This is a genomic window from Pseudomonas lurida, from assembly GCF_013522705.1.
Classification (GTDB): Bacteria; Pseudomonadota; Gammaproteobacteria; order Pseudomonadales; family Pseudomonadaceae; genus Aquipseudomonas; species Aquipseudomonas quebecensis.
In genome coordinates, this window is record NZ_JAAMRE010000016.1 from 56090 (window position 1) to 112844 (window position 56755).

Here is a 56755-nt window from a genome sequence, read left to right on the forward strand (position 1 = left end):
CCGTGATCGACCGAGCCACTCATACCCTGGCCTCCCAGTCAGCGCGCAACGTGGCGAACACCAGCATGTCTTCATGCACACCGTTCTTGAGAAACGCGCCGCGCAGGCACCCCTCGTAGCACAGGCCGATGTTCTCCATGACCCGCGCCGATTCTTTATTACGGCTGAAGCACTGACTGCCCACGCGGTGCAGTCCCAATGCCTCGAAGCCATACGCCATCAACGCGCTGGCAGCCTCAGCCGCAAACCCTTGGTTACGCTCAGACGCCGCTACCCAGCCGCCCAAGTGCCCATACCCGTGGGCCGTGTTGATGCGCAGACTGACGACGCCGATCAACCCATCGTCGTCGCGCCGATGCATGCCCAGGCTCAGCAACCCCGTAACGCGAAATTTTTCCTGCATCCCCTCGATAAATTCCTGCGCGGTTTGCAGCGTATAGGGCGACGGGATACTCGCCGTGTTCTCGGCGATGTTCGGCCCGTTGGCCAGCTCGCACAACCGCTCGGCCTGGTGCGGTTTCAGCACACGCAACAGTAAGCGCGGGGTCGACAGGTGTGGCAATTGGTTACTCATTCCCAGAGGCCCTCGATGTAAATTTTCTGAGCATGCGCAGCTTGTATTTCAATTCTGTGAAGCTCTGAAAATGACCGGTAAGTCTTCTGTAAGACGCGTCCTAGAGCCGTCAAAACGTCAATTAAAGTTAACCGTTCGGTCATTTTTGCTTGTTAGCGTGTCGCCCCTAATTCAATAACGGGGTAAGGGAATGAGAACCTGGGACGAACCGAAAAAACGCAAGGCGCACATCGAATTGATCCCGATGATCGACGTGATGATGTTCCTCCTGGTGTTTTTCGTACTCGTGAGTCTGAACGTGATTCCGGCCCTCGGTATGAAGACTCAACTCCCCAGCGCCAGTAGCTCGCAGCAGCTCAAGCCGCAGAATAAATTCATCCTGACCCTGGGCCTGGAAGGTCAGTTGCAACTCGACGGCAAGGCCATTGCGGTGGATGCCCTGGTGCCGGCGTTGAAAGCTGCGCAAAAGCCCGACGCGAAGTCGACCATCATCGTTAACAGTGACAAGGGCGTGGACGTCGCGCGCCTGGTGGAGGTGATGGACACCCTGCGCCTGGGTGGCTTCACCTCCGTGTCCATTGCCACGCGTAAGTCCTGACTATGTACGTTCTGTTTCGTGCGCGCCAACTGCTGGGCAGTGTCCCGGCCGTGATCGCCCTGGTGCTGATTGCCCTGGGTATTCAGTCCCAGACCTTGAAGGTCGAGCCGGTGTATGACGAGTCGGCAGTCGAGCTGGCCCTGGTCGAACCCGAACCGGAGCCAGAGCCGCCAGTGATCCCGGAACCGGTGGCTGAGCCGCCACCGCCGGTGATCGAGGAAGCCGACGCCGAGCCGGCGCCCCCGCCTCCACCGCCTAAACCGTTGCCAAAACCCGAACCCAAGCCCAAGCCCAAACCGCTGCCCAAACCGGTAGTGGCGAAAGCCGCGCCTGCTCCGCCCCCGGTTGCCGCCGCCAAACCGGCGCCAGCGGTAACCGCCCCCGCGGCAGCTGCACCGGCACCACCCGCGCCGCCGAAAGTCGACGGCCAAGCCTTGGAGGGTGGCTATCTCAAGGGCCTGCGCAACGAGCTGGACACGTACAAGCAGTACCCCACCGGCCGCCAGGCATCTCTCGAACGCCCCAGCGGCGAGGTAGTGGTCTGGCTGCTGGTGGATCGCCAGGGCCGTGTTCTCGATTCCGGCCTGCAGACCCAGGCGTCGAGCATGTTGCTCAACCGGGCCGCCACCAACAGCTTGCGGCGTATCAAGCAAGTCAAGCCGTTCCCCGAGCAAGCCTTCGGGGGCCGCAATGAGCAGCGCTTCACCGCCACCTTCAACTACAGCGTGCAATAAGCACCCGACACCAGGACGACACTGATGAGGTTCACACGGATTCATCTGGCACTCGTTGCCGCAAGCATGGGACATGGCATGGTCATGGCCGACACCCGCGACAGCGACGTCGGTACCATCGGCGTGCAAGGCAAGGCCACGGCGGGCGGCGGCTATATGGTGCAGGAAGAAAGCATCAAGGGCCGCTCCACGGTAACCAAGGAAGCGCTGGATAAACAGACCGCCACCGGTAACGCCGTGGACAAGCTCAAATACACCCCGGGCCTGAACATCTCCAGCGAAGACGCCACCGGTCTGTCGGGCTTTCGCTTCACCATGCGCGGGCTCAACTCCGACCAGGTGGGCATGTCGGTGGACGGCATGCCGATCAACGACTCAGGCAACTACGCGCTGTATTCCAACCTGCTGGGCGATCCGGAAAACATCGAGCAGATCTTCGTCACCCAGGGATCGGCGGAAGCGGACGGTCCGCACATCGGTTCCAGCGGCGGTAATATCGGCATCGTGACCATTCGCCCAACCAAGGAAACCGGCGCGTTCGTCAAACAGATCATCGGCAGCAACGCCACCCGCAAGACTTTCGCGCGACTGAACACCGGCGAAGTCAACGGCCTGAGCAACTGGCTGTCGGCCTCGCATACCGAAGGCGACATGTGGCGTGGCTCCGGCGCCGTGCGCGCGGACAAGGTGGAGTGGAACAGCTTTTTCGACGCCGGCGAAGGCAACACCGCCAACCTGATCCTCAAGTACCACGAGCAGGACAACAACAGTTACAGCCAGTTGACCAAGAGCCAGTTCCAGCAGAACGGTCGCAAGTTCGACCCCTACCCCGCCACGCCGGCCGTGGGCAGCAATGGCAAGGTCAACAGCTATTACGCGCTGGCGCAGAACCCATTCCAGACCTTTACCGGCGTGCTCAACACCCAATTCAAACTGGCCGACAACCTCGCCCTGTCGGTGATCCCGTACTACTACTGGGGCAACGGCAGCGGCGTCGGCTCATCCAGTTATGCACTCAACCGCGGCTCCAACGTGGGCGGTGTGTTCGACCTGAGCAACTTACCTACCGCCGCCCAGTACAACGCCGACGGTTCGTCCACCACCGGCGTCTACTACCGCCCTTCGCGTACGCAGACCTGGCGTCCGGGCATCACCACCAAACTGAACTGGGACCTGGAAGAACACAGCCTGCAATTCGGTTACTGGTACGAGCGCGCACGCCAGAGCCAGACCCAGCCGTTCATTGCCCTGAAAAACAGCGGCAAACCCAGCGACACCTGGCCGGACGGCGACGCGGTGGTGGATGCCAACGGCAACACCGTGCAGGGTCGCGACCGATTCACCGTGACCCCGGCGCAGAAGGTCTGGGCCCAGGACACTTGGTACATCAACCCGGACTGGACCCTGGTGGCCGGCCTGGCCTACATGAACGTCAAGCGTGACGGCACCAACCACGGCAGCCTTACCGAGCAGGCGGAAAAACGCAGCCAGACGTATAACAAACTGCTGCCCAACGCCGGCCTCAAATACCAGTGGGATGAGCGTGACCAGCTGTTCTACAGCCTCTCGCGCAACATGCGCATTCCGCAGAACTACGTGCTGTATGACAAAGGCGCCGGTTCGATCGACGCCAAGCCGGAAACCAGCTGGAACCACGAATTGGGCTGGCGCTACACCGATGAAGACATGACCGTGGCCGCCACGCTGTTTTATATGCAGTTCAAGGATCGCCAGGTCTCTTCCAAGGACATCAACGGCGATTTCGCCGACATCAACGCCGGCTCCGTCAACAACAGTGGCCTGGAACTGGAATGGAGCGGCCTGCTGCCGAACCACTTCAACTACTACACCTCCTACACCTACACCAAGGCCGAGCAACAGGACGATCTCACCGTCTATAACGCCGGCACAGCCATCCTGCTGCCCACCAGCGGCAAGCAGTTCGCCAACGTGCCGAAGAACATGCTGGCGGCCAACATTGGTTATGACGATGGCCGCTACTACGGCACCTTCGGCGGCAAATACACCAGCAAGCTCTACGGCGACCTGACCAACGACGAAGCCATCTCCGGCCGTACCGTGTTCAACGCCGGTGCCGGCATCTACCTGCCGGTGGACAAGAAAGTGGTGAAGGACGCAACCCTGCGCCTGAACGTCGACAACCTGTTCGACAAGAAGTACCTGGACGGCGTCTACACCACCAAGACCAACGCCGCCAGCTACAGCGGTTTCCGTGACGGCGACCCGGCCTACATCGTGGGCCTGGAACGCACCGTGACGGTCTCCCTGGAAGCCAATTTCTAATTGCGAGGTAAGCGAGCATGGACATGAATCTGCTCCACGACATCACCTTCTATGTGATGTACGCCGCGATGGCGATAGCCATCTTCATCACCATCGAACGCGGCATCTACTTCGCCTATGTGCGGCGCCAGGCGCGCGCGTTGAACCAAGTGCTGGGCGCTCAAGTGCACAGCGAACGCGACCTGCCCCAGGCGTTGACCCGTCGCCCCAGCCTGCCCCTGAACATGGTGCTGCCGGTGCTGGCGCAAAAAGCCTCCCACGGCTCGCGCAAAGACCTGGACGATGTGATCGAAACCCAATATTTAAGCACCCGCGCGCCCCTGGCCCGCAGCCTGTGGATTATCGAAACCATCACCACCGCCGCGCCGCTGCTGGGGTTGCTGGGTACCATCCTCGGTATCATCGACACCTTCAAGGCGTTGGCCACGGCGGGTGTGTCGGACCCGGGGCAGATTTCCGGCGGCATCGGCACGGCCCTGTTCGCGACAGGTTTGGGGATCGCCATTGCGCTGTTCTGCGTGGTGTTCCACAACTTCTTCCAGGACAGCCTGGAACGCATCAACGACCAACTGAAAATCCTGTTGATCCGCGCCGCCACCGGCGCCCGCGTGCAGAACGAAGCACCGCACCTGGTAACGGCGCCGTTGCACACCCGCACGGCCTGAGGTTCCCGGCGGGCGCTTGATGCGCCCGCCGTTCTTTTGCCACAGAGGTCCTGAATGTCTGTTTTCTTGAAATTGCGCATCATGGGCCTGGCCGGCGTACTGATCAGTCCGCTGGCCCAGGCGGACTTTTCGATTCCGGGCTTCGAACTGGTGCACACCGTGCCGGTGGACACCACCCTGGGTACCGATCTGCGCGAGCCCGGGCCGGTGTGGATCGAACTGTTCGACGGTGCCAGGAGCCGCATCGATATCGGCCAGTTCTATGCCGCCGATCATCCGGGCTCCGTGATGGATCGCGTGATCGAACGCCTGGAAGCAGCCGGCAAACGCGGTGTGAAAATACGTTTTCTGCTGGAAGAAAAGGGTCTGCGTTTGTCGGACGCCGCCACACTGCAGCGCTTGCGCGCCATCCCCAACCTGACGTTCCGCGTACTGCCTTACGCGCAAGTGAGTGGCGGCATCATCCACGCCAAGTACATGATCGTGGACGGTCAACAAGCGTTTGTCGGCAGCCAGAATTTCGACTGGCGCTCCCTGGAACATATCCATGAAACGGGCTTGCGCATCAGCGATGCCACGGTGGTGGGCCAGGTACAGGCGATTTTCGATCAGGATTGGCAAGCCCAGCAGGCACTGGCCGAACACCGGACGGTGCCACTGCCGGCGACCGGCCAGCTGCCGGCGCGTACGGGTAACTACCTGGTTGCCAGCCCGCAACGTTACAACCCGCCCGGAGTGGGTGACTCCCAACTGGAACTGCCGCGTCTGCTGGCGGAGGCGAAAAAAGAGATACGCGTGCAATTGCTCGACTACGCACCGCTGTCCTACGGGCCGGACAACATGCGCCCCTATTACGCAGTCATCGACAACGCCCTGCGCGCCGCCGCAGCGCGTGGCGTGGCGATCAAGCTGATGGTGTCCGACTGGAACACCGACGCGCTGGAACTGCCCTATCTGAAAAGCCTGGCAGTGCTGCCCAATGTGCAGGTCAAAATCGTCACACTGCCCCAGGCCAAAGAAGGATTTATCCCCTATGCACGGGTGATCCACAGCAAGACCCTGGAGATCGATGGGCAGGTCGCGTGGGTGGGCACCAGCAATTGGCTGGGCGGCTATCTGGATAATTCGCGCAACCTGGAGGTGGTGATGCGCAACGAAGCGATGGCCAGCCGCGTAGGGGATTTGCACCGGCAATTGTGGGACGGACCCTATGCCAGAGCCCTCAACGCTACCGATGAATACCCCGAGCCGCATCCTGGCCAGCATTGACCGGCAGCACCTGAGTGGTGGTAGTGTGTGGAAATGTTTCTGACACATTGATCAGAAACTTCCTACTCACTACCTGCAAAGGAATGCGACTTTCCATGCACTTTCCACTCAAGCAAATCGTGGCTGCCAGTCTGTTCGCGGCCAGCCTTACGGCCGTTACCACACCCGCTTTCGCGAACATCACCGCTGAGCAAAGCACGGCGATTCTCAAGCAATTCGGCGAAACGCCGGCCAGCGATTTCCGCGGTTTCCTCGCCACCCTGGCCAAGGGCGATGTGGGTAAAACCGCCGATGTAGGCCCGGCAATCAACGCCTTTCTCTCCAACAAAACCCTGAGTGCCGACCAGCAGAACGAAATCAACCGTTTGCTGGGTATTTACACCAGGGTCAAATACGGCAAGGCCGCGCTGGAGACGCTGCGCGAGCTGGTGGAAATCCCAACGTTCAACGTCGACGGTGTGCCGCAGTACAAGAACCCGGAATTCCTCAAAATCGCCGATAAGATCCAGGCCCTGGCCAAAGCCTTCAATCTGAATTTCCGTAACGTCGACAACCGCGTATACGAAATTTCTCTGGAAGGCAGCGGCGATGAAGTAGTCGGCATCCATGCCCACGCCGACGTGGTGCCGGTGACCCCGGAAAATTGGGTGCTCAAAGATGGCACCAAGCTCGACCCGTTCAAAGTCACGCTGATCGGCGACCGCATGTATGGCCGCGGCACCGAGGATGATAAGAACGGCATTGTGGTGGCGATGTATGCCATGAAGGTGATCAAGGAAGAGAAGCTGCCGCTGGCACGCCACTTTAAACTGTTGGTGGACACCACCGAGGAGACCTCCGGCGACGCCATCCCGTATTACTTCGAACACAACCCGACACCGCAGTACAACCTGGCGCTGGATGGCGGTTACCCGGTGGTGATTGCCGAGAAAGGCTACGGCACGGTCATGGCGTCTTTCCCGCGTCGCAAAGGCGAAGGCAACGGCGCGGAAATCATCGCGATGACCGGCGGCATGGCCACCAACCAGATTCCGTCGGCGTCGGTTGCCACGCTGGTCACCGACCAGCCTGCCGAACTGGCGGCGAGCCTGCAGAAAGCCGGCGCGGAGTATGCCAAGCGCAACGGCGGCGACTTCGAGGTGGCCGCCAAGGTCGAGGGCAAGGATGTGAAACTGACCGTCACCGGCGTGTCGGCGCACTCGTCCGAGCCGGAGTCGGGCGTCAACCCGGTGGCGCGCATGCTGGAGCTGATCCACAGCGTCGACGGCAAGATTGCCCTCAAGCACAACCACATCACCGATGCTGCGCACTATGCGTCCGACAATTGGGGCCTGGATTACTTGGGCGGCAAGTTGGGCGTCGGCTTCGCAGACGACTTTATGGGTCCTTTGACTACTTCGCTGACGTTTGTCGGCCAGGATGAAAAAGCCTTCAAACTGGCGGTGAACCTGCGCGTGCCGAAGGGCAAGTCACCAGAAACGCTGAAAAAACAAATCGCCGACAAACTGAGCGCCTGGGACAAGACCAGTAACGTCGCGGTGGATTTCACTTATTCGATTGCCGAGCCGATGTACCGCAACCCGGAAGGCGAATGGGTGAAAGCGCTGCTGGCGGTCGCCACTGAAAACCTGGGCATGGAGCACAAATTCGGCACGTCGGCCGGTGCGACCTCGGTGCATGAGTTGCCCAACGGCGTGCAATTCGGCCTGGCGCGTCCGGAAGTTAAATACACAGGGCACACCGACAACGAATTCAAGACGGTCGATCAGTTCTTGCTGGACTTGCAGATCGTGACCGAAATGATGGGCCGCGTCGGGCAGTTGCCTAAGCTCTGACAGCAAAAAGCCCGCCGTGTATTGGCGGGCTTTTCAGACTGAGTAAAAATCAAGCGCACACAAAAACGCCGATCATCGCTGATCGGCGTTTTTGTTGAATATGGAGCGGGAAACGAGACTCGAACTCGCGACCCCGACCTTGGCAAGGTCGTGCTCTACCAACTGAGCTATTCCCGCAAATGGCGTCCCCTAGGGGACTCGAACCCCTGTTACCGCCGTGAAAGGGCGGTGTCCTAGGCCACTAGACGAAGGGGACACGCTACTGAAACACATGGTGTGTGTTCCAGTGCCCAGAGGCCGCATCCGAAGATGGGTCCTGGTTTCACTCAGTGCCACCCGAGGGCAACACTGCTTAAAAATTGGAGCGGGAAACGAGACTCGAACTCGCGACCCCGACCTTGGCAAGGTCGTGCTCTACCAACTGAGCTATTCCCGCATTGGCGTCCCCTAGGGGACTCGAACCCCTGTTACCGCCGTGAAAGGGCGGTGTCCTAGGCCACTAGACGAAGGGGACACACGTACAACATTCACTCCCTACCGCGTGTCGCTGTGTGCTTTACGCTGTAAGTGGCGCGCATTCTATGGATGGATTGAAAGGTCGTCAACCCCCAAGCATAAATTTATTTAAATCAATGACTTCGCCCCCCTTTAGCGCCCCGCGAGGGGATTTGGCGCGTCCGTGCCTTGACGCCTATATTCTGGCGTTCGACAAAACGCTATAGTTCACCTGAGCAAATGATGGCAATGTGCATCCATGCGGCGAGCATCCATCTATATAGGAAGCACTCATCCAGGGAACGAGGCGACAACTGGTCGATAAGACCTATCCGCCGCAAGGTCCAGTCACTACACTCCACTGTAAACCCTATAAAGAGGTCACACCGGTGACACCACTCATGATCACCCTGCTGGTAATAGCCGGGATCGCAATACTGATCGCCATTGGCTATATGAACCACGTGGTGGAAAACAACAAGCTGGAAAAGAAGCGCGTCGAGATCGAACTCAATGATCGTCTGCGTCGTTGCGGTGAGATCACTGAGACGTTCCCTGGCCAGCTGATGAATCCGGCGCTCAAACTGCTGCTCACCCGCCTGGAACTCAACGTCAACCAGCGCTTGTTGAACCTCAACAAAACCAATGCAGCGCTCAAGGCACGCATCGCCGAGTTGAGTGCACTGGTAGCCCAGGGCGAATCCATTCCGGTCAATAACCCGCCCGCGCCAATCCAGACCGAAGCCAAGGCCAAGGATGTCCGCTTCCTGCTCGAGGCCCTGCACGGCCAGGTCACTCGCGCCGCTCAGGACGGCTACCTGCCGGCCAGTGAAGCCAAGCACTGGATCAGGGAAATCCGCCACATTCTGGTGCTGCTGCACATCGAATTCTTCAATAACCTCGGCCAGCATGCCCTGCAGCAAGGCCAGCCGGGCCAGGCGCGCCTGGCCTTCGAGCGTGGCGTGCAGTACCTGCGCAAACAGCCGGAACCGGCGTTCTACAGCGCACAGCTGCAGATGCTGGAATCGCAGCTGGCCCGCGCCAACTCCACCGTGCTGACCAATAGCAAGCCCGCCGAAGACGAGGTCAATGAATTGACCGAAGGCTTGAAAGTGGTCGACGCCGATGCCGAGTGGAAAAAGAAAGTCATCTACGACTGATCTCCCCTCCCCGCCTGGCGAACGCCTGTTCGCCAGATGCCATCACTTTGCATCTATCCCTGCACCCCTGACTCGCGTAAAAAAGTGCCCCTCACTCCACGAAGTTAGAGGCCTGCTATGCCTGTTGCCGTGATTGATGGACAAGCGCTGCATTATCTCGACCAGGGCTCGGGGCCCGTCGTCCTGCTGGGGTCCAGTTACCTGTGGAGCCTCGACATGTGGGCGCCGCAGATCGAAGCCCTGTCGCAACAGTACCGCGTGATCGTGCCCGAGCTATGGGGCCATGGCGATTCCGGGCCATTGCCCTCTCAAACCCATTCCCTCGACGACCTCGCGCGCCAGGGCTTGGCACTGCTGGACCACCTGGACATCCCACGCGTCAACCTGGCGGGCCTGTCGGTCGGCGGCATGTGGGGCGCGCGCCTGGCATTGCTGGCCCCTGAGCGCGTCAACAGCCTGGTGCTGATGGACACCTACCTGGGCGCCGAGCCCGAGGCCACGCGCCAATACTATTTCTCGTTGTTCAAGATGATCGAAGAAGCCGGCGCCATTCCCGAGCCGTTGCTGGATGTAATCGCACCGATCTTCTTCCGTCCGGGTATCGATCGCGAATCAGCGCTGTACCGCAATTTTCGCGAGTCGCTGCAAACGTTTCCCAGGGAGCGCCTGCTGGACAGCATCGTGCCGCTGGGTCGAGCGATCTTCAGTCGCGAGGATATTCTCAGCCAGTTACCGCAGCTGGACAGTGACACCACGCTGGTCATGTGTGGTGAGCAGGACACGCCGCGCGCCCCGGCGGAGTCTGAAGAAATGGCCGATCTGATCGGTTGCAGCGTGATCCTGATTCCGCACGCCGGGCATATCTCTTCGCGGGAAAACCCGGAGTTCGTCAACGAAGCGCTGCTGACCTTCCTCGCCAATCACGCCTGAGTGCCCTTGGCTTTGATCGTGGCCGTGGCCGCGATCAAAGCCGAAAGTGCCCGACCATCCCCTTGAGTTCGGCGCCCAACCGCGCCAACTGGATGCTCGACGCGGCGTTACCCTGCATGCTCAACGCCGATTGATCGGCACTCGCACGAATGCTGGTGACACTGCGGTTGATCTCTTCGGCCACCGAGCTCTGCTGCTCGGCGGCGGCGGCGATCTGCTGGTTCATCTGCTGGATCAGCGACACCGCCACCGCGATGCTGCCCAGGGCGCTTTCGGTTTCCAGCGCATCGCTGACCGCCAGCTTCACCAACTCGCCACTGTGTTGAATCTGCTGCACCGATGCCTGCGCGGCGCTGCGCAAGGTGCTGACCAGCCGCTCGATCTCTTCCGTCGATTGCTGTGTACGCTTGGCCAGCGCCCGTACTTCGTCGGCCACCACCGCGAACCCCCGGCCCTGTTCGCCCGCGCGCGCGGCCTCGATGGCGGCGTTCAACGCCAGCAGGTTGGTCTGCTCGGCCACACTTTTGATCACACTCAACACTGTGCCGATGTGCTGGATCTCTGCACTCAGGCTTTCGATGCTGGCGCTGGCCCCGGTGCTGGAGGTGGCCAGTAATTCGATGCGCTGCAAACTCTGGCGCACCACCTGCTGTCCACTGTCGACTTTTTCATCAGCGGTCTGGGCAGCCTGCGCTGCCTCTTCGGCGTTGCGTGCCACATCATGCACGGTAGCGGTCATCTGGTTCATCGCCGTGGCAACCTGCTCGGTTTCTTCCTTCTGGCTGCTGACCTCGATGTTGGTCTGTTCGGTGACGCTGGACAACGAATGCGCGGAGCTGGCCAATTGTTCGATACCAGCCTGCAGCCCACTAACCATGTGGCTCAACCCACTGCTCATCTGTTGCATGGCCTGCATCAGTTGGCCGATTTCATCGCGGCGGTCGACCTCCATTCGACCGCTCAAATCGCCGTCGGCGATGCGCTGTGCCACCGCGATCGCGCTGCGCAGAGGCGCCACGATCAAGCGGGTAATCACCCAGGCCGCCACCAACCCCACCAGCAACGCCAAGGCCGACGAGCCGATGATCAGCAGCGCGCTTTTCTTCAACTGCGCCTGCATCGACACGTCCTCGGCACCATAGGCCTGGTCGACCCGACTGACCACTTGCTCCGCACGATCATGCAGTTGCTTGTAGACCGTCTTTTCCTGAGCCAGCAGGCCAGTGTACTCGCCAAGTTTTTCAGTGAAGGCGGCGATATGCCCCGAGACTTCGCCGAGTACGGTCTGGTAACCCGGGTCCTTGACCGAAGCCTTCAATTGCTCGGCCTGGGCCAGTGCCTGATCGGCCTGCTCGATCTTGCCTTGCTCGGTGTTGTCTTCGTCGACTTTACGACTCTGGTCCAGGCGCACATGGGCTTCGTTCATGGCTTGCAGCATCAGGCGCGACACCTGGCTGACCTGCCCCGCCTGCTCGATGAATTCGGCGCCCTCCTTGCCCTGGCTTTCCTTGAGCCCATAAGCGCCGTCATCGGCCAGGCCGGCCTGCAGCACATCCAGGTTATTGGCGACGCTGGACACCGACCAACTCGCCATTTCCAGCGCCAGGTCCTTGGCCTGGGTCAGCTCGACAAATTCGTCAAACGCCTTGCGATACGCCGCCAGCGCCTGCTCGACATCGGTCATGGCCGGCACGTTGGCGGCGGATTGAGCTTTAAGGCTGGTTGCCTGAGCGGCCAGCGCATCCACGGCCTCATGCAACGCGTCGACCGCTTTGGGGTCGGCATGCAAGGCGTAGTCCTGTTCGATCAAGCGCACCTTGAGCAAACCGCTGTTGAGCGAAGACATAGCCTTCAGCCCCTCGAAACGTTGCCCGACGGTTTGCAGCGACCACACGCCAATGGCCGCCACCACCGCCGTCAGCAGCAGTACCAGGATGAAACCCAAGCCTAGCTTTTTCGCCATGCCCAGGTTGGCGAAACGTCGTTGCACGCCCGAAATCATTGCACGTGATCCTCTTGCAATGGCAGATGCCATCAAGCCCGGTTGACTGGAAGCGAGAGTCGCAACGACTGAGGCCTGAACACAAGTCACTGACGCCGCAATAATGGCAAAAAGCTACAAACCCGTCGTTTTCAGAACCGTCGAGGTCGATCTGGCGGGCCCCATGGCGCGCAGCAACGCCAGCGCCCGCTGATCAGCAGCATAGGCCACATTGATGCGCAGCCACTCACTGTATTCGCCCGTGGGGTTGAACAGTGCCCCAGGCGAGAGCAACACGCCGAGCCGACGCGCGCACGCCTGCAGCCGCGAGTGGTCCGCCGCACCGGGCCGCGCCCATACGAACATGCCGCCGGCGGGCACCGCGAACACCTCCCACTCTTCGTCTTCGAGCACCTGCAGTGTGGCGGCCATCTCCATGCTCAGACGCTTGCGCAGGCGCTGCACCCATTTGCGGTACGTGCCATTGGCCAGCAGAGTGCCCACCACCGCTTCGGCAAACCGCGAAGTGCCCAAGCCCGTCAAGGTCTTGAGGCTGGCCAGTTGGGTGACAAGCGTCGCACTCGCGCACAGGTAGCCCACGCGCAAAGCGCTGCTCAAGGTCTTGGAAAAACTCGCGACGTAAATCACCCGCCCCTCGTGGGGCAAGGCCGCCAGTCGCGTGCAGCTGGGGTGCTGCAAGTCGCCGAAGACGTCCTCTTCAATGATCAGAAAGTTCTCGCGGCGGGCCAGTTCCAGTAAGCGCTCGGCCACCGCACGGCACAGGCTGGAGCCGGTGGGGTTGTGATACAGGCTGTGGACGAACAGGCACTTGGGCCGGTGATGCTGCAATAGGGCTTCTAGCGCCGCGATGTCCGGCCCGCCTGGGGTACGCGGAACTTCGAGCAGTTGCACGCCGTGGAAGGCCAGTTGTCGGTAGAGGTTGCCGTACCCGGGCGTTTCCACCACGACACTGTCACCGGCCTTGAGCAGCACGCGTATCAGCAGGTCCTGGGCATGGCTGGCGCCGGCAGTGGTCAGGATGCAATCGACGCGAGTGGCGATGTGAATCCGGGTCAGGCGCCTGAGCAATTGCTCACGCAGCGCAGGCAGGCCCAGGGGCGTGCTGTAATTGAACAGGCCGGCGGTGTCGGTGCGGGTCACTTCACGAATCGCGTAGCTGATGTCATCGCTTTCATGCCAGGCATCCGGCAGCCAGCCGCAGCCCAGCTTCAATTCACCCAACGGGTTGTCGGCAAACGCGCCCCACGTCAGCTCGGCACCTTCATACCATTGGCATTCAGTGGTGACCGGTGGCTGTGCCACCACGAACCCCGCGCCTTGCCGATGCGCCAGCACGCCTTGAGCGACCATGCGCTCGAAGGCTTCGATCACATTGGACTGGCTGAGCAGGTTATCCAGGGCCAACTGCCGAACGGACGGCAAGCGTGTCCCGGGGCTGACCTGGTTGTTACGAATCCATTGAGCCACGGCCGTGACGATTTGCTGCACCACCGGTACAAGGGCTTGTCGATCGATCCCTAAATCCATGAGCCACTCACTTCAACTGTTTGTTTTCAACTCAACGAGTTAAGCACAGAAGCAGGTGATGGCCGGCCGCTAAGATTTATTAAAGTATTGATTTTATTGGATAATTTACCTTGTGATACACATTCGCACACGGCGTTGTGCCAGCTCTGGAAAAGCCCCACAGCGCCCCAGACGTTTTCGAACCGTGCGCGGCATGCGGTCTTAGATGGCGGTCGCGCCTCCGTCCACCGCCAATGCTTGGCCGGTGGTGAATGCCGCCCCATCGCTGCACAAGTAGAGCACCGCGCTGGCGATTTCCTCGACCTTGCCGATACGCCCCACCGGGTGCATTGCTGCAGCATAATCGGCCTTGCGCGGGTCGGCCTCATAGGCGCGTCGGAACATATCGGTATCGATCACCGCCGGGCAAACGGCATTCACGCGGATTTTCTTCTTCGCGTACTCGATGGCAGCCGACTTGGTCAGGCCGATCACCGCATGTTTAGACGCGGCATAAATGCTCATCTTCGGTGCCGCCCCCAAGCCCGCCACCGACGCGGTGTTGACGATGGCACCGCCACCCTGGGCCAACAGCAGCGGCAACTGGTGCTTCATGCACAGCCATACGCCTTTGACGTTAACGCCCATGATGGCGTCGAACTCCTCCAGGCTGCCGTCGGCGAGCTTGCCCTTTTCGATTTCGATACCGGCGTTATTGAACGCGTAGTCCAGACGCCCATAGGCCGCCAGCGTCTGCGCCATCAACTGCTGCACCTCGGCTTCCACGGTCACGTTGCAGCGCACGAACAATGCTTCGCCACCGGCCTGGCGGATCAGCGAGACGGTCTCCTCGCCGCCCACCACGTCCAGGTCGGCCACCACGACTTTCAAACCTTCGGCGGCGAACGCCAGGGCGGTGGCGCGGCCGATACCCGCGGCGGCGCCGGTGACCAAGGCGACCTGGCCGGAAAACGTCATGCTCATGCAGGGGTGTCCTTCTGGAGGATTTAAGCGTGGCTCGAGTCTAGCCAAGGTTGCGCAGCCTGCGTCAGCACTATCAAAAGGCCGGTTGGCGCTGTATGAACCGCAGTGATAAAGCCTGGGTATCCACCATCAATGCAGCCTATCGAGGAGCATTCGCACACTTCGCTGCGCTTGCCCACCGGCCATTCAAGGTCTATCACTGAGGCTTCCTTTCCAAAGAGTCCCTGCCATGACCGCCCAGACCAACCGCCAGTTCCTGCTTGCCAAACGCCCGGTCGGCGCCGCCACGCGGGATACCTTCACTTATCAGGAAGTCCCGGTGGGCACGCCCCAGGACGGCCAAGTGCTGGTGCATAACGAATACCTGTCCCTCGACCCGGCCATGCGCGGCTGGATGAATGAAGGCAAGTCCTACATCCCCCCGGTCGGCATCGGCGAAGTGATGCGCGCACTGGGCGTAGGCAAAGTGATTGCGTCGAACCATCCGAAATTTGCCGTCGGCGATTACGTAAACGGTGCCCTGGGTGTGCAGGATTACTTCCTCGGCGAGCCGCGTGGTTTTTATAAGGTCGACCCGACAGTGGCGCCGTTGCCGCGCTACCTGTCCGCCCTGGGCATGACCGGCATGACCGCCTACTTCGCCCTGCTGGAGACCGGCGCACCAAAGGCCGGCGAGACCGTGGTGATCTCCGGGGCCGCCGGTGCCGTGGGCAGCATCGCCGGCCAGATCGCCAAGCTCAAAGGCTGCCGGGTGGTGGGCATCGCCGGTGGCGCCGACAAGTGCGCTTTCCTGGTGAATGAGCTGGGTTTCGATGCGGCCATCGACTACAAACACGAAGACGTACCCGCCGCCCTCAAGCGCGAGTGCCCCAAGGGCGTGGATGTGTATTTCGATAACGTCGGCGGCGATATTCTCGACGCGGTGCTCAGCCGCCTGGCGTTGAAGGCTCGCGTGGTGATCTGCGGCGCAATCAGCCAGTACAACAACAAGGAAGCGGTCAAAGGCCCGGCCAACTACTTGTCACTGTTGGTCAACCGCGCGCGAATGGAAGGCTTTGTGGTGATGGATCACGCCGCGCACTTCGCCGCCGCCGGGCAGGAAATGGCCGCCTGGATGGCGCAGGGCAAGCTCAAGAGCAAGGAGGATATCGTCGAGGGGCTGGAGACGTTCCCGGAAACACTGATGAAGCTGTTCAACGGTGAGAACTTCGGCAAGTTGGTGCTGAAGGTCTAAGCGCACTGGCCAAAAAAAACGCCTGCATCCCGTCGGTTCAGGATGCAGGCGTTCTCGTCAGTGACTCGCGCTCGGCGTGATCAGGCGATCTCGGCAACCACTGCCGCCAGCGCCTTGGCCGGATCCGCCGCCTGGCTGATCGGACGGCCGATCACCAGGTAGTCGGAACCGGCGTCCAGTGCCTGACGCGGGGTCAGGATGCGGCGCTGGTCGTCCTGGGCACTGCCCGCCGGGCGGATGCCGGGGGTAACCAGTTGCAGCGACGGGTGCGCGGCCTTCAACGCCTGGGCCTCCAGCGCCGAGCACACCAGGCCGTCGAGGCCGGCTTTCTGCGCCAGGGCCGCCAGACGCAACACCTGCTCCTGAGGCTCGATGTCCAGGCCGATTGCGGCCAGGTCCTCGCGCTCCATGCTGGTCAGCACGGTCACACCGATCAGCAGCGGTTTGGGGCCGCTGCGCTGTTCCAGCACTTCACGGCACGCGCTCATCATGCGCAGGCCGCCGGAGCAATGCACGTTGACCATCCACACGCCCATTTCAGCCGCAGCCTTGACCGCCATGGCGGTAGTGTTGGGAATATCGTGGAATTTCAGGTCCAGGAACACCTCGAAGCCTTTGTCACGCAGGGTGCCGACGATTTCCGCAGCGCAACTGGTGAACAATTCCTTGCCGACCTTGACCCGGCAAAGCTTTGGGTCCAACTGGTCAGCCAGCTTCAGTGCGGCGTCACGGGTGGGGTAATCCAGGGCGACGATGATAGGAGTCTGGCAGGCGGACATTGGAATAGGCTCTCAGGCAAGTCGAAATCGGCGCGGATTGTAGCGCAAGCGACGCCATTGCGGGATCCGATGATCGGTAAATACTGACCAAGCGTGCTCTGACGGGCATTCGGGGCATATATTTCAAAGTCGATACATTCAAGACACGCCCCCAACACGCCCCGCCGCTAGCCTCGCTCGCACGACCCTGCGACCTGCACTACCAGCCATGGGGCTGGGCGCCTATGCTGACCGCAACCACCTGGCAGATGACCGCATTATGCAAACCCCTTGCGCCCCTGTGAACGACGAGCAAAAAGGTCCGGCGAGCGCCGATGACAAGCGCTGGACCACCCGCGCGCTGGTGGTCGACGACGATGTGCCGATTCGTGAACTGCTGATCGATTACCTGGCGCGCTTCAGTATTCTGGCCACCGGCGTCAACGACGGTGCCGAGATGCGCCAGGCCATGCACGCCGAAACCTTTGACGTGGTAGTGCTCGATCTGATGCTGCCGGGCGAGGATGGCCTGTCGCTGTGCCGCTGGCTGCGGGCGGAGTCGGATATTCCGATTCTGATGCTGACCGCGCGCTGCGAACCCACGGACCGCATCATCGGGCTGGAATTGGGAGCCGACGACTACATGTCCAAGCCCTTCGAGCCGCGCGAGCTGGTGGCGCGCATCCAGACCATTCTGCGCCGCGTGCGCGACGACCGCACTGAGCAGCGTGCCAATATTCGCTTTGACACCTGGCGCCTGAACAGCGTGCTGCGCCAGCTGGTGGCCGACGACGGGTTGGTGGTGCCGCTGTCCAACGCCGAATTCCGCCTGCTTTGGGTATTCATCGAGCGCCCGCGCCGGGTACTGAGCCGTGAACAATTGCTGGATGCCGCGCGCGGGCGGTCCATAGAGGCATTCGATCGCAGCATCGACCTGCTGGTCTCGCGCCTGCGGCAGAAACTCGGGGATGACCCCAAGGCGCCGCAGTTGATCAAGACCGTGCGGGGCGAAGGCTACCTGTTCGACGCGCGGGACATCGGCTGATGCGCGGCCCCTTCAATACGCTGTTTGGTCGGCTGTTCGGCGTGTTGCTGGTGGCCATTGTGCTGGCCCACGTGCTGGGGTTCTTTTGGTTCCACCACTATGGCCCGCCCCCGCCGCCGCCCGAAGAGACTTTTGTAGAGCAGCCTGACGGCACGATGAAACCGCTGCCCAGGCATAAACGCTCCTGGTTCGGCGGCCCGGTGGTGCCGCTGACGTTTCAATTCATTTCGCTGATCGTCGCCGCCTGGTACGGCGCCAAGCTGCTCAGTCGGCCGATCCAGCGCCTGAGTGAAGCCGCCGAACGCTTGAGCCTGGACCTCGACAGCCCGCCGCTCGACGAATCCGGCCCGCTGGAAGCGCAACAAGCCGCGTCGACCTTCAACCTGATGCAGCGGCGTATCCGCGAGCAGGTCAGCCAACGCGCGCGCATGCTCGGGGCCGTTTCCCATGACCTGCGCACGCCGTTGTCTCGCCTCAAGCTGCGCCTGGAGCAGATTGAAGACACCCGGCTCCAGGGCCAGATGCGCCAGGACCTGGACGACATGATCGGTATGCTTGATGCGACCTTGAGTTATCTGCACGAACAACGCACCAGCGAAACCCGGCACTGGCTGGACGTGCAGGCGCTGGTGGAATCGATCAGCGAAAACGCCCAGGACCAGGGCTGCGACGTGCAATTTGCCGGCACCTGCGCGCCGCTTCAAGTGCAACCGATGGCCTTGCGCTCCTGCCTTAACAACTTGATCGATAACGCCCTGCGCTACGCAGGAACGGCGCTTGTGGACCTGCAGGACAGCCGTGAAGCGCTGGTCATCCGCGTCATCGACCACGGCCCCGGAATCGCCACGGACAAACGCGAAGCGGTGTTCGAGCCGTTCTTTCGCCTGGAAGGCTCACGCAACCGCAACTCCGGCGGCGTCGGCCTGGGCATGACGATTGCCAAGCAGGCCGTGGAACGCCTGGGCGGCCGCTTGAGCCTGGAGGAAACACCCGGCGGCGGCTTGACCGCAGTGATGCGGTTGCCCAGGGCTTAAAGCGCCTTGTCGTCCCGACGACCCTGTGCCTGGGTCGCGCTCCAGTCCATCAACAGGCTGTAGGCCACGGCGAGCAGGGTCGGGCCGATGAACAGGCCGATAAAACCAAAGGCGATCAAGCCGCCGAACACGCCCAGCAGCACGATCACCAACGGCAGGTTTCCACCACGGCTGATCAGGTAAGGCTTGAGCACGTTGTCCACGCCGCTGATGACGAACGTGCCCCACACGCCGAGGAATACCGCGTAGGTGTAATCGCCCTTCCACGCCAGCCAGGCCGTGGCCGGAATCCATACCAACGGCGGGCCCATGGGAATCAGGCTGAGCAGGAAGGTCACGATGCCCAGCACCAGCGCGCCCGGCACGCCCGCGATCAGGAAGCCGATAAGCGCGAGCACCGCCTGGGCGGCAGCGGTGCCGATCACACCATTGACCACACGCTGCACCGTGCCGGCCACCAATTCGATGTAGTAGCCGGCGCGATCACCGATCAGGCGCTCCAGCAAACGGTGGACGAACATCGCCAGGCGCGGCCCGTCGCGGTAGAAAAAGAACACGAAGACCAGGCTCAAGGTCAGCTCCAGAATCCCGCCGCCGATCTGCGCACTGCGTGCCAGCAGCCAGTTGCCGACCTGTCCCAGGTACGGCTTGAGGCTGACCATCAGCGCCGCGCCCTGCTGGTCGATGCTGTCCCACATCGCCACCAGCCGCTCACCCACCAAAGGGATCGAACCCAGCCATGTCGGCGCCTCGGGCAAGCCATCGACCTGGATATCCTTGATCAACGCCACGGCATCGCGCACATGGTCCGCCAGATTGAACCCCAGCCACACCAGCGGCACTGCCACCAGCAGCATCCAACCCAAGGTCAGAATGGCGGCGGCCAGCGACTCACGACCGCCCAGCCAGCGCGTCAACAACACCATCAAAGGCCAACTGGCGAACGCCAGCACCGCGCCCCAGAACAGCGCCGACCAGAACGGCGCCATCACCCAGAAGCTGGCACCAAATAGCACCAGCAGCAGGATTTGCACCAGCAGGCGATCGTTATTGAGCATGGGGTATCTCTGAAAAAAGGAGGCTGTAGGAAGAAAGCTTAGGCGAACGGCGCGGGTCCGTTCGCCCGGTACCGGTCAGCGTATCAGATGCACATGCAGACCTTTGGTTTCACTGCTGCCGCTCTCCATGCGCGCAGCGCGCACGCCCTTGTCGACCAGCGCCTGGCGCCAGGCTTCGGCGTTCGGTCCGCTCAGGCTCACGCGTAGGGTGGTGTCGAGGTTCAAGCCACGGGAAATAAGGGTCAGCCAGGTATCGTCCGGCTCATCGCTCAATGCGGGGAAGTCCAGCTCGCCGGTGCTTTTCAGCTCGCGCAGCAGGGTGGCCGACGTGGGCAGCAGGTTGCCCAACGGGTTGCCGGCGTCCAGTTGCTCCACATGCAGGTACGCGCGGCGATTACCACGGGTGATGCCGTACAGGGCCACCAGTGAATTGGCCTGTGGCTCGGCCAGGCGCAGCAGCAGGTACTCCTGCTGGCTGTCAGCCCCCACCAGCTTGGCGTTGCCGAAGATCTCATTGGCCCATAGGCTGCTTTCACCGCAGTCACGGGCCTGGCACCAGAACAGCAACTGCGCGCCCTGGGCCTGCAACGCCTCGCGCGTGGCGGTGAAGGCCGCACTGGAGGAGTGTTCGGGAGGCAATTCATAGGTAATGGCAGTGGCCCGGCCCCGCGCGATGGCCTGGCCTTCGTAACGCAGCTGGCCGCTGATCTTGCGGATGGCGCCCAGGGGATAGATGCGTTCCTTTTCTTCAGCGGGGCGATAATCGACGATCTGCGCGTCGACCTGGCGGGCCACGGCGGGTAAGTCCTGGCTGCCCGGTACGTCGGCGGCGAACACCAGTGGGCTGAACGCGCACAACCCCAGCAGACGGATGCAGTCGTTACGCAGGCTCATCGGACAGGTAAGCCCTGGCCATTGAAGATTGCCGCGGTTTTAAGCTCGGTGTTGAAATTGCGCATGGTTGACTCCCTTTCAATCCGCCCAGCCTCGGCAGTTGACCGCCCCAAGTCAAGGCGCGGAGAAGAACCGATTGAAACAGTCTGCAACAAGGACCGCGCCGGACTCATCATTCAGGTGTAAATGATGGCCGCCCGGCAGCGTCGTCACTGTAAAGGGTAGCTGGGAAAGCAATTCGGGATGTTTCGCCAGCATGCCGTCGGCAGCCACCACCAATTGCGCAGGGCAATTGACTCGCCGTACGAAGGCCATGGCCTGGTCGTCGGTCAGACGCATCGGTGAAGCCAGCGTCAGGCGACTGTCCGTGCGCCAGGTGTAACCGCCCGGTACCGGCATCAACCCACGCTGGGCCAGCAATTGTGCAGCTTCACGACTCACAGCCACCAAGCCCTTCATCCGGGCCTCGACTGCACGCTCCAGGGTGCCGTACACCGGTTTGCGTTTGTCCCGCAGGTTCAATTGCGCCTGCAACGCCATGCCCAGGCGCTCAGCCGCGTTCTCGCCAGGGGCAGTGGGCGGGATCACGCCGTCGATCAGGCCCAGGTGCGTGATGCGCTCAGGCAAGGCGCCGGCCAGCGTCAGTGAGACAATGGCACCGAGGGAGTGGCCAAGTAATGCAAAACGTTTCCAGCCCAACTGTTCGGCCACTTGCAGCACATCGTAGACGTAATCCCACAGGGCGTAGCCAGCGCCCGGCGGGCGGTGCGCCGAGTGCCCGTGGCCGGCCATGTCCAGGGCCACGATGCGCAGCCCTGTCAACTTCGGCGCCAGGCGCGCGAAGCTGTTGGCATTGTCCAGCCAGCCATGCAGGGCGATGACCGGCACCCCGTCCTCGGGACCGAACAGATGGGCGGCCAACTCGATATGAGGCAGGCTCAGGCGCACTTCTTCGACCGGCGAGCTCATGCGCAGCTGCGCTCACGGGCGTCCCAGCGGGCAAACAGGGTTTTGATCAGGGTGGCGGTGTCCTGCGGACGTTCCAGCGGGAACATATGGCCGCCGGGCATGGTGAGCATTTCCCCCAGGGGCAGACGGCCGACGCCGCTGGCATGGTGACGCATCACCACGCGGCTCTGCCGGCCGCGCACCACCGCCAGCGGTACTTTCATCTGGCGCACCTGGCCGGGGCTGGTATGGGGTACACCACGGTAGATGCTGATCTCGGTGGCCGGGTCGAAGCGCAGGCGCAAGCGGTCGCCCACCGGTTGCAGGCCATGTTGCAGGTAGGCCTCGAAGCAGTCCGGGTCGAAGCCACGAAACAGGGTCTTGCCGGAGAAATAGCGGCGCGCGGCGTCCAGGTCGGCGAATTCCTCGCGCCGACCCAGGGTGCGCCCGGCCGGGGTGAGGCGGTCGATAAACCCGAAGCGCTTGGCAGCGCGGATCACCCAGCGGTCGGCGCGGGTCAGTACCGGAGAGTCGAGCATGACCACCCCGCGATACAGCTGCGGGCAACGCAGGGCGGCGTGCAAATGCAGCACGCCCCCCAGGGAATGGCCCACGCCCCATACCGGCTGCGGCTGTTGCTCCAAATGGTGGATCAGTTCATCCACCAGGTTGTGCCAGTTATCGTCCACCGGAAACCGTGGATCGTGACCATGCTGCGGCAGGTGCGCCACGGTATATTCCGGCGCCAGCGCGGCAAACAACTTGCCGTAGGTAGCCGAAGGGAAGCCATTGGCGTGAGCGAAAAACACGTGCTGCGACATACCGGATCCATCTGCAATATCAGGACTTGATTGTCATCACGCACGGCCGGCACAGCAATGACTGTAACTGCCAGGAATGGTGACACTCACGCCACGCCTATCGGGCCGGTGGGTTCTCGCCCAGCGGCACCACCGCCATGGTCAGGCGCGATATGCATGTGGCCTTGCCTTCCTCGTTGCTCAGGCGAATGTCCCACACCTGGGTGCTGCGCCCGATATGCACAGCCCTGGCCACCGCCGTCACCCGGCCGCTGCGCACACCGCGCAGGTGGTTGGCATTCACTTCCAGGCCCACGCAGTAGTATTTGCTGGTGTCGACGCACAGGTAGGCCGCCATCGAGCCGATGCTCTCGGCCAGCACCACCGACGCGCCGCCGTGCAGCAGGCCGAAAGGTTGATGCGTGCGCGCGTCAACCACCATGCTCGCGGTCAGGGACTCGTGGTCGAAACTTTCGAAGCGGATATCCAGCAATTCACCGATGGTGTTTTTCTGGCTGGCGTTGAGGTGTTCGATATTCGGTTGGGTGCGCCACAGGCTCATGCAGGTGTCCTTTGGTGTTTTTATGATGACCCTAATCCTGCCACACAATCGTCTCGATGCGCGCGCTCCCGGCGTGTAAATGTGCGCCATAAGTCGCATCGATGATGCGGGTTAACGCAAGGAAGGCGCACCGCTAGGGGTTTTGCACGCTCACCAGCCTCATCGACCCCACCAGCAAGAACTCGCCTTCCAACTGCGCCAGGCTGGCGGTGTACATCGGCTGCGGTTGGCGCCAATGGCCGTGCTGCAGGAAGCTGATCAAATTGCCCACCAACGGCTGATGGCTGACCAGCAGCACGTTCTGCTCGCCATCGAGGTGGGCCAGCACTTGCCGCGGATCGCCTTCGGGCGTCAGCCACGGCACGGTGTCAATATCCGGCTCAAACCCCAGCGCCTCGCGCACCAGCTGCGCGGTTTGCTGCGCCCGTGTGTAAGGGCTGGCGATGATCGCGTCGAGGGGTTGGCCGATCAACCGTGCGGCGCTGCGCAGCACCTCTGCGCGGCCATGCTCGGTGAGGTTGCGTTCGGCGTCGGTGCGCACCTGGCTTTCGGCCTCACCGTGACGCAGGATCCACAGCTTCACAATTTCGGCTCTTCATCGCGCACCGGGTGCGGCGCCGCCGGCACGCTGTGGGGCGCCTCGCCTTCGGGTGCGCGTGGCGCCGGCCAGTCGGCGAACGGCCAGGGCTTTTGCTCGGTATGAAAGCTGCCGAACCGGCCGATCTGTGCAAGGAACTGGCTGAGGCTGTCGCCAAAATTCATCAGGCCCAGGTTCGGCGCGCCGTAGATCAGGCGATAAACCAGTTGCACCACTACCAGCGCACCGAGCAGGAACTGCGCCACCTGCCAGACCAGGGCGAACACCAGCATCCACAGGATGCGCAGGCCCATGGATTCGTACTTGGGAGCAGCTTTGGGATCGTTCATGGTGCGTTCCTCAGTTGAAACCACTGGTGGAAATAAAGTCGACATCGGTTTTGGGCTCGGCCCGCATCAGCAGCTCGATCACTTGGTCCAAGGTGCGCCCTTCAAACAGGATAGCGTGCAACCCGGCAACCAACGGCATGTACACCCCGGCCTCCTGAGCCTTGGCCTTGAGAACCTTGAGCGTGTTGACCCCTTCGGCCACTTCGCCCAGGCGCGTGACCGCCTCATCCAGGCTCAAGCCCTGGCCCAGGGCAAACCCCACCTGATAATTGCGGCTTTTGGGCGAGGAGCAAGTGACGATCAGATCGCCCACGCCGGCCAGCCCGAGGAACGTCATGGGGTTGGCGCCCTGGTTCACCGCGAAGCGGGTCATTTCCGCCAGGGCGCGGGTGATCAGCATGCTCTTGGTGTTTTCCCCCATGCCCAACGCCACCGCCATGCCGGCGATGATCGCGTAGACGTTTTTCAACGCGCCGCCCAATTCGACACCAAAACGGTCGCTGCTGGCATAAACGCGGAACGTGCGACCATGCAGCACCGCCTGGACACGCTCGCAGAGCGCTTCGTCGGCGCTGGCCACCACGGTAGCGGTCAGCGCGTGCTCGGCCACCTCCCGCGCCAGGTTCGGCCCGGACAGCACGCCGATGCGCGCCTGGGGCGCGATTTCTTCAAGGATCTCGCTCATCAACTTGAAGGTCTGCGCCTCGATACCCTTGGTCAGGCTGACCAGCAACTTGCCCGCGAGACGCTCGGCATGGGGCGCCAGCACCGTGCGCAAGGCGCTGGACGGCAGCGCGACGAAGCACAGCTCGCAGTCCGTGAGGGTAGCCAGCAGATCGGTGACCGGCTCGACTGCCGGGTGAATCTTGATGCCTTTGAGGTAACGGGGGTTTTCGCGGTGTACACGAATGGCCTCGGCCTGCTCGGGATCACGCATCCACTGGCGCACCGCATGGCCGTTCTCGGCCAGCAGGTTAGCCACGGCGGTACCAAAACTTCCGCCTCCCAGGACCGCAATAGGGCGCTGTTGAGTCATATGCAATCCGTTAATCCATACCAGTGGCGATGGCGGCATTATACGGAGCGACCCGCCTGCGGCCAGCCCCCCTGTCGATTCGCGCGCTTGTCGGAAAATGCCACGGGTAGGTGAAGTAATTGCAGGGCCGACGACTGGCAAATGGCCGCGCCTCGGTTAACATGGGCGGCTATCCGTCATGATCAAGGCCGCACCGTGCATCTGCGCCCTCCTCCCCGTTCGTCTCTTCTGCTGATGCTGCTGTGCAGCAGTGCTGCACTGGCTGACGACTTGTTCCTCGACAGCCAGCCGCTGCCGCAGGTATTGACCGCCACGCGCCTCAAGCAGTCGGCCGCCGCCGTGCCCGGCAGCATGACGGTGATCGACAGCGAATTGATCAAGGCCAGCGGTGCGCGCGACATCAGCGAGCTGCTGCGCCTGGTGCCCGGCATGATGGTCGGCTACACCACCGGCAACCAGGCGGCGGTCAACTACCACGGCACCAGCGCCAGCGACGCCCGGCGCATGCAGGTGTTGATCGACGGCCGCTCGGTATACCGCGCAGGCCTGGCCACAGTGGACTGGAGCGATATTCCGGTGGCCATGGAAGATATCGAGCGCATCGAGGTGTTCCGTGGCCCCAACACCGTCAGCTACGGCGCCAACGCCTTGATGGCGGTGGTCAATATCCTCACGCGCTCACCGGCCAACAGCCATGGCTCGCGGGTCAAAGTGATTCGCGGCGAGCGCGGCATCAACGACTTCTATGCCAGCCAGGGCGCGGGTTGGGAAACCGGCGACCTGCGCCTGTCGCTGTCCGGGCAACAAGATGATGGTTTCGACAGCGATGCCGCCGGTGCCGACCGCCGCGATGGCCGTCGCCTCAACCGCTTCAGCCTGGCCGTAAGCCAGACGTTGAATACGCAGCAGAGCATCGACTGGCAACTGGATGCGAAGGAAGGCACCAACCAGCGCCCTTACACCTACAGCCCGGTGTTCGCCGGCATTACCGAGGGCGGTACCAATTCCGACGTCACGTCCAAGGACTACGCCGGTTCCCTGCGCTGGAATTTCGACTTCAACCCGGAACACAGTTTGTACATCCAGGGCTCCGCTCAACGGTGGGACCGCCGGCAGATTTGGAAAGCCTGCGACGCCAAGGTCTCGTTCAGCCCGGAACTGACCCAGCTGTGGCAACTGAACCCCAATTACGCGGAAAAGCTGGCCCGGCATATGGACACCTACAGCCAGGGCAGCGCCCCGCCAGGCAGCGCCGCCGAGCAGGCGCTGGCCAACCAGGTGCTGGACCAATGGCGCAACGGCGCCAACCAGAGCGTATGCGGCGACATCGACCAGAGCACCCGGGAAAGCCGCTACGACCTGGAGATTCAGGACACCCTCAGCCTGTCCGACAGCCTGCGCCTGGTCAGTGGCATGAACTATCGCTATGACCGTGCCGACTCCGACACCTATTTCAACGGCACCCTGGACGACACCACCTGGCGCCTGTTCGGCCAGTTGGAATGGCGCGCCAGCGAACACTGGTTGCTGCAGGGTGGCGCCATGTATGAAGACACTCACCTGAGCGGCAATTCGCTGACGCCCCGGGTGGCGGTCAACTACCTGATCAACCCGCGTCACGGCCTGCGCGCGGTGTACTCCGAGGCGATCCGCTCGCCGGACATGTTCGAGAACAACGTCAACTGGAGCTACCGCGTCACTAACTTGAGCTCGCCGGCGTTCGGACAAAGCTCCGCGCAATACTTCGTAAAAACACGTGGCCCCGGCAACCTCGATAAAGAGCTGATGCGCTCACGGGAATTGGGTTACAACGGGTTTTTCGCCGACGTCGGCCTGAACATGGACGTGAAGCTGTTCTATGACGAGATCACCGACATGATCAGCTCGCCGCTGCGCAATAACCAATACATCGCCAGCAACGCCAACAGTTCGCGGTTCACCGGCGCCGAAACCCAATTGGACTGGCGCGTCAGCAACGCCGACCGCCTGCGCATGACCTATGCGTACGTCGACGCCACCGCCAGCAACCCCAGGGACAAGGCGCAAACCGCACGCAACAGTGGCTCGGCCGGCTGGCTGCGTGAATGGGGTCGCGGCTGGTCCAGCGCGCTGTTCTACTATGGCGACGACGCCCTCAACCAGTACCGCTTCGAACGGGTCGACCTGCGCGTGGCCAAACGCATTGCCTTGGGCAAAGCCAATGTGGAACTGGCCGGCATGCTGCAGCAGCGCCTCGACGACCAGCCCACCACATGGGCCGACAACACCTACGACCAGCGCCACGTGCTGTACTTCAGTGCGGAGCTGGAGTTCTAGCATGGCCGCCCCGTCACGGATGACCTTCTCCTTCATCTCCGCGCTCTGGCGCCGCTGTTCGTTGCTGGCGTGCCTGCTGCTGGCTGCACCGGCATGGGCCGCCGAGGTATTGCTGACGGCCGCCGAAGACAGTGACGGGGTGCAGGCCTTTACTCAGGCCCTGGCGCGGCAACGCCCCGAAGACCATGTGACGTTTACCCCGCTCAAAGACTTACCCGCGCCCGGCCGTCTGCCCGCCAGCACACGCTTGATCCTGCTCGACCTGCCCAGTCTCGACTGGCGCCTGCAGGACGATCAGGGCCCACCGACGCTGGTGCTGCGCATCAGCCGGCTGCAGGCACATCAGCACCCGGGCGCTGCGCAACATGCCCATGTCAGCCTGCTATGGAGCGACCCGCCGCTGGCGCGCCAGCTGCGCCTGATTACGCGCATCCTGCCCCAGGCACGCCGGATCGGCGTTCTGTATGGCGCCGAAAGCGAGTTCCTGCTGCCCGAACTGCGTCAGCATGCCGCCCCCCTGAACCTGGAAATCGTGCCCCAGCGCTGGGACAACACCAGTGACAGTCGCCCTCTGCAAAGCCTGTTCAGGAACAGCGACGTACTGCTGGGCCTGGATGACCCACAGCTGTACAACCCGAAAACCGCAAAAAACCTGTTGTTGAGCAGCTACGCCCAGCAACTGCCGCTGGTGGGCCCCAACGCCGGCTTTGTGCGGGCCGGCAGCCTGGCCAGCACTTACAGCGACCAGACCGACTGGCTGGCGGTACTCGACCGTTTGCTCGACCATGCCCCCGCCAACTGGCCGCGCTCGGTTTATCCGGACCATTTCAAAGTGGTGGGCAACGCCCAAGTGGCGCGCTCGCTGGGGATCGAACAGGTCGATGAAGCCCAGGTCGCGGCGCAACTGGCCGAAGGAGAAAAACGCCCATGACCCTGCGCCGTCGTTGGGACATCAATACCCGCACCCAGCTCATTACCCTGGGCCCGGCGCTGGTGCTGACATTGCTGCTGATCAGCTTCTTTACCTTCGTGCGCATCCAGGACCTGCGCCAGGAGCTGGACCACACCGGGCAACTGATCGCCAACCAGTTGGCGCCGGCGACTGAATATGGGGTGATTTCCGGCAACACCGACGTGCTCGAGAGCCTGCTGCGCGCCACGCTGGCGACGCCTCATGTACGTTTCCTGGAGATTCAGGACAGCACCGAGAATATTCTGGTGTACGTCGAACAGCCTTCGGAAAAACATGATCGCTCGCTGTCGGTAAAAGTGTTCCAGGCGCCGATTCGCCTGCAGCATATCCAGCTGGGCAACGACTTTTTCCAGGACAACCTCAACGAAACCAAGGCGCCGCGTGCGGACTACCTGGGTCGGGTCATCGTCGGTATGTCCAACGATGCGTTCAGCCAGCGCCAGCAGGAGATCCTGCTCAAGGCCGGCATCCTGGCGCTGTTCACGCTGCTGTTTACCTTCCTGCTGGCCCGGCGCCTGGCCGCCAGCCTGTCACAGCCGATCAGCGCCATGGGGACTGCGGTAAAAGCTATCCAGCAGGGCCACTACAAGACCGCGCTGCCGATCGTGGACGACTCGGAGCTGGGCGATCTGTCGCGGCATATCAACAACCTGGCCGAAGGCCTCAACCAGGCCAGTCGCGAACAACAGCAGGCCATGGCCCAATTGATCCAGACCCGCGAAGAGGCCGAGCGCGCGAATAACGCCAAATCGGATTTCCTGGCCATGATGAGCCATGAATTACGCACTCCGATGAACGGCGTGCTGGGCATGCTGCAGTTGCTGGAAACCACCGAGATGACCGAGGAACAGACCGAATATGCGGCGCTGGCCTCCGAATCCACCGAGCATTTGCTCAAGGTGATCAACGACATCCTCGATTTCTCGCGCATCGAACGGGCGGCCCTGGAGCTGGAACATATCCCCTTCAACCTGGCCGACCTGATCAACAGCTGCGCCCAAGCCTTCCAGCACAGCGCCCAGCAGCGCGGGCTGGCGCTGCGACTGCCGATCCCGCCGGGCATGGAGGCGCTGCGGGTGCGGGGCGACCCCACGCGTATCCGGCAGATTCTGGTGAACCTGATCGGCAACGCATTGAAGTTCACCGAGCAGGGCAGCGTGAGCGTCGAGCCTCATTGGCAGACCCTCGACCATGAGCTGGTGTGGTTTACCTGCACCGTGCGCGACAGCGGAATCGGAATTTGCGCCGAACGCCTGGAACTGATGTTCGATGCGTTCCAGCAAGCCGACAGCTCCATATCCAGGCGCTACGGCGGCACGGGCCTGGGCCTGCCCATCGCGCGTACGCTGGCCGAACGCATGGGCGGCACACTGCGCGCCCAGAGTGAAGAAGGCCGTGGCTCGGTGTTTACCCTTGAGCTCCCGCTGGCCATCGACCAGCACAGCCTGCCCTCCGCTCCCCCCGATGCCGAGCGCAAAGGCGCCGCCGGCGAAGGCCGTCACGTGCTGCTGGTGGAGGACAATCCGGTCAACCGCACCGTGGTGGAAGCCATGCTGCGCAGCCTCGGGTACGAGGTGAGCCTGGCCACCGACGGCGCCGAAGCCATCCGCAGCGCCGAAAGCCTGATTTTCACGGCGATCCTGATGGATTGCCGCCTGCCGCTGATCGATGGTTACGAAGCCACTCGGCAGATTCGCCGGTTACCCGGCTGCGCCGACCTGCCCATCATTGCCCTGACCGCCAACGCCTTGCAGGGCGACCGTGAAGCTTGCCTGGCGGCGGGAATGAACGATTACCTGGCCAAGCCGTTCAAACGTACCGATCTGCAGCAAATCCTGCAGCGCTGGGTGCAGTAATGCCGCGCGATGAGCCAACTGCGACTGGCGTGAAAGACGAAAGTGCGGCAGTCTTAGGCACCCAAATGGGCCCTTGAACGGGCCCGGTTTAACATTTCAGTGAACATGTGTACATTGAGTACCTTGACGCTGTGACTTTCACTACAACGCAATAGTCTATGTGTAGGCTGCCGACATGAGGCATGAACGCTTCATTCGGTTCGGGAAGATCTACCCTACCCTGCCGCATGGGATTATTGAGGAGCTCGCATGACCAAACAAAACGCCTTTACTCGGGAAGACCTGCTGCGCTGCAGTCGCGGTGAGCTGTTCGGCCCAGGTAACGCGCAACTGCCCGCCCCCAACATGCTGATGGTGGATCGCATCACCCATATCAGCGAAGAAGGTGGCAAGTACGGCAAAGGTGAATTGGTCGCCGAGCTGGATATCACCCCGGACCTCTGGTTCTTCGCCTGCCATTTTGAAGGCGATCCTGTGATGCCAGGTTGCCTGGGCCTCGACGCCATGTGGCAGTTGGTCGGTTTCTTCCTCGGCTGGCAAGGCCTGCCGGGTCGCGGCCGTGCCCTGGGTTCGGGCGAAGTGAAATTCTTCGGACAGGTCCTGCCGACCGCGAAGAAAGTCACCTATAACATTCAAATCAAGCGCGTCCTCAAGGGCAAGCTGAACCTGGCCATCGCCGATGGTTCGGTGAGCGTCGACGGTCGCGAGATCTATACTGCCGAAGGCCTTCGGGTCGGCGTATTCACTTCCACTGACAACTTTTAAGGGTTATCCGCATGCGCCGCGTCGTTATCACTGGTCTGGGCATCGTTTCTTGCCTGGGCAATGACAAAGAGACCGTCACCGCTAACCTGCGTGCAAGTCGCCCTGGCATCCGCTTCAACCCGGAATATGCCGAAATGGGTCTGCGTAGCCAGGTTTCCGGCTCCATCGACCTGCCCCTCGAAGAATTGATTGATCGCAAGATCTACCGCTTCGTCGGCCACGCCGCCGCCTACGCCTACCTGGCCATGAAAGACGCGATTGCCGACTCCGGCCTGAGCGAAGACCAGGTGTCGAACGTGCGCACCGGCCTGATCGCCGGTTCGGGCGGTGCATCCACCCTGAACCAGATGGAAGCGCTGGACATCCTGCGCGAAAAAGGCGTGAAACGTGTCGGCCCGTACCGTGTGACCCGTACCATGGGCAGCACCGTTTCGGCCTGCCTGGCCACTCCGTTCCAGATCAAGGGCGTGAACTACTCGATCTCCTCCGCCTGCGCCACCAGTGCTCACTGCATCGGCACTGCGGTCGAGCAGATCCAGTTGGGCAAGCAGGACATCGTATTCGCCGGCGGCGGTGAAGAAGAACATTGGAGCCAGTCGTTCCTGTTCGACGCCATGGGCGCGCTGTCCACCCAGTACAACGAAACCCCGGAAAAAGCCTCCCGTGCCTACGACGCCAAGCGTGACGGTTTCGTCATTGCCGGCGGTGGCGGCATGGTGGTGGTCGAGGAGCTGGAACACGCCCTGGCCCGTGGCGCCAAGATCTACGCGGAAATCGTCGGTTACGGTGCCACGTCCGACGGCTACGACATGGTTGCGCCAAGCGGTGAAGGCGCGATCCGCTGCATGCAGATGGCGATGTCCACTGTCGACACCCCAATCGACTACCTGAACACCCACGGTACTTCGACTCCGGTCGGCGACGCCAAGGAAATGGAAGGCGTACGTGCGGTATTCGGCGACAAGGCACCGAAAATCAGCTCTACCAAGAGCCTGTCCGGTCACTCCCTGGGTGCCGCCGGCGTTCACGAAGCGATCTACTGCCTGCTGATGATGGAAGGCAACTTCATGGCCGGCTCGGCCAACATCGACGAGATCGACCCGGTCGTCGCCGATATGCCGATCCTGACCAAGACCGTCGAGAACGCCAAGATCGACACCGTGATGAGCAACAGCTTCGGCTTCGGTGGCACTAACGCTACCCTGGTGCTCAAGCGCTGGCAGGGCAAGTAAGCCTTGTAGGTTGCTCCCCATGAAAAAGCCCCGACTGGTTCGGGGCTTTTTCATGGGCCACGGAAAATCCTGGCAGGGGCGCGGGCTCAAGGAGCGCTGTTATCACGCAGGTGCCTGGGCAGCACGGCGAGGAAATTATCCCGCGCCACCTTACGGGCAACCGTTTCAGGCAGCGCGTCAAGAAAGGGATCGAAGCGGTGCATTTCCTTGCCCAGTTTATTGAAGCGCCCGACGACGTCAGAGCCCAGCATAAAGCGCTCCGGGAAGCGCTCCACCAGGGCCAGCCACTCCGGCCGCGGTTTACCCGACTCGTCCAGCAGGTAAGGCGTGAGCATGCTCCATGACAGGTCGATGTACAGATTGGGGTAAGCCTCCAGCAGACGGCTCAAGGTGGGCAGCAAAAAATCCATCTGTACCTGATGCCGATGAATCTCCTTGCTGGCGCCGGCATGGGCCCAGATAAACCGCGTGTGCGGATGATTGCGCAGTGGCTCCTCGACTTCGGCCAGGTACAGCGGGTTGCGCTCGCGTTTGGAGGTGATGTTGGAATGCAGCAGCACCGGCAGGTCGTTTTCGGCCGCCAGGTGATAAATGCGCGTCATGGCCTCGTTGTTGGCGCGCGGGGTGTCGCCAGAGGTCAGCGCGGTCAGGTCGTCGTGGCGGGTGAAGACCTCGCCAATGCCCTGCCACAAGCCCGGATTGAGGTCGAGCATGCGCTGGATATGCGCGTCGGAGTTCTTGTCATTGGGGTTGAAACCGGACAGAAACGGATGAAAATGGCGACGCTGCTCCGGGCTCAGTGTGTTTACGGCGGCCGCGACAATCACGTCAGTGGCGCTGTACCAATACGCATCGGCGTCATCACCGGCGTAGTAGCGTGGGCGCTTGGGTTCGTCTTCATGCCATTTCTTGGCGACCGGAACGCCTGAAATCATCACATGGTCGATGCGATTTTCCGCCATGGCCTTGAGCAGCTTGTCCATGCCCGCGGTTTCCTGGAAAAAGTCCACGTAGTGCAGGTGCGCATCGCTGTAGGCATAGTCGCGGGCCTGCACGGTGAAGCTACCTGCGGCCAATAGCAGGGCAAGGCTCAAGCGGGTCCAGGGCACGGTGATCTCTCGTCAGGCAGGGAATACAGGTAGACCCTGGCGTGCCTCGCCGGGTTCATCTGGCGAAAAAAGCAGGAACACCTAAGTGCCAGCATGCTCTATAACTGCATGACCTTTATCCTGCCGTCACTGTGAGGTTTGCCATGCCAGTCATCGTCAATACGCTGAACACCGAAAACTATCGCCACAGCGTCAATATCAACCACCACGAACTGTTCACCGACCTGCCCAAAAGCCTGGGCGGTGACGATTCGGCGCCCTCCCCCCACGATTATTTCGACGCCGCGCTGGCCTCATGCAAGGCGCTGACGGTCAGGCTCTACGCACAGAAAAAAGATATTCCGCTGACAGGCGTGACGGTGGAAGTGACCCACGATGCCACCGACGAGCAAAAAGGCCGATATACGCTCAACGTCAAGTTGACCCTCAAGGGCGTGCTCACCGATGCGCAACGCGATGAGCTGCATCGTGTGGCCGACCGCTGCCCGGTACACAAACTGATGACCACCGCCGACATCAACATCGAGACCACCCTCTCCGAAGGTGCTTTCAGCCAATAGCGGCAGCCTCCCGTCGAGCGGGTTATGCTCAGCGCATTCCAACCCGCTCAGACAGGGATGCACCATGACCACCCTCACCGTGATCCGCCCTCGCCAGGAAGATGTCGAGGGCCAGCCTATCCTGCGCCTGCTGCCCTCGCGCGAATGCCGAAGCGTCGGGCCTTTCGTATTCTTCGACCACATGCTGGCTACGCGCTACGCGCCAGGCACCGGCATGAATATCCGCCAGCATCCGCATATCGGGTTATCGACCCTCACCTACCTGTTCGAGGGCGCCTTGCAGCACAAGGACAGCCTGGGCTCCGATCAGGTAGTGCAAGCCGGCGAGGTCAGTTGGATGACAGCCGGCAGCGCGATTGCCCACGTCGAGCGCACGCCGGAGGCGCTCAAGGCCAGCGGTTTTACGCTGCATGGCCTGCAAGTGTGGCTGGCGTCGCCCAGGGACCACGAAACCGGGCCGGGGCATTACAGCCACCACGCGGCGGCGAGCCTACCGCTCAGCGACTCACTGGGCGTGCAGATCCGCTTGATTGCCGGCACTGGCTTCTGCCTCAAATCGCCGGTACCGGTGCTGTCGCCCACACTGTATGCCGAGGTGCGAATGCAGACGGCCACCACCTTGCTGATCCCGGATGAGCATGAGGAACGTGCGGTGTATGTGCTGGCGGGTGAGGCGCAGCTCGATGGCGAACCGTTGCAGGCGCATAGCCTAGTGGTATTGCCGAAGGGAGAGACGATGACGTTGTCAGCCGAATCCGACTGTCATCTGGTGGTGTTGGGCGGAGCACCGCTGGATGGGCCGAGGCGGATCAATTGGAATTTTGTCGCGAGTGATCCTGCGCTGATCGAGCAGGCCAGGCAGCGCTGGGCGGCTGGGGATTGGCCAACGGTTCCGGGGGAATCGGAAAGGATTGAGTTGCCTGGGAGATAGCCATCGGGGGCAAGCCCCCTCCCACATTTTGACGATCTGAATCCAATCATGTGTGGGAGGGGAGCTCGCCCCGATGACGCCGGAACAGGCCCTGAACACTCAGCCCTTGAACACTTCATCCAGCAGGTTGTGCATCGACTGGAAGGCCCGCGCGGCAGTCTTCGCGTCGTACATCATCTTGCCCGGCACATTGGCGTGCGGGTCGGTGAACGAATGCACCGCACCGCCGTAGCTGAGCAATTGCCAATCCACACCGGCGGCGTTCATTTCATCTTCAAACGCCGGCAGTTGCTCTTTAGGGACCAAGGGATCGGAAGCGCCGTGCAACACCAGCACGGAACCCTTGATATTCCGTGCATCCGCCGGGTTCGGCGTATCGAGGGTGCCGTGAAAGGACACCGCCGCCTTCAAAGGTGCGCCCGTACGCGCCAATTCCAATGAGCAGCAGCCACCAAAGCAGAAACCGAAGGTTGCCAGCTTCGATGTATCAACCGCCGCCTCCGTCTGGTTCTGCAGTTGCTCGAAAGCTGCCTGCATACGTTTGTTCAACAGCGGTCGGTCGTTCTTCAACGGCATCATCGCCGCGCCGGCTTCATCGCCATTGGAGGGACGCACAGTTTGCCCGTACAGGTCGGCGATCAGCACTACGTAGCCGTGACTGGCGACGGTTTTGGCGATCTCTTCAGCACCGGCACTCACCCCCATCCAGTTCGGCGCCATCAGCAGGCCCGGTCGCGGGCCCACGTGGCTGGCATCGAACGCCAGGCGACTCTCATACGATTGCCCATCTATCTGATAGACCACGGAACGCACGGTGACTTGGCTCATCATTTACTCCAGTTGAAGTGCACTAGAACGAAAAAACCCGCCGAAGCGGGTTTTTCCTGCGACGTTGTTAAACCGACAGTTCAACCAACAGCTTGTTCAGTCGGCGCACATAGGCGGCCGGGTCCTTCAGGCTGTCACCAGCGGCCAGGGCCGCCTGGTCGAAGAGGATGTGCGACAGGTCGCCAAAACGCTCTTCGCTCTGCTCGCCGTCGAGTTTCTCGATCAACGGGTGCGCGGGGTTGAATTCAAAGATCGGCTTGGAATCCGGTACTTTCTGCCCGCTCGCCTCGAGGATCTGGCGCATCTGCAGGCCCAGGTCCTGTTCGCCAATGGCCAGGATCGCCGGGGAATCGGTCAGGCGGTGGGAAACCCGCACTTCGCTGACGGCATCGCCCAGGGCAGTCTTGATCCGCTCAACCAGGCCTTCCTTGGACTTGGCCACCTCTTCAGCGGCTTTTTTGTCTTCCTCGGAATCCAGGTTGCCCAGATCCAGGTCGCCACGGGCCACGTCGACAAAGGACTTACCGTCGAACTCGCTGAGGTAGCTCATCAGCCACTCGTCGATACGATCGGTCAGCAGCAACACTTCGATGCCTTTCTTGCGGAAGACCTCCAGGTGCGGGCTGTTCTTGACCTGCGCGTAGGTCTCGCCGGTCAGGTAGTAGATCTTGTCCTGGCCTTCCTTGGCGCGCGCCAGGTAGTCGGCCAGCGACACAACCTGCTCACCGTCGTCGCCCTGAGTCGAGGCAAAACGCAGCAGGCCGGCGATTTTTTCCTTGTTGGCAAAATCTTCCGCCGGGCCTTCTTTCATGACCTGGCCGAAGTTTTTCCAGAAGCCTTTGTATTGCTCAGGCTCGTTTTTCGCCAGTTTTTCCAGCATGTCGAGCACGCGCTTGGTCAGCGCCGACTTCATGGAGTCGATGATCGGGTCTTTCTGCAGGATTTCCCGCGACACGTTCAGCGACAGGTCATTGGAGTCGACCACGCCTTTGATAAAGCGCAGGTACAGCGGCAGGAAGGATTCCGCCTGGTCCATCACGAACACGCGCTGCACGTAGAGCTTGAGCCCCTTGGGCGCTTCACGCTGGTACAGATCGAACGGCGCGCGAGCCGGCACGTAGAGCAGCGAGCTGTACTCCAGCTTGCCTTCGACCTTGTTGTGGCTCCAGCTCAGCGGGTTTTCGTAATCGTGAGCGATGTGCTTGTAGAATTCCTGGTATTCCTCGTCCTTGATTTCGGTACGAGGACGGGTCCACAGCGCGCTGGCGCGGTTGACCACTTCCCATTCCTGGGCCGGGGTTTCTTCGCCTTCGGCGGCGGCCTTTTCTTTAGGCAGCTCGATCGGCAGCGCGATGTGGTCGGAGTACTTTTTGATGATGTTGCGCAGGCGCCAGCCGTCGGCGAACTCTTCTTCACCGGACTTCAGGTGCAACACGATACGAGTGCCGCGCTCTGGCTTGTCGATCGTGGCGATTTCAAACTCGCCCTCGCCTTTCGACGCCCAATGCACGCCTTCGCTGGCGTCGAGGCCGGCGCGACGGCTGAACACTTCAACCTTGTCAGCCACGATGAAGGCTGAATAGAAGCCCACACCAAACTGGCCGATCAGGTGCGAATCCTTCTTCTGATCGCCCGACAGGTTCTTCATGAAATCGGCAGTGCCGGATTTGGCGATGGTCCCCAGATGGGTGACCGCATCGTCACGGCTCATGCCGATACCGTTGTCTTCGAGAGTGACGGTCTTGGCGTCCTTGTCGAAGCTCACGCGGATTTTCAGTTCGGCGCCACCTTCCAGCAACTCGGGCTTGGACAGGGCTTCGAAACGTAATTTGTCGACAGCGTCAGAGGCGTTCGAGATCAATTCGCGAAGGAAGATTTCCTTGTTGGAATACAGCGAATGGATCATGAGGTGCAGCAGTTGCTTCACCTCGGTCTGGAAGCCCAGGGTTTCCTTTTGAGTTTCCACACTCATGGTCATCAAACTCCAATTGGATGGCAGTGGCCGCGCCCTTGCGGGTTGGCGGCGGGTTGTCATCAAAGTTGGGGGCTAACAGCAGGATTTCAAGAGCGGCTCGTGTCCTCGATCTTGAAATGCGCTCGAGCAGTGGCGATTGGCTCTGCGGCGGTGCTTTGCCACGCAGTGATCGCCACATTCGCCACGCGACGCCCCTGACGCCACACCTGGCAAGTGGCGTAAGTGTCGCGAAACTGGCCGGCGCGCAGGTAATCCAGAGAAAAGTCGATGATTTTCGGCAGTCCCGGCGCACCGGTAAACACCAGCAGGTGCAGCGCCGCAGCCAACTCCATGAAGCCTGCGATCACGCCGCCGTGCAGGGCCGGTAAAATGGGGTTACCAATGTTGTCTTTGTTGGCCGGAAGGCGAAACAACAATTCATCGCCCAGGCGCGTGCATTCAATGCCGATCAATTGGGCATACGGAACCAACTCGAGCAGCGCCGTATAGTCACCGCGCGCATGGGCCTGTTCAAGGCGGGTCTTGAATCGATGGGTCATGCCTGCGCTCCCTTGAGGGTATCGCCCAGCCCCTGCGTGCCCTTGAGACGCTTGCCCATGCGCATGAATGTACCGACTACATGGGCGATGGGGTGCTGCGGGTCCTCTTGGTAGGCAACGCCACGGGTGAAGATCACATCGGTGGTCACCCGATAGCATTGGGCGAAGCCGTAGACCGGCTGGTGAGGCGCCGCCGGGTGCATGTAGTCGATGCGCAGGTCTAGGGTCGGGCATACCTCGAAGTCCGCCAGTACACACAGGGTCGCCATGCCGCAGGCAGTGTCCATCAACGAGGTCAACGCGCCACCGTGTATCACGCCGGTCAGGGGGTCGCCGACGATCGCCGGGCCGTACGGCAGGATGAGCGTCATGCCTTGGGTATTGGCCTCATGAACGGTAATGCCCAACAGCTGGCAATGGCGCAATGCCGAAACGAAGCGTCGGGCACGCTCTAACAATGGATTTTCGCTCATTCGGTCCAGACTCTTATTAGTGTTGATCCGCGGAGTACGGGGTGCGGGCGAAAGTTCCTGGCAGGGTGCTGTTTATATATCTGCGTAATTAAAGGAACTAATGCTGAACCCTCAGGCTCGAAAGGCCAGTAGATATCTTCAATAAGGAGAAACACCCCATGCGCAAGACTTTAGCTATTTCCATGATGCTGGCCGCTGCTCTCGGTCTGGCTGCCTGCGACAAGAAATCCGAAGACAAAGCCCAAGACGCCGCTGCCCATTCTGAGCAAGCTCAGAAAGATATGGCCAAGGCTCAGGATAAAGTGAACGACGCTGCGAAAGAAAACGCCGATGCTGCCAAAGCTCAGGCCGAATCCAACGCTGCCGCCGCAAAAGAAGCAGCACCTGCCACCGGTTCCTGAGACCTGGCTTGAAGTAATCGTGCTGCAAAAAGAAAGCCCGCTCATATAGCGGGCTTTACTTTGCCTGGTATTTAACGCCAGTGGTTACAGCGTTAAGACACCGCGTCCTTCACCGGCTCCGTTAACGGCGTGTCGGTTGGCGTATAAACCATCACCTCCAGCACGTCGGAATGAAATTCGCGGCGATACAGCACGAACACCACGCCGGCACTCATCAACATGAACAACCAGGGGCTGACAAACCAGGCAAGCATGGTCATGCCGAAGTAATAAGAACGCAGTCCGAAGTTGAATTGATTGGCGGCCATTGAGATGACACGCGCCGCGCGCAAAGCAAACGCCTTGCGTTCCTGCTCAGACACATGCCGCTCGCCGATCATCGGCGCCGACCCTACCAGCACCGCCGCGAAGTTGTATTGGCGCATGCACCAGCTGAACGTGAAGAACGCGTAGACAAACACCAGCGCCAGGCACAGCAACTTGATTTCCGACATGCCCTGGGAGGCCTGCTGCACCATGGGAATATCCGCCAGCAATGACACTGCGCGCTCGGAAGCGCCAAGCACGGTCAGAATACCGGCGAGAATAATCAGGGTGCTGGAGGCGAAGAAGGAGGCATTGCGCTCCAGGTTGCCGATCACGCTGGCGTCGGCGATACGGTTGTCACGCAGCAACATGCGACGCATCCAGTCTTCACGGTAAAGATGCAGCACACTGGCCAGACACGCGGTGTCTCGGGCTTTCCAGGTGGCATAACGGGTATAGCCGCCCCAGCACAGGACGAACCAGAGGGCGGCAAGCAGGTGAATCTGATTGGTTTCGACGAACGACATGCGGAGCCTATGACAGGGTGAATGATGGCGTAATGCGCTATGACGGCGGGAGCGGCAAGCCCCTCCCACACTGATCCCTTCCAACTCTAGAGGGTGTAGTTTCATAAAGCATAAAAAATGCCCCGTATCGATTGATACGGGGCATTTCAGTAAACCTCGAACCTGGCGCGTTATGCGATCGCTTCGCTACGCTTGCCGAGCAGACGGTCTACCACTACCGCCACAACGAGAATCATCACCGACGGCACCAGCCAGGCCAGGCCTTGCTCGCTCAACGGCAGGTTCGCCAACTGCGCCGGCAACCAATCCGCCAGGCCCGCGCCCTTGAGCGCATCAATGCAACCGAAGATGAACGACACCAGCATCACCGGGCCGACGATCCGCCCCTGCTCCTGCCAGAAGCCTTTGCAGAAGCTCAGTGCCACCAGCACGATGCACGGCGGGTAGATCGCGGTGAGCACCGGGATCGAGAACGCGATCAGCTTGGTCAGGCCCAGGTTCGATACGAACAGCGAGAACAACGCCAGGATTACCACCAGGGTCTTGTAGGACAAGGGCAGCACGCGGCTGAAGTACTCGGCGCAGGCGCAGGTCAGGCCCACCGCCGTCACCAGGCACGCCAGGGAGATCAGCACGGCCAGGAAGCCGCTGCCCAGGGAACCGAAGGTGTGTTGCACATAAGCATGCAGCACTGCCGCACCGTTGCTGGCACCGGCTGCGACGGCATGGCTGCCCGAGCCGAGACGGAACAGGCTGACATATACCAGCGCCAGGCCCACACCGGCAATCAGGCCGGCAATGATCGCATAGCGAGTGATCAGCTTTGGAGACTCGACACCTCGTGAGCGAATCGCATTGACGATGACGATGCCGAATACCAGCGCACCCAGGGTATCCATGGTCAGGTAACCATTGATAAACCCTTGGGAGAATGGCGCAGCGACATATTCCGGGGTAGCGACACCCACATCGCCGGCCGGCAGGGCGAACGCAGCGATGCCGAGGATAGCCAGCGCGATAATCTTAAGCGGCGCGAGAAAACGCCCCACCGTGTCCAACAGGCGCCCGGGATACAGGGAGACAAAGAACACCACCAGGAAGTACACCGAGCTGTACAGGAACAGCGCCAGCGGGCTTTCGCCGGTCAAGGGCGCCAGGCCCACTTCAAAGGACACGGTCGCGGTACGCGGGGTAGCGAACAGCGGGCCTACCGCCAGGTACGCCGCCGCCGCGAGCAGGCCACCGGCGATCTTGCCGATCGGGCTGCTTAACGCGTCCATACCGCCACCGACCTTTGCCAGGGCAACTACGGTAACCACCGGCAGGCCGACCGCCGTGATCAGAAAACCCAGCGCCGCCATCCAGACGTGAGGCCCGGACTGCAAGCCAACGATAGGCGGGAAGATGATGTTGCCGGCGCCCACGAACAGGGCAAAAGTCATGAAGCCCAACGCCAGGATGTCCTGGCTTTTCAACACTTTCATTTAAGGAAATACCACACTGCTGAATCGGAATTTAGAGAGGGATTCCCTGTGGATGAGGGAAATACCGGCGGCCCTTTTGGGGACCGACCGTTCCAGCGCGCAGCGTCCTTTTGGGATGCGGGCGCATAAAGAGGCGGCCAGGGTACAGAATTAGGCTGACAAACGCACTGTTGCGGGGCGCACTGTCCGATAAGCGACATCTTGATGTCGCGTTTTCATACTTAATTTGGCAATACGACCACCTGTGGGAGGGGGCAAGTCCCCTCCCACATTGGATCGTGTACATCCAAGACGCACAAAGGCCACCCGAAGGTGGCCTTTGTGGGTGGAGCGTCAGTTAAGCGCGGGGCTTACTTGACAGCCCAACCGGTCAGCTCGGCCAGGGCCTTGCCGATGTCTGCCAGCGAACGCACGGTTTTAACGCCTGCGTCCTGCAGCGCAGCGAATTTCTCGTCTGCAGTGCCTTTGCCGCCAGAGATGATTGCGCCCGCATGGCCCATGCGCTTGCCCGCAGGGGCAGTCACACCAGCGATGTAGGAAACAACCGGCTTGGTCACGTGTGCCTTGATGTAGGCAGCCGCTTCTTCTTCAGCCGAACCGCCGATCTCACCGATCATTACGATCGCTTCGGTCTTCGGGTCTTCCTGGAACAGCTTCAGGATGTCGATGAAGTTGGAGCCTGGGATCGGGTCACCGCCGATGCCGACGCAAGTCGACTGACCGAAACCGGCGTCAGTGGTCTGCTTCACAGCTTCGTAGGTCAGGGTGCCGGAACGGGAAACGATACCGACCTTACCTGGCAAGTGAATGTGACCTGGCATGATGCCGATCTTGCATTCGCCTGGAGTGATCACGCCTGGGCAGTTAGGGCCGATCAGGACCACGCCCAGCTCGTCGCACTTAACTTTAGCGTCCAGCATGTCCAGGGTAGGAATGCCTTCGGTGATGCAAACGATCAGCTTGATGCCGCCGAATGCCGCTTCCAGGATCGAGTCCTTGCAGAAAGGAGCCGGAACGTAGATCACGCTGGCGGTGGCGCCAGTGGCGGCTACAGCGTCTTTCACGGTGTTGAACACAGGCAGGCCCAGGTGCTCGGTGCCGCCTTTGCCCGGTGTTACGCCGCCAACCATCTTGGTGCCGTATTCGATGGCTTGCTGGGTGTGGAAGCTACCTTGCGAACCGGTAATACCCTGGCAGATAACTTTGGTGTCTTTATTGATCAGGACGCTCATTATTTGCCCTCCGCAGCTTTGACAACTTGTTGAGCAGCGTCGGTCAGGCTGGTAGCCGCGATGATGTTCAAACCGCTTTCTGCCAGTACTTTAGCGCCCAGTTCAGCGTTGTTACCTTCAAGGCGAACAACAACCGGGATTTTAACGCCGACTTCTTTCACTGCACCGATGATGCCTTCGGCAATCATGTCGCAACGAACGATGCCGCCGAAGATGTTGACCAGTACTGCGGCGACGTTGGCGTCGGACAGGATGATCTTGAAGGCTTCGGTCACGCGTTCCTTGGTAGCACCACCGCCCACGTCGAGGAAGTTGGCTGGTTTGCCGCCATGCAGGTTGACGATGTCCATGGTACCCATGGCCAGGCCGGCGCCGTTGACCATGCAACCGATGTTGCCTTCCAGCGCTACGTAGTTCAGTTCGAACTTGGCAGCGTGCGCTTCGCGCGGATCGTCTTGCGACGGATCGTGGAAAGTCTTCAGCTTAGGCTGACGGTACATGGCGTTGGCGTCGATGTTGATCTTGGCATCAAGGCAGTGCAGGTCGCCGTCGGCCTTGATCACCAGCGGGTTCACTTCCAGCAGGGCCAGATCGTGATCCTGGAACAGTTTGGCCAGACCTACGAAGATCTTGGCGAACTGGGCAACTTGCTTGCCTTCCAGGCCCAGCTGGAAAGCCAGCTCGCGCCCCTGGAACGGCTGAGCGCCAACCAGTGGATCGATGGTGGCTTTCAGAATTTTTTCTGGGGTTTCGTGAGCGATCTTTTCGATGTCCACGCCACCTTCGGTGGACGCCATGAACACGATGCGACGGCTCGAACGGTCAACGACAGCGCCCAGGTACAGCTCTTTAGCGATATCAGTGCACGATTCAACCAGGATCTTGGTGACTGGCTGGCCATTGGCATCAGTCTGGTAAGTCACCAGACGCTTGCCCAGCCACTGCTGTGCGAAGGCCTTGGCGTCTTCTTTGCTGCGAACCAGCTTAACGCCGCCCGCTTTACCGCGACCACCCGCGTGGACCTGGGCTTTGACAACCCACTCGGTACCACCGATTTTGTCGCAAGCTTCTGCTGCTGCTTCCGGGGTGTCTACTGCGTAGCCCTTGGATACTGGCAGGCCGTATTCAGCGAACAGCTGCTTACCCTGATACTCGTGAAGATTCATGCTTTTTACCGTCTTCGTTAGGTACTGCGCATTCGGCGCTGCGCTCATTATGAGTGCCGCGCCACCTGTGACTGCTGCTTGCGCAACCTGCGGGGCTTATGGCCCGTAAAGCTGCGCAAGGCTGCGTCCAGCGGATATTCCGCGGTGAGTCTTGCGCGCAAGGCTCACGACGGGCAACTCCGCCGTGGTTTCTTATTATCTCGCTTAGCGCTTCTTGCGGTTGGCGATGTGGATGGCGCCGCCATTCACTGCCAATGCTGCTTCGTGCAACGCTTCGGACAGGGTCGGATGGGAGAAGACCATCATGCCCAGGTCCTCGGCACTGGTGCCGAATTCCATACCGATCGCGCCCTGCTGAACCAGTTCTGCTGCGCTTGGGCCAATCACATGCACGCCCAATACGCGATCAGTCTTGGCATCAGCGATGACTTTGACAAAACCACCGGTGTCGTTGGCTGCCATGGCACGGCCAGAAGCGGCAAACGGGAAGGTGCCGACGTTAACTTCAACGCCTTCAGCTTTCAACTGCTGTTCGTTCTTGCCGACCCATGCAATTTCCGGGTGGGTGTAGATAACCGAAGGGATCAGGTCGTAGTTCATCTGGGTCTTGTGGCCCTTGATGCGCTCGACCACCATGATGCCTTCTTCGGAAGCCTTGTGCGCCAGCATCATGCCGCGAACCACGTCACCGATGGCATACACGCCTGGAACGGTGGTAGCGCAGTGATCGTCAACGTGGATGAAGCCACGTTCATCGATGTTCACGCCGCTGTCGGCCGCCAGCAGATCTGTGGTCACCGGGCGACGGCCCACTGCAACGATCAGCTTGTCGAAGGTGATGGTTTGTTCGCCATCCTTGTCGGTGTAGGTCACGACCACTTCTTCGCCGTTGACCTTCGAGCCGGTTACGCGAGCGCCCAGCTTGATGTCCAGGCCCTGTTTGGTCAGGGTCTTGAATGCTTCCTTGGAGACTGCGGTATCGGCAGCCAGCAGGAACGTATCCAATGCTTCCAGAACGGTGACTTCAGCACCCAGACGGGACCACACCGAACCCAGCTCCAGACCAATCACGCCGGCGCCGATCACGCCCAGGCGCTTAGGCACGGCTTGGAATTCCAGGGCGCCGGTCGAATCGACGATCACGTTCTGGTCTACCGGGGCAGGTGGAATGTCGATCGGACGGGAACCTGGGGCCAGGATCACGTTTTCGGCTTCGATCACTTCAACCGAACCGTCAGGCTTGGTGATTTCGACTTTCTTGCCGGCCAGCAATTTGCCGTGGCCCTGCAGGGAAGTCACGCCGTTGGCCTTGAACAAGGTGGCAACGCCGGAAGTCAGGCCCTTAACGATATTGGCCTTGCGGCCGACCATCGCAGGGACGTCCATGGTCACGCCGGCGTGGTTGATGCCGTGGATGGCAAAACCGTCCTGCGCTTCGTGGAATTTCCAGGAGCTGTCCAGCAGCGCCTTGGAAGGAATGCAGCCAACGTTCAGGCAAGTACCGCCCAGCGCCAGTTTGCCTTCCTTGTCAGTGTATTTTTCGATGCAAGCAGTCGAGAGGCCCAGTTGTGCGGCCTTGATGGCGGCCACGTAGCCGCCAGGGCCCGCGCCAATCACTACAACGTCAAATTTCTGTGTCATAAAAGGTTCCCTTTTAGCAACAAGCTACAAGCCGCAAGCCACAAGTTTGAAACCCACCCGCTCTCGAGCCTGGGGCTTGTCGCTTGCAGCTTGCCGCTGCTTTTTAGATATCCAGAAGAAGACGAGCCGGATCTTCCAGCAGGTTCTTGATGGTCACCAGGAAAGTCACGGCTTCTTTACCATCGATCAGGCGGTGATCGTAGGACAGTGCCAGGTACATCATCGGGCGAATCACGACTTGACCGTTGACGGCCATCGGACGCTGGATGATGTTGTGCATGCCCAGGATCGCGGCCTGTGGTGGGTTGACGATCGGCGTCGACATCATCGAACCGAAGGTACCACCGTTGGTGATGGTGAAGGTACCACCGGTCATCTCGTCGATGGTCAGCTTGCCGTCACGGGCCTTCTTGCCGAAGGTGGCGATACCGCCTTCGATTTCAGCCAGGCTCATCAGTTCGGCGTTACGCAGGACTGGAACCACCAGGCCACGGTCGCTGGACACGGCAACGCCGATGTCTGCATAGCCATGGTAGACGATGTCGTTGCCGTCGATGGAAGCGTTGACGGCCGGGAAGCGTTTCAACGCTTCGGTGGCCGCTTTCACGAAGAACGACATGAAGCCCAGGCGCACGCCGTTGTGGCTCTTCTCGAACAGGTCCTTGTACTTCGAACGCAGGGCCATGACTTCGGTCATGTCGACTTCGTTGAAGGTGGTCAGCATTGCCATATTCGACTGGGCTTCAACCAGACGCTTGGCCACGGTGGCCCGTACACGGGTCATCGGTACGCGCTTCTCGGTGCGGTCGCCGGCGGCGAACACTGGAGCAGCGGCAGCCGGAGCGGCAGCCTTGGCAGGTGCGGCGGCCGGTGCAGCTTTTTTGGCGGCGATGGCGGCAACCACGTCTTCCTTGGTCACACGACCGCCTTTGCCGGTACCGGCGACGGAAGCGATGTTGATGCCGTTCTCTTCAGCCAGCTTGCGAGCGGCCGGGGCGGCGACAGGATCATCTTCGCCCGCGTCGGCGGCAGCAGCGGCCGGGGCGGCAGCCGGAGCAGCGGACGCTGCTGGAGCGGCAGCAGCAGCGCCGCCCTCTTCGATCGAGCCCAGTACCTGGTTCGACAGAACGGTAGCGCCTTCTTCGGCAACGATTGCACCCAGCACGCCGTCAGCTTCAGCCAACACTTCCAGCACGACTTTGTCGGTCTCGATGTCGACGATCAGGTCGTCACGCTTGACGGCCTCGCCTGGTTTCTTGTGCCAGGTGGCAACGGTGCCATCGGCAACCGATTCCGGGAATGACGGGGCTTTGATTTCGATAGCCATTATCTGTGGGTCCTTAAAATTCGGTTTCAGTCAGCGCGAAGGCGTTAAACAGTGAAAGCATCTTGCAGCAGTTTTTCCTGCTGCTCGGCGTGCATCGAGGCATAACCACACGCAGGTGCGGCAGACGCATCACGGCCGGCGTATTCCAGGCCCAGGGCCTTGTTATGGTTGCCGATGCTGCGACGCAGGTGATGCTGGCTGCTGTACCACGCGCCCTGGTTCATCGGTTCTTCCTGGCACCAGACCACATTCGTGAGGTTGGTGTAAGGCGCGATGACCTCCATCAGGTCGTCTTCCGGGAACGGGTAAAGCTGCTCGATACGCACGATGGCGATGTCTTCGCGGCCTTCGGCACGGCGCTTTTCCAGCAAGTCATAGTAGACCTTGCCGCTGCACAGGATCAGGCGAGTCACCTTGGCCGCGTCCAGCGTGTCGATTTCCGGAATCACGGTCTGGAACGAACCGTCCGCCAGATCTTCCAGAGTCGAGATGGCCAATTTATGACGCAGCAGCGACTTCGGCGTCAGCACAACCAGCGGCTTGCGCAGAGGACGAATCACCTGGCGACGCAGCAAGTGGTAGATCTGGGCCGGGGTGGTCGGTACGCAGACCTGAATGTTGTGCTCGGCGCACAGCTGCAGGTAACGCTCCAGACGCGCCGAGGAGTGCTCAGGGCCCTGACCTTCATAACCGTGTGGCAGCAACATGGTCAGACCGCACAGGCGGCCCCACTTGTGCTCGCCGCTGGTGATGAACTGGTCGATCACCACCTGGGCACCGTTGGCGAAGTCGCCGAACTGGGCTTCCCAGATCACCAGCGCGTTTGGCGTGGTGGTCGAGTAACCGTATTCGAATGCCAGTACGGCTTCCTCGGACAGGAACGAATCGTACAGGTCGAAACGTGGCTGGCCTTCGTACAGGTTCTGCAGCGGCACATAGGTGCTGGCGTCTTTCTGGTTGTGCAATACCGCGTGACGGTGCGAGAACGTACCGCGGCCGATGTCCTGGCCGGTCATGCGGATCGGGTGACCTTCGAATGCCAGGGTCGCGTACGCCATGGTTTCGGCGTAACCCCAGTTGATCGGCAGGCCGCCGGCTTGCATCTTCTGACGGTCTTCGTAGATCTTCGAGACCTGACGCTGAACCACAAAGCCTTCCGGAATTTCCAGCAGCTTGGCGGACAGTTCCTGCAGGGTCTTGAGGTCGAACGAGGTGTCGTGACGCGCGGTCCAGGTGTGACCCAGGTAAGGGCGCCAGTCAACGAACAGCTCTTTGTTCGGCTCTTTGACCAGGCTTTTCACTACGTGCAGACCGTTGTCCAGCGCGTTGCGGTATTCGTCGACTTTCGCCTGAACACGCGCTTCGTCCACCACGCCGGCCTTGGTCAGGCTTTCGGCATACAGCTCGCGGGTAGTGCGCTGCTTGGCGATCTGCTGGTACATCAACGGCTGGGTGCCGCTTGGCTCGTCCGCTTCGTTGTGACCGCGACGACGGTAGCAGACCAGGTCGATCACCACGTCACGCTTGAACTGCATGCGGTAGTCAACAGCCAGTTGGGTCACGAACAGCACGGCTTCCGGATCATCGCCATTCACATGGAGGATCGGCGCCTGGATCATCTTGGCAACGTCGGTGGCGTACTCGGTGGAACGCGCGTCCAGCGGGTTGCTGATGGTGAAGCCCACCTGGTTGTTGATGACGATGTGAACGGTACCGCCGGTCTTGAAGCCGCGAGTCTGCGACATCTGGAAGGTTTCCAGAACCACGCCCTGACCGGCGAATGCCGCGTCACCGTGGATGGAAATCGGCAGAACCTTTTCACCGGTGGTGTCGTTACGACGGTCCTGGCGAGCACGCACCGACCCCTCGACCACTGGCGAAACGATTTCCAGGTGGGATGGGTTGAATGCCATGGCCAGGTGAACTTCACCGCCGGTGGTCATCACGTTGGACGAGAAGCCCTGGTGGTATTTAACGTCACCGGAACCCAGCTCGACCTTCTTCTTGCCTTCGAACTCGTCGAACAGCTCACGCGGGTTCTTGCCGAAGGTGTTGACCAACACGTTCAGGCGACCACGGTGGGCCATGCCGATCACGACTTCCTTGGTACCGTAGGAACCGGAACGCTGGATCAGCTCATCAAGCATCGGGATCAGGCTTTCGCCGCCTTCCAGGCCGAAACGCTTGGTGCCCGGGTATTTGGTCCCCAGGTATTTCTCCAGGCCTTCAGCAGCAGTCACGCGCTCGAGCAGGTGGCTGCGAACATCAGCGGACAACGCCGGGCGGCCGCGCACGCCTTCCAGGCGATGCTGGAACCACTGGCGCTGCTCGGAATCGGTGATGTGCGTGAATTCAGCGCCGATGGTGCGGCAATATGTCTGCTGCAACGCTTCGTGAATTTCGCGTAGGCTCGCTTCCTCTTTGCCGATGAACAGGTCGCCGGCACGGAAGGTCGTATCAAGATCGGCATTGGTCAAGCCGTAATGATTGATCGACAGGTCAGCCGGTGCAGGACGCTGCCAGAGCCCCAGCGGGTCAAGCTGGGCCGCCTGGTGGCCACGCATCCGGTAGGCCTGGATCAGTCGCAGTACTTCAACTTGCTTCTTCTCATGCTCACTGCTCACGCTGCCGGCGGAAACCGGCTGGGCGCGGCGCTGGTTCTTTGCCAGCAGCACGAACTGATCGCGAATTGTTGCGTGCGATACATCGGTGGCAGCGTTGCCGTCTGAAGACAACGTCTGAAATTTGGTGCGCCATTCTTCTGGCACAGCGTTAGGGTCGTGCAGGTAGAGCTCATAAAGCTCTTCCACATAGGCAGCGTTACCACCTGAAAGATAGCCGCTGTTCCACATGCGCTGCATCACGCTTTCTTGCATGCTTGGTCACCCTCGATTTGGGGACACCACCGGCGAAAACACCGAGTTTGCTTGCAAAAGGCCAAGTGCAGCGACCAAAACAAGCCACTTAGGATCACGCTGATAGTTCGGGTACCAACCCGAATGCCCCTGCTTGTCTCATTTCTTCAAAATAAGAGCTGCGGCTTTGTAAGTCGCTGCTCAAGTTAAAACTACGGCGCCGGTTGAAGCCTGCGCCGCAGCATTTACGGGCACAACGGTCCTGCCTTTACTACAACGTCAGTTACACGCCGCTCTGCAGCAGCATGTTACGGATGTGACCAATGGCCTTAGTCGGGTTCAGGCCCTTGGGACATACGTTGACGCAGTTCATGATCCCGCGGCAGCGGAATACGCTGAACGGGTCATCCAGCGAAGCCAGACGCTCAGACGTCTTGGTGTCACGGCTGTCTGCCAGGAAGCGGTACGCTTGCAGCAGGGCAGCAGGACCCAGGAACTTGTCCGGGTTCCACCAGAAGGACGGGCAGGAGGTCGAGCAGCAGGCGCACAGAATGCACTCGTACAGACCGTCGAGCTTGTCGCGCTCTTCCGGGGACTGCAGACGCTCGATGGCCGGGGCCGGCGTGTCGTTCTGCAGGAACGGCTTAACTTTCTCGTATTGCTTGTAGAAGATGCTCATATCGACAACCAGGTCACGGATAACCGGCAAACCTGGAAGTGGACGAACGATCAGCTTGTTGCCTTTCACCACGGCGGACAGCGGCGTGATGCACGCCAGGCCGTTCTTGCCGTTGATGTTCATGCCGTCGGAGCCGCAGACACCTTCACGGCAGGAGCGACGGTAGGAGAAACCCTCGTCCTGCTCTTTGATCAGGGCCAGCACGTCCAGCACCATCAGGTCTTTACCACCGGTATCGACCTGGAATTCCTGCATGAACGGCGCAGCGTCCTGATCAGGGTTGTAGCGATAAACACTGACTTTCAACATGGCAGCCACCCTTAGTAAGTCCGAATCTTCGGTTCAAAGGTCGGAACCGTTTTCGGCGAGAAGTTCACGGCACGCTTGGCAACGCGCTTTTCACCCGGGAAGTACAGGGTGTGGCACAGCCAGTTCTCGTCGTCGCGGTCTTCGTAGTCTTCACGCGCGTGCGCACCACGGGATTCCTTACGAACCTCGGCGGCAATCGCGGTCGCTTCGGCCACTTCCAGCAGGTTTTGCAGTTCAAGGGCTTCGATACGAGCGGTGTTGAACGCCTGGCTCTTATCGTTGATCTTGACGTTGGCGATGCGCGTACGCAGGTCGGCCAGTTGGGCGATACCCTTCTGCATGTATTCGCCGGTACGGAATACACCGAAGTAGTTCTGCATGCAGCTTTGCAGCTCGCGACGCAGGGTTGCCACGTCTTCGCCATCGGTGCGCTCGTTCAGAGCGGACAGGCGCGCCAGGGCGGCCTCGATGTTGGCGTCGGTGGCGTCGTCGTACTCGATACCGTCGGTCAGCGCCTTCTCGAGGTGCAGGCCTGCCGCACGACCGAATACCACCAGGTCGAGCAACGAGTTACCGCCCAGGCGGTTGGCACCGTGAACCGATACGCATGCCACTTCACCCACTGCGAACAGACCAGGGATGATGGTGTCAACGCCATCGGCATCCTGAGTGATCGCCTGGCCATGGATGTTGGTCGGCACGCCGCCCATCATATAGTGGCAAGTCGGAACAACCGGAACCGGAGCAACTACCGGGTCAACGTGCGCAAAAGTCTTGGACAGTTCGCAGATGCCTGGCAGACGGCTGTGCAGCACTTCTTCGCCCAGGTGATCGAGCTTGAGCATCACGTGGTCGCCATTCGGACCGCAACCGTTGCCGGCGATGATCTCTTTAACCATCGAACGGGCAACAACGTCACGACCGGCAAGGTCCTTGGCGTTCGGCGCATAGCGCTCCATGAAACGCTCGCCATGCTTGTTGATCAGGTAACCACCTTCACCACGGCAACCTTCGGTCACCAGTACGCCGGCGCCGGCAATACCGGTCGGGTGGAACTGCCACATTTCAATGTCCTGCACCGGCACGCCGGCACGCAGGGCCATACCTACACCGTCGCCGGTGTTGATCAGGGCGTTGGTGGTGGATGCATAGATACGGCCCGCACCGCCGGTGGCCAGAACGGTAGCCTTGGCGCGAATGTAGGTGGTTTCGCCGGTTTCGATGCAGATGGCGATCACACCGACGAACTCGCCTTGGGAGTTCTTGACCAGGTCAACCGCGTAGTACTCGTTCAGGAACGTGGTACCGGCTTTCAGGTTGCCCTGATAAAGGGTGTGCAGCAGCGCGTGGCCGGTACGGTCGGACGCGGCGCAGGTACGGGCAGCCTGCCCGCCTTTACCGTAATCCTTCGACTGGCCGCCGAACGGACGCTGGTAGATACGGCCTTGCTCGGTACGGGAGAACGGCAGACCCATGTGGTCCAGCTCGAACACCGCCGCAGGGCCTTCCTGACACATGTACTCGATCGCGTCCTGGTCACCGATGTAGTCGGAACCCTTGACGGTATCGTACATGTGCCAGCGCCAGTCATCGTTCGGGTCGGCGGACGCGATGGCGCAGGTGATGCCACCCTGAGCCGACACGGTGTGAGAGCGCGTCGGGAACACCTTGGTGATCACGGCAGTCTTGTGACCGCCCTGGGCCAGCTGCAGCGCAGCGCGCATGCCGGCACCGCCGCCACCAATAATGATGGCGTCGAAGGAAATAGTTGGAATGTTAGCCATGACTCAGATACCCCAAAGAATCTGCACACCCCAGACGAAGTAAGCGAACATCGCGATGCCGCATACTGCCTGGAAGAGGAAACGTACTGCAGTCGCGGACTTGCCCAGCGCCATTGGCGTGAGGTAGTCGGTCGCGATGGTCCACATGCCGACCCAGGCGTGAGCGCCCAGGGCCACAAGTGCCAGCAGACTGAAGATTCGCATCGCATTGTGAGCAAACAGGCCGTGCCATTGCTCATAGCCGATGCCCGGGTTTGCGACGAGGTATCCGATCAGGAAAATGAAATAAGCCGCGAGAACAACCGCAGACACACGCTGCGCCATCCAGTCGTAGAGGCCCGAACGCGATAGGTTCGTAACGCTGGTTACCATATCCAAACTCCTGCCAGAACGATCAGCACCACGGAAATGGCGATGATGATTTTCGAGCCCAGGCGGCCGCCTTCCAGCGTCTCACCGATGCCCATGTCCATGATCAAGTGGCGCACACCGGCTACCAGGTGATACAGCAGAGCGGACAGGAGGCCCCATGCTACGAACTTGGCCAGCGGGCTGGTCAAGTATGCCTTCACCTCGGCGTAACCTTCCTCGGAACCCAGGGATTTGCTCAATGCGTAAAGCATGATGCCCAAGCCCAGGAACAGGATGATGCCGGAAACACGGTGCAGGAACGACGTAACGCCGGTGATGGGGAGTTTGATGGTCCTTAGGTCTAGGTTTACAGGTCGTTGGCTATTCTTCACGGCTTTTTTTCACACTGAAGAGCCCCTAACAATCAGGGCAAAGTTGTAGGGGAGTGCACTGGTCAGGTAAGCACCACCCAGGGAGTGCGACCCCCAATGAAAGCAAGCCCAAAAGCCCTTGGCGGTCGGTGGCCGAGTATAGACAGTTAGGTTACTAATGACAACGCGCGCTCCTCACCCTAATAGCGGATTGCGCTGACGGGATAAAAGGCGTAAATGGCAGTTAATTTCGACGAAAAAGTATGGTTAAAGCCTTCTGGAGCAAGACTTTAGGCAAATTGACATCTGAATTTATCTCACTATAGTGGTGCGGGCCCTGCGTGGGGGGTCTGTCTGATGATTTGAAGCATAAATAGGAGGCCACATGGCTGACAAAAAAGCGCAGTTGATCATCGAGGGCGCAGCCCCCGTCGAGCTGCCCATTTTAACCGGCACCGTTGGTCCCGATGTTATCGACGTACGGGGCCTGACGGCCACGGGCCGTTTCACGTTCGACCCAGGCTTCATGTCGACCGCCTCTTGCGAGTCGAAGATCACCTATATCGACGGCGACAATGGCATCCTGCTGCACCGGGGCTACCCGATCGAGCAACTGGCTGAAAAATCGGACTACCTGGAAACCTGCTACCTGCTGCTCAATGGCGAATTGCCAACAGCCGAGCAGAAAGCCCAGTTTGTCAGCACCGTGAAGAACCACACCATGGTTCACGAGCAGTTGAAGACCTTCTTCAACGGCTTCCGTCGCGACGCCCACCCGATGGCCGTCATGTGCGGCGTGGTCGGCGCCCTGTCGGCCTTCTATCACGACTCCCTCGACATCAATAACCCGCAGCATCGCGAAATCTCCGCGATCCGCCTGGTTGCCAAGATGCCGACCCTGGCCGCAATGGTTTACAAGTACTCCATGGGCCAACCCATGATGTACCCGCGCAACGACCTGACGTACGCGGAAAACTTCCTGCACATGATGTTCAACACCCCGTGCGAGATCAAACCGATCAGCCCGGTACTCGCCAAGGCCATGGACCGGATCTTCATCCTCCACGCCGACCACGAGCAGAACGCCTCCACCTCCACCGTGCGTCTGGCCGGCTCTTCGGGTGCCAACCCGTTCGCCTGTATCGCCGCCGGTATCGCCGCGCTCTGGGGCCCTGCCCACGGCGGTGCGAACGAAGCCGTGTTGACCATGCTCGATGAAATCGGCGATGTCTCGAACATCGACACCTTCATCGCCAAGGCCAAGGACAAGAACGATCCGTTCAAGCTGATGGGCTTCGGTCACCGGGTCTACAAGAACCGCGACCCGCGTGCCACCGTGATGAAGCAGACCTGCGACGAAGTGTTGAAGGAACTGGGCATCAAGAACGACCCGCAACTCGAACTGGCCATGCGCCTGGAAGAGATCGCCCTGACCGACCCGTACTTCATCGAACGCTCGCTGTACCCGAACGTCGACTTCTACTCGGGGATCATCCTCAAGGCGATCGGCATTCCAACCAGCATGTTCACCGTGATCTTCGCCCTGGCGCGGACCGTGGGCTGGATCTCCCACTGGAAAGAAATGCTCTCCAGCCCGTACAAGATTGGCCGCCCGCGCCAGCTGTACACCGGCTACGAGTCGCGTGACATCACCAAGCTGGAAGATCGGCACTAAATCCCAGCCAGAAAAAACGGCCTCCTGATGAGGCCGTTTTTTTTGGCTGGAATTTAGTGCGCTGCAAGCTTCCAGCTATAAGCCGCAAGCAAAAAAATACCCCTGTATCTCCACAGGGGTATCTCTCTACACACCACCGCTTCTAACTTACAGCTTGAGGCTTGCCACTTGCGGCTGCATCAATGATTCACTGCCCCACTCGCCCCCAGGCCCGTCTGTGAACGCACAAACTGCGGGAAGTACAGCGCACGCTCTTTCTCTGCCGCCGCCGACTTATCGGTGATGGAGAAGAACCAGATGCCGATGAACGCGATGATCATCGAGAACAGCGCCGGGTACTCGTACGGGAAGATGGCCTTTTCATGATGCAGGATCGAGACCCAGATGGTCGGCCCCAGGACCATCAGGCCCACGGCACTGACCAGGCCCAGCCAACCGCCGATCATGGCGCCACGGGTGGTGAGGTTTTTCCAGTACATGGAAAGCAGCAGCACCGGGAAGTTACAGCTGGCGGCTATGGAGAACGCCAGGCCCACCATGAACGCAATGTTCTGGCTTTCGAACAGGATACCCAGGCCGATCGCCAACACACCCAGGGCCACGGTAGTGATCTTCGACACACGAATCTCATCTTTCTCGTTGGCCTTGCCTTTCTTGATCACGCTGGCATACAGGTCGTGAGACACCGCCGATGCACCCGCTAGGGTCAAACCGGCCACCACCGCCAGGATAGTGGCAAATGCCACGGCCGAGATGAAGCCCAGGAAGATACTGCCACCCACCGCGTTGGCCAGGTGCACCGCCGCCATGTTGTTACCGCCCAGCAAGGCGCCTGCAGCATCCTTGAATGCCGGATTGGTGCTGACCAGCAGGATCGCGCCGAAGCCGATGATAAAGGTCAGGATATAGAAGTAGCCGATAAAGCCCGTGGCATACAGCACGCTCTTGCGCGCTTCCTTGGCGTCGCTCACCGTGAAGAAGCGCATCAGGATATGCGGCAGGCCGGCGGTGCCGAACATCAGCGCCAGGCCCAGGGAGAATGCGGAGACAGGGTCTTTCACCAGGCCGCCGGGGCTCATGATCGCCTCACCTTTAGGGTGAACCTTGATCGCCTCGGAGAACAGCGTGTTGAAATCGAAGTTGACGTGCTTCATTACCATCAGCGCCATGAACGAGGCACCCGACAGCAACAGCACCGCCTTGATGATCTGCACCCAAGTGGTCGCGAGCATGCCGCCGAACAGCACGTACAGGCACATCAGGATACCCACCAGGATCACCGCCACATGGTAGTCCAGGCCGAACAGCAGCTGGATCAGCTTGCCCGCCCCCACCATCTGTGCGATCAGGTAGAACGCCACCACCACCAGCGAACCACAGGCCGACAGGCTGCGGATCTGGGTCTGGCCCAGGCGGTAGGACGCCACGTCAGCAAAGGTGTATTTGCCCAGGTTACGCAGGCGCTCGGCGATCAGGAACAAAATGATCGGCCAGCCCACCAGGAAGCCGATCGAGTAGATCAGCCCGTCGTAGCCAGACGTGAACACCAGCGCGGAGATCCCCAGGAACGAGGCCGCCGACATGTAGTCACCGGCGATCGCCAGGCCGTTCTGGAAACCGGTGATCTTGCCGCCGGCCGCGTAGTAGTCGGCCGCCGACTTGTTGCGCTTGGAGGCCCAGTAGGTAATGCAAAGAGTTGCACCGACGAAGACCACAAACATCACGATGGCCGAGACGT

Annotated in this window: 51 protein-coding genes, 4 tRNA genes and 1 pseudogene (2 of these 56 cut by a window edge); 20 read left to right on the forward strand and 36 right to left on the reverse strand. The window is 60.8% G+C overall.

All coding sequences use genetic code 11. The features are described 5' to 3' along the window. Both G7025_RS14870 and G7025_RS14875 read right to left on the reverse strand, forming a co-directional pair. On the reverse strand, window positions 1-23 hold the beginning of the coding sequence (locus G7025_RS14870) for an alkaline phosphatase D family protein (RefSeq protein ID WP_181079933.1). The gene continues 1552 nt to the left of window position 1, outside the view; only the first 23 of its 1575 coding nucleotides appear in the window; its start codon is at window positions 21-23; the stop codon falls past the left edge of the window. Beyond that, window positions 20-574: a GNAT family N-acetyltransferase gene (locus tag G7025_RS14875; protein ID WP_181079934.1), complete on the reverse strand. Its 555-nt coding sequence runs from the start codon at window positions 572-574 to the stop codon at window positions 20-22. The genes G7025_RS14870 and G7025_RS14875 overlap by 4 nt, the downstream gene beginning before the upstream one ends. 190 nt (window positions 575-764) lie before the next feature. Between G7025_RS14875 and G7025_RS14880 the strand changes: the two genes are divergently transcribed. From G7025_RS14880 to G7025_RS14905, 6 genes are all read left to right on the forward strand, one after another. Next, complete coding sequence (locus G7025_RS14880; protein ID WP_181079935.1) at window positions 765-1172, forward strand: ExbD/TolR family protein; 408 nt, start codon at window positions 765-767, stop codon at window positions 1170-1172. 2 nt (window positions 1173-1174) lie between these two features. Continuing rightward, window positions 1175-1906: an energy transducer TonB family protein gene (locus tag G7025_RS14885; RefSeq protein ID WP_181079936.1), complete on the forward strand. Its 732-nt coding sequence runs from the start codon at window positions 1175-1177 to the stop codon at window positions 1904-1906. Window positions 1907-1930: 24 nt separating this feature from the next. Further along, window positions 1931-4210: a TonB-dependent receptor gene (locus G7025_RS14890; RefSeq protein ID WP_181079937.1), complete on the forward strand. Its 2280-nt coding sequence runs from the start codon at window positions 1931-1933 to the stop codon at window positions 4208-4210. A 17-nt stretch (window positions 4211-4227) separates the two neighbouring features. After that, the gene (locus G7025_RS14895; protein ID WP_181079938.1) at window positions 4228-4875 is read left to right on the forward strand and encodes a MotA/TolQ/ExbB proton channel family protein; all 648 of its coding nucleotides are present in this window, start codon (window positions 4228-4230) and stop codon (window positions 4873-4875) included. A 54-nt stretch (window positions 4876-4929) separates the two neighbouring features. Next, the gene (locus tag G7025_RS14900) at window positions 4930-6144 is read left to right on the forward strand and encodes a phospholipase D-like domain-containing protein (RefSeq protein WP_181079939.1); all 1215 of its coding nucleotides are present in this window, start codon (window positions 4930-4932) and stop codon (window positions 6142-6144) included. A gap of 95 nt (window positions 6145-6239) precedes the next feature. After that, window positions 6240-7979 (forward strand): dipeptidase, encoded by a 1740-nt coding sequence (locus tag G7025_RS14905; RefSeq protein WP_181079940.1) that lies wholly within the window; start codon window positions 6240-6242, stop codon window positions 7977-7979. A gap of 101 nt (window positions 7980-8080) precedes the next feature. Here the strand turns inward: G7025_RS14905 and G7025_RS14910 are convergent. The 4 genes from G7025_RS14910 to G7025_RS14925 all read right to left on the reverse strand — a co-directional run bounded on the left by G7025_RS14910 (window position 8081) and on the right by G7025_RS14925 (window position 8493). Continuing rightward, a tRNA-Gly gene (locus G7025_RS14910) sits at window positions 8081-8156 on the reverse strand. 3 nt (window positions 8157-8159) lie between these two features. Next, window positions 8160-8235, reverse strand: a tRNA-Glu gene (locus G7025_RS14915). A gap of 104 nt (window positions 8236-8339) precedes the next feature. Further along, a tRNA-Gly gene (locus G7025_RS14920) sits at window positions 8340-8415 on the reverse strand. A gap of 2 nt (window positions 8416-8417) precedes the next feature. Next, window positions 8418-8493 (reverse strand) — tRNA-Glu (locus tag G7025_RS14925). A gap of 370 nt (window positions 8494-8863) precedes the next feature. Between G7025_RS14925 and G7025_RS14930 the strand changes: the two genes are divergently transcribed. Next, window positions 8864-9634, forward strand: a complete 771-nt coding sequence (locus G7025_RS14930; protein ID WP_181079941.1) for a hypothetical protein — start codon at window positions 8864-8866, stop codon at window positions 9632-9634. Between the two features lie 117 nt (window positions 9635-9751). Then, window positions 9752-10564 carry an alpha/beta fold hydrolase gene (locus G7025_RS14935; RefSeq protein WP_181079942.1) on the forward strand — a complete coding sequence of 271 codons (813 nt, stop codon included), beginning with the start codon at window positions 9752-9754 and terminating at the stop codon, window positions 10562-10564. Between the two features lie 34 nt (window positions 10565-10598). Here G7025_RS14935 and G7025_RS27110 read toward each other — a convergent pair whose 3' ends face one another. From G7025_RS27110 to G7025_RS14950, 4 genes and pseudogenes are all read right to left on the reverse strand, one after another. After that, the gene (locus tag G7025_RS27110; RefSeq protein ID WP_375139336.1) at window positions 10599-11516 is read right to left on the reverse strand and encodes a methyl-accepting chemotaxis protein; all 918 of its coding nucleotides are present in this window, start codon (window positions 11514-11516) and stop codon (window positions 10599-10601) included. Continuing rightward, window positions 11508-12599 (reverse strand): annotated as a pseudogene (locus tag G7025_RS27115) (methyl-accepting chemotaxis protein); the annotation flags it as partial. The pseudogene G7025_RS27115 and the gene G7025_RS27110, both read right to left, overlap by 9 nt. Window positions 12600-12680: 81 nt before the next feature. Then, window positions 12681-14093 (reverse strand): aminotransferase-like domain-containing protein, encoded by a 1413-nt coding sequence (locus G7025_RS14945; protein WP_181079944.1) that lies wholly within the window; start codon window positions 14091-14093, stop codon window positions 12681-12683. A gap of 201 nt (window positions 14094-14294) precedes the next feature. After that, window positions 14295-15056 (reverse strand): SDR family oxidoreductase, encoded by a 762-nt coding sequence (locus G7025_RS14950; protein WP_181079945.1) that lies wholly within the window; start codon window positions 15054-15056, stop codon window positions 14295-14297. A 229-nt stretch (window positions 15057-15285) separates the two neighbouring features. Between G7025_RS14950 and G7025_RS14955 the strand changes: the two genes are divergently transcribed. Beyond that, window positions 15286-16290 (forward strand): NADP-dependent oxidoreductase, encoded by a 1005-nt coding sequence (locus G7025_RS14955; protein WP_181079946.1) that lies wholly within the window; start codon window positions 15286-15288, stop codon window positions 16288-16290. A gap of 80 nt (window positions 16291-16370) precedes the next feature. Here the strand turns inward: G7025_RS14955 and pyrF are convergent, their stop codons facing one another. Then, the gene (gene pyrF, locus G7025_RS14960) at window positions 16371-17069 is read right to left on the reverse strand and encodes an orotidine-5'-phosphate decarboxylase (RefSeq protein WP_181079947.1); all 699 of its coding nucleotides are present in this window, start codon (window positions 17067-17069) and stop codon (window positions 16371-16373) included. Window positions 17070-17328: 259 nt separating this feature from the next. On the opposite strand from pyrF, the gene G7025_RS14965 reads away from it, so the two are divergent. Both G7025_RS14965 and G7025_RS14970 read left to right on the forward strand, forming a co-directional pair. Then, the gene (locus G7025_RS14965) at window positions 17329-18093 is read left to right on the forward strand and encodes a response regulator (RefSeq protein WP_181079948.1); all 765 of its coding nucleotides are present in this window, start codon (window positions 17329-17331) and stop codon (window positions 18091-18093) included. Continuing rightward, the gene (locus tag G7025_RS14970; protein WP_181079949.1) at window positions 18093-19127 is read left to right on the forward strand and encodes a sensor histidine kinase; all 1035 of its coding nucleotides are present in this window, start codon (window positions 18093-18095) and stop codon (window positions 19125-19127) included. The genes G7025_RS14965 and G7025_RS14970 overlap by 1 nt, the downstream gene beginning before the upstream one ends. Here G7025_RS14970 and G7025_RS14975 read toward each other — a convergent pair. From G7025_RS14975 to G7025_RS15010, 8 genes are all read right to left on the reverse strand, one after another. Continuing rightward, a complete protein-coding gene (locus tag G7025_RS14975) occupies window positions 19124-20185 on the reverse strand; it encodes an AI-2E family transporter (RefSeq protein ID WP_181079950.1) in 1062 nt (353 codons plus the stop codon). The genes G7025_RS14970 and G7025_RS14975 overlap by 4 nt on opposite strands. A gap of 75 nt (window positions 20186-20260) precedes the next feature. Then, complete coding sequence (locus G7025_RS14980) at window positions 20261-21079, reverse strand: DUF4892 domain-containing protein (RefSeq protein WP_181079951.1); 819 nt, start codon at window positions 21077-21079, stop codon at window positions 20261-20263. Window positions 21080-21193: 114 nt separating this feature from the next. Continuing rightward, window positions 21194-22048: an alpha/beta hydrolase gene (locus tag G7025_RS14985; protein WP_181079952.1), complete on the reverse strand. Its 855-nt coding sequence runs from the start codon at window positions 22046-22048 to the stop codon at window positions 21194-21196. Beyond that, entirely contained in the window at window positions 22045-22848 is an 804-nt protein-coding gene (locus G7025_RS14990) for an alpha/beta fold hydrolase (RefSeq protein ID WP_181079953.1), read from the reverse strand. Before G7025_RS14990 ends, G7025_RS14985 begins: the two co-directional genes overlap by 4 nt. 97 nt (window positions 22849-22945) lie before the next feature. Beyond that, on the reverse strand, window positions 22946-23389 hold the full coding sequence (locus G7025_RS14995) for a hotdog fold thioesterase (protein ID WP_181079954.1): 444 nt from the start codon (window positions 23387-23389) through the stop codon (window positions 22946-22948). A gap of 133 nt (window positions 23390-23522) precedes the next feature. Continuing rightward, complete coding sequence (sixA, locus tag G7025_RS15000) at window positions 23523-23972, reverse strand: phosphohistidine phosphatase SixA (protein WP_181079955.1); 450 nt, start codon at window positions 23970-23972, stop codon at window positions 23523-23525. Continuing rightward, a complete protein-coding gene (locus tag G7025_RS15005; RefSeq protein ID WP_181079956.1) occupies window positions 23969-24316 on the reverse strand; it encodes a DUF4389 domain-containing protein in 348 nt (115 codons plus the stop codon). The genes sixA and G7025_RS15005 overlap by 4 nt, the downstream gene beginning before the upstream one ends. Before the next feature lie 10 nt (window positions 24317-24326). After that, the gene (locus G7025_RS15010) at window positions 24327-25352 is read right to left on the reverse strand and encodes an NAD(P)H-dependent glycerol-3-phosphate dehydrogenase (RefSeq protein ID WP_181079957.1); all 1026 of its coding nucleotides are present in this window, start codon (window positions 25350-25352) and stop codon (window positions 24327-24329) included. 195 nt (window positions 25353-25547) lie between these two features. Between G7025_RS15010 and G7025_RS15015 the strand changes: the two genes are divergently transcribed. The 5 genes from G7025_RS15015 to fabB all read left to right on the forward strand — a co-directional run bounded on the left by G7025_RS15015 (window position 25548) and on the right by fabB (window position 32494). Beyond that, window positions 25548-27668, forward strand: coding sequence for a TonB-dependent receptor plug domain-containing protein (locus G7025_RS15015; RefSeq protein ID WP_349679101.1), 2121 nt, complete (start codon window positions 25548-25550; stop codon window positions 27666-27668). A 1-nt stretch (window position 27669) separates the two neighbouring features. Continuing rightward, window positions 27670-28599 (forward strand): ABC transporter substrate-binding protein, encoded by a 930-nt coding sequence (locus tag G7025_RS15020; protein WP_181079958.1) that lies wholly within the window; start codon window positions 27670-27672, stop codon window positions 28597-28599. Then, entirely contained in the window at window positions 28596-30497 is a 1902-nt protein-coding gene (locus G7025_RS15025) for an ATP-binding protein (protein ID WP_181079959.1), read from the forward strand. Before G7025_RS15020 ends, G7025_RS15025 begins: the two co-directional genes overlap by 4 nt. Before the next feature lie 249 nt (window positions 30498-30746). Beyond that, on the forward strand, window positions 30747-31262 hold the full coding sequence (fabA, locus tag G7025_RS15030; protein ID WP_010211704.1) for a 3-hydroxyacyl-[acyl-carrier-protein] dehydratase FabA: 516 nt from the start codon (window positions 30747-30749) through the stop codon (window positions 31260-31262). Window positions 31263-31273: 11 nt separating this feature from the next. Beyond that, a complete protein-coding gene (fabB, locus tag G7025_RS15035) occupies window positions 31274-32494 on the forward strand; it encodes a beta-ketoacyl-ACP synthase I (protein WP_003190033.1) in 1221 nt (406 codons plus the stop codon). An 86-nt stretch (window positions 32495-32580) separates the two neighbouring features. Here the strand turns inward: fabB and G7025_RS15040 are convergent, their stop codons facing one another. Next, window positions 32581-33609, reverse strand: coding sequence for an amidohydrolase family protein (locus G7025_RS15040; protein ID WP_370694766.1), 1029 nt, complete (start codon window positions 33607-33609; stop codon window positions 32581-32583). Window positions 33610-33746: 137 nt separating this feature from the next. On the opposite strand from G7025_RS15040, the gene G7025_RS15045 reads away from it, so the two are divergent. Both G7025_RS15045 and G7025_RS15050 read left to right on the forward strand, forming a co-directional pair. Beyond that, window positions 33747-34163 (forward strand): OsmC family protein, encoded by a 417-nt coding sequence (locus tag G7025_RS15045; protein ID WP_181079961.1) that lies wholly within the window; start codon window positions 33747-33749, stop codon window positions 34161-34163. A gap of 64 nt (window positions 34164-34227) precedes the next feature. Next, window positions 34228-35094 carry a pirin family protein gene (locus G7025_RS15050; RefSeq protein WP_181079962.1) on the forward strand — a complete coding sequence of 289 codons (867 nt, stop codon included), beginning with the start codon at window positions 34228-34230 and terminating at the stop codon, window positions 35092-35094. 99 nt (window positions 35095-35193) lie between these two features. Here the strand turns inward: G7025_RS15050 and G7025_RS15055 are convergent, their stop codons facing one another. From G7025_RS15055 to G7025_RS15070, 4 genes are all read right to left on the reverse strand, one after another. Beyond that, window positions 35194-35922 carry a dienelactone hydrolase family protein gene (locus tag G7025_RS15055; protein WP_181079963.1) on the reverse strand — a complete coding sequence of 243 codons (729 nt, stop codon included), beginning with the start codon at window positions 35920-35922 and terminating at the stop codon, window positions 35194-35196. A gap of 67 nt (window positions 35923-35989) precedes the next feature. Next, entirely contained in the window at window positions 35990-37894 is a 1905-nt protein-coding gene (gene htpG, locus G7025_RS15060) for a molecular chaperone HtpG (RefSeq protein ID WP_181079964.1), read from the reverse strand. An 89-nt stretch (window positions 37895-37983) separates the two neighbouring features. Next, window positions 37984-38436 carry a PaaI family thioesterase gene (locus G7025_RS15065; protein ID WP_181079965.1) on the reverse strand — a complete coding sequence of 151 codons (453 nt, stop codon included), beginning with the start codon at window positions 38434-38436 and terminating at the stop codon, window positions 37984-37986. Continuing rightward, window positions 38433-38909: a PaaI family thioesterase gene (locus G7025_RS15070; RefSeq protein ID WP_181079966.1), complete on the reverse strand. Its 477-nt coding sequence runs from the start codon at window positions 38907-38909 to the stop codon at window positions 38433-38435. Before G7025_RS15070 ends, G7025_RS15065 begins: the two co-directional genes overlap by 4 nt. Window positions 38910-39067: 158 nt before the next feature. Between G7025_RS15070 and G7025_RS15075 the strand changes: the two genes are divergently transcribed. Continuing rightward, window positions 39068-39310, forward strand: coding sequence for a hypothetical protein (locus G7025_RS15075; RefSeq protein WP_181079967.1), 243 nt, complete (start codon window positions 39068-39070; stop codon window positions 39308-39310). Window positions 39311-39402: 92 nt separating this feature from the next. Here G7025_RS15075 and G7025_RS15080 read toward each other — a convergent pair whose 3' ends face one another. The 11 genes from G7025_RS15080 to sdhC form a co-directional block, all read right to left on the reverse strand. Then, the gene (locus G7025_RS15080) at window positions 39403-40143 is read right to left on the reverse strand and encodes a DUF599 domain-containing protein (protein WP_181079968.1); all 741 of its coding nucleotides are present in this window, start codon (window positions 40141-40143) and stop codon (window positions 39403-39405) included. A 170-nt stretch (window positions 40144-40313) separates the two neighbouring features. Further along, window positions 40314-41627, reverse strand: a complete 1314-nt coding sequence (brnQ, locus tag G7025_RS15085) for a branched-chain amino acid transport system II carrier protein (RefSeq protein WP_181079969.1) — start codon at window positions 41625-41627, stop codon at window positions 40314-40316. Window positions 41628-41977: 350 nt separating this feature from the next. Further along, entirely contained in the window at window positions 41978-42859 is an 882-nt protein-coding gene (sucD, locus tag G7025_RS15090; protein WP_003172813.1) for a succinate--CoA ligase subunit alpha, read from the reverse strand. Then, on the reverse strand, window positions 42859-44025 hold the full coding sequence (gene sucC, locus G7025_RS15095; RefSeq protein ID WP_060754516.1) for an ADP-forming succinate--CoA ligase subunit beta: 1167 nt from the start codon (window positions 44023-44025) through the stop codon (window positions 42859-42861). Before sucC ends, sucD begins: the two co-directional genes overlap by 1 nt. Before the next feature lie 204 nt (window positions 44026-44229). Then, window positions 44230-45666, reverse strand: coding sequence for a dihydrolipoyl dehydrogenase (lpdA, locus tag G7025_RS15100; protein ID WP_181079970.1), 1437 nt, complete (start codon window positions 45664-45666; stop codon window positions 44230-44232). Between the two features lie 103 nt (window positions 45667-45769). Next, window positions 45770-46993: a 2-oxoglutarate dehydrogenase complex dihydrolipoyllysine-residue succinyltransferase gene (gene odhB, locus G7025_RS15105; protein ID WP_181079971.1), complete on the reverse strand. Its 1224-nt coding sequence runs from the start codon at window positions 46991-46993 to the stop codon at window positions 45770-45772. Between the two features lie 44 nt (window positions 46994-47037). Further along, entirely contained in the window at window positions 47038-49869 is a 2832-nt protein-coding gene (locus G7025_RS15110; protein WP_181079972.1) for a 2-oxoglutarate dehydrogenase E1 component, read from the reverse strand. Window positions 49870-50131: 262 nt separating this feature from the next. Further along, complete coding sequence (locus G7025_RS15115) at window positions 50132-50836, reverse strand: succinate dehydrogenase iron-sulfur subunit (protein ID WP_034096664.1); 705 nt, start codon at window positions 50834-50836, stop codon at window positions 50132-50134. Window positions 50837-50847: 11 nt separating this feature from the next. Next, window positions 50848-52620 (reverse strand): succinate dehydrogenase flavoprotein subunit, encoded by a 1773-nt coding sequence (gene sdhA / locus G7025_RS15120; RefSeq protein ID WP_181079973.1) that lies wholly within the window; start codon window positions 52618-52620, stop codon window positions 50848-50850. Window positions 52621-52623: 3 nt separating this feature from the next. Beyond that, window positions 52624-52992 (reverse strand): succinate dehydrogenase, hydrophobic membrane anchor protein, encoded by a 369-nt coding sequence (gene sdhD, locus G7025_RS15125; RefSeq protein WP_003233245.1) that lies wholly within the window; start codon window positions 52990-52992, stop codon window positions 52624-52626. Beyond that, the gene (sdhC, locus tag G7025_RS15130) at window positions 52986-53363 is read right to left on the reverse strand and encodes a succinate dehydrogenase, cytochrome b556 subunit (RefSeq protein WP_181079974.1); all 378 of its coding nucleotides are present in this window, start codon (window positions 53361-53363) and stop codon (window positions 52986-52988) included. The genes sdhD and sdhC overlap by 7 nt, the downstream gene beginning before the upstream one ends. Window positions 53364-53727: 364 nt before the next feature. Between sdhC and gltA the strand changes: the two genes are divergently transcribed. Next, a complete protein-coding gene (gene gltA / locus G7025_RS15135; RefSeq protein ID WP_034137560.1) occupies window positions 53728-55017 on the forward strand; it encodes a citrate synthase in 1290 nt (429 codons plus the stop codon). 179 nt (window positions 55018-55196) lie between these two features. Here gltA and G7025_RS15140 read toward each other — a convergent pair whose 3' ends face one another. Further along, window positions 55197-56755 carry the 3' portion of a cation acetate symporter gene (locus G7025_RS15140; RefSeq protein WP_181079975.1) on the reverse strand. The gene runs 100 nt beyond the window's last position, so 1559 of the gene's 1659 nt are visible here — the last part of the coding sequence; its start codon lies beyond the right edge, outside the window; the stop codon is at window positions 55197-55199.

What these genes read in the sequence shown, in the direction of transcription:
- G7025_RS15080 (WP_181079968.1), bottom strand. Translation starts at nt 40,143, where the DNA reads ATGTCGTTCGTCGAAACCAATCAGATTCACCTGCTTGCCGCCCTCTGG.
- G7025_RS15010 (WP_181079957.1), bottom strand. Translation starts at nt 25,352, where the DNA reads ATGACTCAACAGCGCCCTATTGCGGTCCTGGGAGGCGGAAGTTTTGGT.
- G7025_RS14935 (WP_181079942.1), top strand. Translation starts at nt 9,752, where the DNA reads ATGCCTGTTGCCGTGATTGATGGACAAGCGCTGCATTATCTCGACCAG.
- G7025_RS14885 (WP_181079936.1), top strand. Translation starts at nt 1,175, where the DNA reads ATGTACGTTCTGTTTCGTGCGCGCCAACTGCTGGGCAGTGTCCCGGCC.
- sdhD (WP_003233245.1), bottom strand. Translation starts at nt 52,992, where the DNA reads ATGGTAACCAGCGTTACGAACCTATCGCGTTCGGGCCTCTACGACTGG.
- G7025_RS15075 (WP_181079967.1), top strand. Translation starts at nt 39,068, where the DNA reads ATGCGCAAGACTTTAGCTATTTCCATGATGCTGGCCGCTGCTCTCGGT.
- G7025_RS14980 (WP_181079951.1), bottom strand. Translation starts at nt 21,079, where the DNA reads ATGAGCCTGCGTAACGACTGCATCCGTCTGCTGGGGTTGTGCGCGTTC.
- G7025_RS14965 (WP_181079948.1), top strand. Translation starts at nt 17,329, where the DNA reads ATGCAAACCCCTTGCGCCCCTGTGAACGACGAGCAAAAAGGTCCGGCG.
- G7025_RS15115 (WP_034096664.1), bottom strand. Translation starts at nt 50,836, where the DNA reads ATGTTGAAAGTCAGTGTTTATCGCTACAACCCTGATCAGGACGCTGCG.
- G7025_RS15045 (WP_181079961.1), top strand. Translation starts at nt 33,747, where the DNA reads ATGCCAGTCATCGTCAATACGCTGAACACCGAAAACTATCGCCACAGC.
- odhB (WP_181079971.1), bottom strand. Translation starts at nt 46,993, where the DNA reads ATGGCTATCGAAATCAAAGCCCCGTCATTCCCGGAATCGGTTGCCGAT.
- lpdA (WP_181079970.1), bottom strand. Translation starts at nt 45,666, where the DNA reads ATGACACAGAAATTTGACGTTGTAGTGATTGGCGCGGGCCCTGGCGGC.
- G7025_RS14990 (WP_181079953.1), bottom strand. Translation starts at nt 22,848, where the DNA reads ATGTCGCAGCACGTGTTTTTCGCTCACGCCAATGGCTTCCCTTCGGCT.
- G7025_RS27110 (WP_375139336.1), bottom strand. Translation starts at nt 11,516, where the DNA reads ATGGAGGTCGACCGCCGCGATGAAATCGGCCAACTGATGCAGGCCATG.
- G7025_RS15070 (WP_181079966.1), bottom strand. Translation starts at nt 38,909, where the DNA reads ATGAGCGAAAATCCATTGTTAGAGCGTGCCCGACGCTTCGTTTCGGCA.
- G7025_RS14900 (WP_181079939.1), top strand. Translation starts at nt 4,930, where the DNA reads ATGTCTGTTTTCTTGAAATTGCGCATCATGGGCCTGGCCGGCGTACTG.
- G7025_RS14875 (WP_181079934.1), bottom strand. Translation starts at nt 574, where the DNA reads ATGAGTAACCAATTGCCACACCTGTCGACCCCGCGCTTACTGTTGCGT.
- pyrF (WP_181079947.1), bottom strand. Translation starts at nt 17,069, where the DNA reads ATGTCCGCCTGCCAGACTCCTATCATCGTCGCCCTGGATTACCCCACC.
- G7025_RS14890 (WP_181079937.1), top strand. Translation starts at nt 1,931, where the DNA reads ATGAGGTTCACACGGATTCATCTGGCACTCGTTGCCGCAAGCATGGGA.
- gltA (WP_034137560.1), top strand. Translation starts at nt 53,728, where the DNA reads ATGGCTGACAAAAAAGCGCAGTTGATCATCGAGGGCGCAGCCCCCGTC.
- G7025_RS14905 (WP_181079940.1), top strand. Translation starts at nt 6,240, where the DNA reads ATGCACTTTCCACTCAAGCAAATCGTGGCTGCCAGTCTGTTCGCGGCC.
- fabA (WP_010211704.1), top strand. Translation starts at nt 30,747, where the DNA reads ATGACCAAACAAAACGCCTTTACTCGGGAAGACCTGCTGCGCTGCAGT.
- sdhA (WP_181079973.1), bottom strand. Translation starts at nt 52,620, where the DNA reads ATGGCTAACATTCCAACTATTTCCTTCGACGCCATCATTATTGGTGGC.
- G7025_RS14950 (WP_181079945.1), bottom strand. Translation starts at nt 15,056, where the DNA reads ATGAGCATGACGTTTTCCGGCCAGGTCGCCTTGGTCACCGGCGCCGCC.
- sucD (WP_003172813.1), bottom strand. Translation starts at nt 42,859, where the DNA reads ATGAGCGTCCTGATCAATAAAGACACCAAAGTTATCTGCCAGGGTATT.
- G7025_RS14880 (WP_181079935.1), top strand. Translation starts at nt 765, where the DNA reads ATGAGAACCTGGGACGAACCGAAAAAACGCAAGGCGCACATCGAATTG.
- brnQ (WP_181079969.1), bottom strand. Translation starts at nt 41,627, where the DNA reads ATGAAAGTGTTGAAAAGCCAGGACATCCTGGCGTTGGGCTTCATGACT.
- htpG (WP_181079964.1), bottom strand. Translation starts at nt 37,894, where the DNA reads ATGAGTGTGGAAACTCAAAAGGAAACCCTGGGCTTCCAGACCGAGGTG.
- G7025_RS15110 (WP_181079972.1), bottom strand. Translation starts at nt 49,869, where the DNA reads ATGCAAGAAAGCGTGATGCAGCGCATGTGGAACAGCGGCTATCTTTCA.
- G7025_RS15065 (WP_181079965.1), bottom strand. Translation starts at nt 38,436, where the DNA reads ATGACCCATCGATTCAAGACCCGCCTTGAACAGGCCCATGCGCGCGGT.
- G7025_RS15055 (WP_181079963.1), bottom strand. Translation starts at nt 35,922, where the DNA reads ATGAGCCAAGTCACCGTGCGTTCCGTGGTCTATCAGATAGATGGGCAA.
- G7025_RS15025 (WP_181079959.1), top strand. Translation starts at nt 28,596, where the DNA reads ATGACCCTGCGCCGTCGTTGGGACATCAATACCCGCACCCAGCTCATT.
- G7025_RS15020 (WP_181079958.1), top strand. Translation starts at nt 27,670, where the DNA reads ATGGCCGCCCCGTCACGGATGACCTTCTCCTTCATCTCCGCGCTCTGG.
- sucC (WP_060754516.1), bottom strand. Translation starts at nt 44,025, where the DNA reads ATGAATCTTCACGAGTATCAGGGTAAGCAGCTGTTCGCTGAATACGGC.
- G7025_RS14995 (WP_181079954.1), bottom strand. Translation starts at nt 23,389, where the DNA reads ATGAGCCTGTGGCGCACCCAACCGAATATCGAACACCTCAACGCCAGC.
- G7025_RS15050 (WP_181079962.1), top strand. Translation starts at nt 34,228, where the DNA reads ATGACCACCCTCACCGTGATCCGCCCTCGCCAGGAAGATGTCGAGGGC.
- G7025_RS14955 (WP_181079946.1), top strand. Translation starts at nt 15,286, where the DNA reads ATGACCGCCCAGACCAACCGCCAGTTCCTGCTTGCCAAACGCCCGGTC.
- fabB (WP_003190033.1), top strand. Translation starts at nt 31,274, where the DNA reads ATGCGCCGCGTCGTTATCACTGGTCTGGGCATCGTTTCTTGCCTGGGC.
- G7025_RS14970 (WP_181079949.1), top strand. Translation starts at nt 18,093, where the DNA reads ATGCGCGGCCCCTTCAATACGCTGTTTGGTCGGCTGTTCGGCGTGTTG.
- G7025_RS14945 (WP_181079944.1), bottom strand. Translation starts at nt 14,093, where the DNA reads ATGGATTTAGGGATCGATCGACAAGCCCTTGTACCGGTGGTGCAGCAA.
- G7025_RS14985 (WP_181079952.1), bottom strand. Translation starts at nt 22,048, where the DNA reads ATGAGCTCGCCGGTCGAAGAAGTGCGCCTGAGCCTGCCTCATATCGAG.
- G7025_RS15005 (WP_181079956.1), bottom strand. Translation starts at nt 24,316, where the DNA reads ATGAACGATCCCAAAGCTGCTCCCAAGTACGAATCCATGGGCCTGCGC.
- G7025_RS14895 (WP_181079938.1), top strand. Translation starts at nt 4,228, where the DNA reads ATGGACATGAATCTGCTCCACGACATCACCTTCTATGTGATGTACGCC.
- G7025_RS14975 (WP_181079950.1), bottom strand. Translation starts at nt 20,185, where the DNA reads ATGCTCAATAACGATCGCCTGCTGGTGCAAATCCTGCTGCTGGTGCTA.